The 57,671-nt window shown below is 68.2% G+C and carries 50 protein-coding genes and 1 tRNA gene (2 of these 51 running past the window's edge); 30 read left to right on the top strand and 21 right to left on the bottom strand.

Annotated features, from left to right (window positions below):
* Window positions 1-334: the 3' end of an alpha/beta fold hydrolase gene (locus DAA40_RS14720; protein ID WP_106850480.1), read on the top strand. The gene continues 602 nt to the left of window position 1, outside the view; the window shows 334 of its 936 coding nt (coding positions 603-936); its start codon lies beyond the left edge, outside the window; it ends in the stop codon at window positions 332-334.
* A gap of 6 nt (window positions 335-340) precedes the next feature.
* Here DAA40_RS14720 and DAA40_RS14715 read toward each other — a convergent pair whose 3' ends face one another.
* The 5 genes from DAA40_RS14715 to nth are packed head-to-tail and all read right to left on the bottom strand — an operon-like array spanning window position 341 to window position 4,033.
* Window positions 341-1,528, bottom strand: a complete 1,188-nt coding sequence (locus DAA40_RS14715) for a MarP family serine protease (protein ID WP_106850479.1) — start codon at window positions 1,526-1,528, stop codon at window positions 341-343.
* Window positions 1,525-1,929, bottom strand: a complete 405-nt coding sequence (locus DAA40_RS14710; protein ID WP_106850478.1) for a cupredoxin domain-containing protein — start codon at window positions 1,927-1,929, stop codon at window positions 1,525-1,527. Before DAA40_RS14710 ends, DAA40_RS14715 begins: the two co-directional genes overlap by 4 nt.
* Window positions 1,926-2,606: a CoA pyrophosphatase gene (locus DAA40_RS14705; protein ID WP_106850477.1), complete on the bottom strand. Its 681-nt coding sequence runs from the start codon at window positions 2,604-2,606 to the stop codon at window positions 1,926-1,928. Before DAA40_RS14705 ends, DAA40_RS14710 begins: the two co-directional genes overlap by 4 nt.
* Complete coding sequence (locus DAA40_RS14700) at window positions 2,603-3,202, bottom strand: TlpA disulfide reductase family protein (RefSeq protein ID WP_158716464.1); 600 nt, start codon at window positions 3,200-3,202, stop codon at window positions 2,603-2,605. Before DAA40_RS14700 ends, DAA40_RS14705 begins: the two co-directional genes overlap by 4 nt.
* A 60-nt stretch (window positions 3,203-3,262) precedes the next feature.
* Window positions 3,263-4,033, bottom strand: a complete 771-nt coding sequence (nth, locus tag DAA40_RS14695) for an endonuclease III (protein WP_234356401.1) — start codon at window positions 4,031-4,033, stop codon at window positions 3,263-3,265.
* A gap of 172 nt (window positions 4,034-4,205) precedes the next feature.
* Here nth and DAA40_RS14690 point away from each other — a divergent pair, with 172 nt between their 5' ends.
* The 4 genes from DAA40_RS14690 (at window position 4,206) to DAA40_RS14675 (ending at window position 8,699) form a co-directional block, all read left to right on the top strand.
* A complete protein-coding gene (locus DAA40_RS14690; protein ID WP_106850475.1) occupies window positions 4,206-4,445 on the top strand; it encodes a hypothetical protein in 240 nt (79 codons plus the stop codon).
* 44 nt (window positions 4,446-4,489) lie between these two features.
* Window positions 4,490-5,164, top strand: a complete 675-nt coding sequence (locus DAA40_RS14685; protein WP_106850474.1) for a Crp/Fnr family transcriptional regulator — start codon at window positions 4,490-4,492, stop codon at window positions 5,162-5,164.
* Window positions 5,165-5,289: 125 nt separating this feature from the next.
* Entirely contained in the window at window positions 5,290-6,255 is a 966-nt protein-coding gene (locus tag DAA40_RS14680; protein ID WP_106850473.1) for a type IV toxin-antitoxin system AbiEi family antitoxin domain-containing protein, read from the top strand.
* 104 nt (window positions 6,256-6,359) lie between these two features.
* Window positions 6,360-8,699: an excinuclease ABC subunit UvrA gene (locus DAA40_RS14675; RefSeq protein ID WP_106850472.1), complete on the top strand. Its 2,340-nt coding sequence runs from the start codon at window positions 6,360-6,362 to the stop codon at window positions 8,697-8,699.
* A gap of 46 nt (window positions 8,700-8,745) precedes the next feature.
* On the opposite strand, the gene trpB is transcribed toward DAA40_RS14675, so the two are convergent.
* Complete coding sequence (gene trpB, locus DAA40_RS14670) at window positions 8,746-9,960, bottom strand: tryptophan synthase subunit beta (protein WP_106850471.1); 1,215 nt, start codon at window positions 9,958-9,960, stop codon at window positions 8,746-8,748.
* 65 nt (window positions 9,961-10,025) lie between these two features.
* Here trpB and DAA40_RS14665 point away from each other — a divergent pair, with 65 nt between their 5' ends.
* Window positions 10,026-11,483 carry an MBL fold metallo-hydrolase RNA specificity domain-containing protein gene (locus DAA40_RS14665; RefSeq protein ID WP_106850470.1) on the top strand — a complete coding sequence of 486 codons (1,458 nt, stop codon included), beginning with the start codon at window positions 10,026-10,028 and terminating at the stop codon, window positions 11,481-11,483.
* Here DAA40_RS14665 and DAA40_RS14660 read toward each other — a convergent pair whose 3' ends face one another.
* From DAA40_RS14660 to DAA40_RS14640, 5 genes are all read right to left on the bottom strand, one after another.
* Window positions 11,484-15,116, bottom strand: a complete 3,633-nt coding sequence (locus DAA40_RS14660) for an indolepyruvate ferredoxin oxidoreductase family protein (protein WP_106850469.1) — start codon at window positions 15,114-15,116, stop codon at window positions 11,484-11,486.
* Window positions 15,117-15,364: 248 nt separating this feature from the next.
* A complete protein-coding gene (locus DAA40_RS14655; protein ID WP_106850468.1) occupies window positions 15,365-16,156 on the bottom strand; it encodes an MBL fold metallo-hydrolase in 792 nt (263 codons plus the stop codon).
* Between the two features lie 71 nt (window positions 16,157-16,227).
* The gene (locus tag DAA40_RS14650; protein ID WP_106850467.1) at window positions 16,228-17,040 is read right to left on the bottom strand and encodes an NUDIX domain-containing protein; all 813 of its coding nucleotides are present in this window, start codon (window positions 17,038-17,040) and stop codon (window positions 16,228-16,230) included.
* Complete coding sequence (locus tag DAA40_RS14645) at window positions 17,037-17,498, bottom strand: RidA family protein (protein WP_234356400.1); 462 nt, start codon at window positions 17,496-17,498, stop codon at window positions 17,037-17,039. The genes DAA40_RS14650 and DAA40_RS14645 overlap by 4 nt, the downstream gene beginning before the upstream one ends.
* A 32-nt stretch (window positions 17,499-17,530) precedes the next feature.
* A complete protein-coding gene (locus DAA40_RS14640) occupies window positions 17,531-17,695 on the bottom strand; it encodes a DUF4177 domain-containing protein (RefSeq protein WP_106850466.1) in 165 nt (54 codons plus the stop codon).
* A gap of 298 nt (window positions 17,696-17,993) precedes the next feature.
* On the opposite strand from DAA40_RS14640, the gene DAA40_RS14635 reads away from it, so the two are divergent.
* Together DAA40_RS14635 and DAA40_RS14630 are read left to right on the top strand one after the other, a co-directional pair.
* Entirely contained in the window at window positions 17,994-18,950 is a 957-nt protein-coding gene (locus DAA40_RS14635) for an ArsA-related P-loop ATPase (RefSeq protein WP_234356399.1), read from the top strand.
* Window positions 18,943-20,109: an ArsA family ATPase gene (locus DAA40_RS14630; protein WP_106850465.1), complete on the top strand. Its 1,167-nt coding sequence runs from the start codon at window positions 18,943-18,945 to the stop codon at window positions 20,107-20,109. Before DAA40_RS14635 ends, DAA40_RS14630 begins: the two co-directional genes overlap by 8 nt.
* 84 nt (window positions 20,110-20,193) lie before the next feature.
* On the opposite strand, the gene DAA40_RS14625 is transcribed toward DAA40_RS14630, so the two are convergent.
* A complete protein-coding gene (locus tag DAA40_RS14625; RefSeq protein ID WP_304529206.1) occupies window positions 20,194-20,508 on the bottom strand; it encodes a WhiB family transcriptional regulator in 315 nt (104 codons plus the stop codon).
* A 242-nt stretch (window positions 20,509-20,750) separates the two neighbouring features.
* On the opposite strand from DAA40_RS14625, the gene DAA40_RS14620 reads away from it, so the two are divergent.
* The 4 genes from DAA40_RS14620 to DAA40_RS14605 all read left to right on the top strand — a co-directional run bounded on the left by DAA40_RS14620 (window position 20,751) and on the right by DAA40_RS14605 (window position 25,386).
* Window positions 20,751-23,228, top strand: coding sequence for a penicillin-binding protein (locus DAA40_RS14620; protein ID WP_158716463.1), 2,478 nt, complete (start codon window positions 20,751-20,753; stop codon window positions 23,226-23,228).
* Window positions 23,229-23,240: 12 nt separating this feature from the next.
* The gene (locus tag DAA40_RS14615; protein ID WP_234356398.1) at window positions 23,241-24,167 is read left to right on the top strand and encodes a metallophosphoesterase; all 927 of its coding nucleotides are present in this window, start codon (window positions 23,241-23,243) and stop codon (window positions 24,165-24,167) included.
* 80 nt (window positions 24,168-24,247) lie between these two features.
* Window positions 24,248-24,324, top strand: a tRNA-Pro gene (locus tag DAA40_RS14610).
* A 66-nt stretch (window positions 24,325-24,390) separates the two neighbouring features.
* Window positions 24,391-25,386: an acyl-CoA dehydrogenase family protein gene (locus DAA40_RS14605; RefSeq protein WP_106850463.1), complete on the top strand. Its 996-nt coding sequence runs from the start codon at window positions 24,391-24,393 to the stop codon at window positions 25,384-25,386.
* A gap of 31 nt (window positions 25,387-25,417) precedes the next feature.
* Here the strand turns inward: DAA40_RS14605 and DAA40_RS14600 are convergent, their stop codons facing one another.
* The 3 genes from DAA40_RS14600 to DAA40_RS14590 are packed head-to-tail and all read right to left on the bottom strand — an operon-like array spanning window position 25,418 to window position 29,021.
* Window positions 25,418-25,987, bottom strand: coding sequence for a class I SAM-dependent methyltransferase (locus DAA40_RS14600; RefSeq protein WP_158716462.1), 570 nt, complete (start codon window positions 25,985-25,987; stop codon window positions 25,418-25,420).
* A 20-nt stretch (window positions 25,988-26,007) separates the two neighbouring features.
* Window positions 26,008-26,757, bottom strand: coding sequence for a PIG-L deacetylase family protein (locus DAA40_RS14595; protein ID WP_106850461.1), 750 nt, complete (start codon window positions 26,755-26,757; stop codon window positions 26,008-26,010).
* A gap of 20 nt (window positions 26,758-26,777) precedes the next feature.
* Window positions 26,778-29,021 carry a catalase gene (locus DAA40_RS14590; RefSeq protein ID WP_106850460.1) on the bottom strand — a complete coding sequence of 748 codons (2,244 nt, stop codon included), beginning with the start codon at window positions 29,019-29,021 and terminating at the stop codon, window positions 26,778-26,780.
* A 207-nt stretch (window positions 29,022-29,228) separates the two neighbouring features.
* Here DAA40_RS14590 and DAA40_RS14585 point away from each other — a divergent pair, with 207 nt between their 5' ends.
* Complete coding sequence (locus DAA40_RS14585) at window positions 29,229-29,957, top strand: glycosyltransferase family 2 protein (RefSeq protein WP_158716461.1); 729 nt, start codon at window positions 29,229-29,231, stop codon at window positions 29,955-29,957.
* A gap of 115 nt (window positions 29,958-30,072) precedes the next feature.
* Here DAA40_RS14585 and DAA40_RS14580 read toward each other — a convergent pair whose 3' ends face one another.
* Together DAA40_RS14580 and gltB are read right to left on the bottom strand one after the other, a co-directional pair.
* Window positions 30,073-31,533: a glutamate synthase subunit beta gene (locus DAA40_RS14580; protein WP_106850458.1), complete on the bottom strand. Its 1,461-nt coding sequence runs from the start codon at window positions 31,531-31,533 to the stop codon at window positions 30,073-30,075.
* Complete coding sequence (gene gltB, locus DAA40_RS14575) at window positions 31,526-36,076, bottom strand: glutamate synthase large subunit (RefSeq protein WP_106850457.1); 4,551 nt, start codon at window positions 36,074-36,076, stop codon at window positions 31,526-31,528. The genes DAA40_RS14580 and gltB overlap by 8 nt, the downstream gene beginning before the upstream one ends.
* A 323-nt stretch (window positions 36,077-36,399) precedes the next feature.
* Here gltB and DAA40_RS14570 point away from each other — a divergent pair, with 323 nt between their 5' ends.
* From DAA40_RS14570 to DAA40_RS14560, 3 genes are read left to right on the top strand one after another with little or no spacing between them, the layout of a single operon-like run.
* Complete coding sequence (locus DAA40_RS14570) at window positions 36,400-37,290, top strand: hypothetical protein (RefSeq protein WP_106850456.1); 891 nt, start codon at window positions 36,400-36,402, stop codon at window positions 37,288-37,290.
* On the top strand, window positions 37,287-37,835 hold the full coding sequence (locus tag DAA40_RS14565; protein WP_106850455.1) for a phage holin family protein: 549 nt from the start codon (window positions 37,287-37,289) through the stop codon (window positions 37,833-37,835). Before DAA40_RS14570 ends, DAA40_RS14565 begins: the two co-directional genes overlap by 4 nt.
* A complete protein-coding gene (locus DAA40_RS14560; RefSeq protein WP_106850454.1) occupies window positions 37,828-38,493 on the top strand; it encodes a DUF3618 domain-containing protein in 666 nt (221 codons plus the stop codon). Before DAA40_RS14565 ends, DAA40_RS14560 begins: the two co-directional genes overlap by 8 nt.
* Window positions 38,494-38,589: 96 nt before the next feature.
* On the opposite strand, the gene DAA40_RS14555 is transcribed toward DAA40_RS14560, so the two are convergent.
* Together DAA40_RS14555 and DAA40_RS14550 are read right to left on the bottom strand one after the other, a co-directional pair.
* On the bottom strand, window positions 38,590-39,786 hold the full coding sequence (locus tag DAA40_RS14555; RefSeq protein ID WP_106850453.1) for an acetyl-CoA C-acetyltransferase: 1,197 nt from the start codon (window positions 39,784-39,786) through the stop codon (window positions 38,590-38,592).
* A gap of 43 nt (window positions 39,787-39,829) precedes the next feature.
* Window positions 39,830-41,446 (bottom strand): MFS transporter, encoded by a 1,617-nt coding sequence (locus DAA40_RS14550; protein WP_158716460.1) that lies wholly within the window; start codon window positions 41,444-41,446, stop codon window positions 39,830-39,832.
* 169 nt (window positions 41,447-41,615) lie between these two features.
* Here DAA40_RS14550 and DAA40_RS14545 point away from each other — a divergent pair, with 169 nt between their 5' ends.
* Together DAA40_RS14545 and DAA40_RS14540 are read left to right on the top strand one after the other, a co-directional pair.
* Complete coding sequence (locus DAA40_RS14545; RefSeq protein WP_106850451.1) at window positions 41,616-41,984, top strand: DUF2185 domain-containing protein; 369 nt, start codon at window positions 41,616-41,618, stop codon at window positions 41,982-41,984.
* 68 nt (window positions 41,985-42,052) lie between these two features.
* Window positions 42,053-42,964, top strand: coding sequence for an alpha/beta hydrolase (locus DAA40_RS14540; RefSeq protein WP_106850450.1), 912 nt, complete (start codon window positions 42,053-42,055; stop codon window positions 42,962-42,964).
* 422 nt (window positions 42,965-43,386) lie between these two features.
* Here the strand turns inward: DAA40_RS14540 and DAA40_RS14535 are convergent, their stop codons facing one another.
* On the bottom strand, window positions 43,387-44,226 hold the full coding sequence (locus DAA40_RS14535) for a fumarylacetoacetate hydrolase family protein (protein WP_106850449.1): 840 nt from the start codon (window positions 44,224-44,226) through the stop codon (window positions 43,387-43,389).
* A gap of 124 nt (window positions 44,227-44,350) precedes the next feature.
* On the opposite strand from DAA40_RS14535, the gene DAA40_RS14530 reads away from it, so the two are divergent.
* From DAA40_RS14530 to DAA40_RS14485, 10 genes are all read left to right on the top strand, one after another.
* Complete coding sequence (locus DAA40_RS14530) at window positions 44,351-45,643, top strand: O-acetylhomoserine aminocarboxypropyltransferase/cysteine synthase family protein (protein WP_106850448.1); 1,293 nt, start codon at window positions 44,351-44,353, stop codon at window positions 45,641-45,643.
* Entirely contained in the window at window positions 45,643-46,140 is a 498-nt protein-coding gene (locus DAA40_RS14525) for a CoA-binding protein (RefSeq protein WP_106850447.1), read from the top strand. Before DAA40_RS14530 ends, DAA40_RS14525 begins: the two co-directional genes overlap by 1 nt.
* A 146-nt stretch (window positions 46,141-46,286) precedes the next feature.
* Window positions 46,287-47,882 (top strand): AMP-binding protein, encoded by a 1,596-nt coding sequence (locus DAA40_RS14520; RefSeq protein WP_106850446.1) that lies wholly within the window; start codon window positions 46,287-46,289, stop codon window positions 47,880-47,882.
* 125 nt (window positions 47,883-48,007) lie between these two features.
* The gene (locus DAA40_RS14515) at window positions 48,008-48,220 is read left to right on the top strand and encodes a hypothetical protein (RefSeq protein WP_106850445.1); all 213 of its coding nucleotides are present in this window, start codon (window positions 48,008-48,010) and stop codon (window positions 48,218-48,220) included.
* A gap of 143 nt (window positions 48,221-48,363) precedes the next feature.
* Window positions 48,364-49,392 (top strand): nitronate monooxygenase family protein, encoded by a 1,029-nt coding sequence (locus tag DAA40_RS14510; RefSeq protein WP_106850444.1) that lies wholly within the window; start codon window positions 48,364-48,366, stop codon window positions 49,390-49,392.
* A 177-nt stretch (window positions 49,393-49,569) separates the two neighbouring features.
* Window positions 49,570-51,426, top strand: a complete 1,857-nt coding sequence (locus tag DAA40_RS14505) for an acyl-CoA dehydrogenase (protein WP_106850443.1) — start codon at window positions 49,570-49,572, stop codon at window positions 51,424-51,426.
* A 209-nt stretch (window positions 51,427-51,635) separates the two neighbouring features.
* The gene (locus DAA40_RS16530) at window positions 51,636-51,941 is read left to right on the top strand and encodes a hypothetical protein (RefSeq protein WP_199849811.1); all 306 of its coding nucleotides are present in this window, start codon (window positions 51,636-51,638) and stop codon (window positions 51,939-51,941) included.
* A 202-nt stretch (window positions 51,942-52,143) separates the two neighbouring features.
* Window positions 52,144-53,214: an IS110 family transposase gene (locus tag DAA40_RS14495; protein WP_106850442.1), complete on the top strand. Its 1,071-nt coding sequence runs from the start codon at window positions 52,144-52,146 to the stop codon at window positions 53,212-53,214.
* Window positions 53,215-53,338: 124 nt separating this feature from the next.
* Window positions 53,339-53,902, top strand: coding sequence for a hypothetical protein (locus DAA40_RS14490; RefSeq protein WP_370430652.1), 564 nt, complete (start codon window positions 53,339-53,341; stop codon window positions 53,900-53,902).
* An 88-nt stretch (window positions 53,903-53,990) separates the two neighbouring features.
* Window positions 53,991-55,187 (top strand): YihY/virulence factor BrkB family protein, encoded by a 1,197-nt coding sequence (locus DAA40_RS14485; RefSeq protein ID WP_199849810.1) that lies wholly within the window; start codon window positions 53,991-53,993, stop codon window positions 55,185-55,187.
* A gap of 80 nt (window positions 55,188-55,267) precedes the next feature.
* On the opposite strand, the gene DAA40_RS14480 is transcribed toward DAA40_RS14485, so the two are convergent.
* Window positions 55,268-55,966 carry a TetR/AcrR family transcriptional regulator gene (locus tag DAA40_RS14480; RefSeq protein ID WP_199849809.1) on the bottom strand — a complete coding sequence of 233 codons (699 nt, stop codon included), beginning with the start codon at window positions 55,964-55,966 and terminating at the stop codon, window positions 55,268-55,270.
* A 66-nt stretch (window positions 55,967-56,032) separates the two neighbouring features.
* On the opposite strand from DAA40_RS14480, the gene DAA40_RS14475 reads away from it, so the two are divergent.
* Together DAA40_RS14475 and DAA40_RS14470 are read left to right on the top strand one after the other, a co-directional pair.
* A complete protein-coding gene (locus DAA40_RS14475) occupies window positions 56,033-57,640 on the top strand; it encodes a carboxyl transferase domain-containing protein (RefSeq protein ID WP_106850439.1) in 1,608 nt (535 codons plus the stop codon).
* 24 nt (window positions 57,641-57,664) lie between these two features.
* A protein-coding gene (locus DAA40_RS14470; RefSeq protein ID WP_106850438.1) for an acetyl/propionyl/methylcrotonyl-CoA carboxylase subunit alpha crosses the window boundary here: on the top strand, window positions 57,665-57,671 show its 5' end (the start). The gene runs 2,087 nt beyond the window's last position; only the first 7 of its 2,094 coding nucleotides appear in the window; its start codon is at window positions 57,665-57,667; its stop codon lies beyond the right edge, outside the window.

Raw genomic sequence — 57,671 nt, 5'->3', positions numbered from 1 at the left:
CCGCATCTACCGCGACGCGATCTGCGTGCCCCAGGCGTCGTACGGCGCCGCCGAGTACTTCCGGTGGATGGTGCGCTCGCTGATCCGCCCGGACGGCTACTCGTTCGTGCGGACGTTACGACGCCGCCTCGACAGGTCGGTGCTGCAGATCCACGGCACGGATGATCCGTGCGTCCTCCCAGGCACGGCTGACGGCTCAGGAGCCTACGTGCGCGCCGACTACAACTGGCGGCTGCTTGACGACTGCGGACACTTCCCCGCGGAGGAGCACCCGAAGACCGTCAACGACGAGCTGGTGCGTTGGCTGCAGGAGCTCGACAGCCGCGACCAGTAGTCGCCCTCACGGGTAGCAGTCACCGGTGACCACCTTCTGCCGCGCGGACGTCGCTGCGGCAAGCTCCTCGTCGACCGAGTCGATAGCCAGCGCGTAGCCGACGTCCGGCTTGTCGGCGGCCGCCCCGAAGACCACGCCGACGACCTGACCGTCGGTGTCGACGACCGGGCCGCCGGAGTTGCCGGGCACCACCGAGCCGCGCAGCATCAGGACGTCACGGGTCACCGTGTGCTCGCCGCGGAAGCTGGGGCCGGTTACGTCGGCCTCGCCCCGGACCTTCGCTGGCGTGAGCGTGAGGTTCCCTCCGCCGGGATATCCGACGACCACGACGTCCGCACCGGGCTGCTGCCCTGCGGTGTTCAGCGCGAGCGGCGGGACGTCGAGGCCGTCCACGGCGAGGACGGCGAGGTCCAGGCTCTCGTCGGCATAGACGACGGTGGCGTCGTACTGCTCGCCGGCGACCTGCACGGAGAGGGTCTCGGTTCCGGCGACCACGTGCGCGTTCGTGGCCACTCGATCCGGCGCGTAGGCAAAGCCCGACCCGTCGATGATCCGGTTGCACTGCGGCGCGTGCCCGACCACCTTGACCACCGAACCACTGGCCTCCACGACCGCGGGGGCTTCGGCGCTCGCGCCGTCCGGGCTGCCGACCTCCGCGACGTCGGTCTGCTGCAGCGGCCCGACGACGTCCGGCAGCCCCTGGGCGTCGATCGCGCCGTCGATGGCCTCGTACATCGACCGGGCGGCGTCCGGCATCACAGCATCCACCCGCGGCAGGATCGCGGAGTCCTTGATCGCCTGGGCGACGCCGGGGACCCGGGACGCGCCCAGGGGCACGGCCAGCATCCACACCAGCAGCACCGCCACCGCCGTCGAAAGGACGCCGCCCGCGGCCCGGTCCACACCTTGCGCGAACGGGCGGCGCACATGCGACCTCAGCCAGGCGCCGACGAGCATGCCCCCGATGTACCCAGCGTTCGCGACGAGCACGAGCAGTCCGACGACGGTGGCCAGCCGCCACGCGCTATCGTCGATCTGCCGGCCGACGTACGCGACGAGCGGGATCCCGATGAACAGGCCGAGGATCAGCCCGAGCAGGGCGGACGCCGCCTTCAACAGGCCGCTGCGGTAACCGAACGCCGACATCCCCACCACGATCAGCACGATGACGATGTCGACGGCGATGCCGCTCACGGCTCCTCGACCACCAGCATCCCGCGCTGGCCGAGCGACTCATGGAAGGTGCAGAAGAACTGGTACTCGCCGGGGGTGGCGATCGAGAAGCCGATCGACTCCTTCTCCCCCGGATTGATGAACGGGATCTCCTCGACCGGTCCACCGGGCTTGAATGCCAGGCTGTGCGTGTTGGTCTTCGAGGTGTTAGTGAAGTCAATCCGGATCTTGCCGGTCGTGAGCTTGGGGTTCTCCGGCACGAAGCGGTACTCGTCGGTCTCACGCAGGTCGACCACCTGCGTGCCGTCGTCCTCGACGGTCACGTTCGAAGCGGCGCTGCTGGACGTCGACGGGTCGGAATCGCCGTCCGAGCTGCATCCGGCGAGCACCAGCAGCACGGCAGCCGCGCTGAGCCGCTTCATCGATGGAACCTCTCTGGTAGCGGGGTGGTTCGCCGGGTGCCCCAGTCCTGCGCGACCCCGCCGAGCCGCAGCACGCTGTCCAGCACGTTGGCGGTGAATCCCCAGATGAACAGGTCGTCGACGACGAACGCCGGCCCACGGTAGCCCGTGGGCGTGGTGACGGTGTAGCGGAGGTCGGGATCGGCCAGCAACGACAGCGGGACCCTGGTGGCCCGCTCGACCTCGTGCAGGTTGATCTCGCCGAGGGTGTAGTCCTCGGGCGCCGTCGCGAGCACCGGGGCCACCGAGAACTTCGTGACGGGAATGTAGAGGTCGGGCAGCCGCGCGTGGATCGACACGACGTCCGTGTCGAGGCCGACCTCCTCGCGTGCCTCCCGGAGGGCGGCAGCGAACTCGTCGGCGTCCTCGGGGTCGATCGAGCCGCCTGGGAACGAGACCTGCCCGGAGTGGCTGCGCATCTTCGATGCTCGCTCAGTGAGCAGCACGTCGGGCCCATCGCCCTGGTCGGCCAGCAGGATCAGCACCGCTGATCGGCGCACCCCGGTGGCCGGCGGGCGGAATCGGTGGATGTCGTCCGCGGTCGCGTGCTGCGCCTTCTGCACCAGCTGGTGGAGGTAGGCCGGTGGCTCTACGTAGTCGTACTCGGCCGGCTCGGGGAGCCCCGGATCCGAGCTCACACGGTCACCCCGAGGTGATCGGCGACGTCCTGCTTGAGCTCATCCAGGCTCTTGTAGACGCCCACGTGCTTGTAGACGATGACGCCGTCCTCGTCCATGAACAGGGTGCCCGGTAGCCCCTGCAAGCCCTGGTCGGCCATCACCTTCGCCTTGGGATCCAGCACGCTCGGAAAGCTCATCGAGTACTCGACCGCGAAGGCGGTGGACGACGTGCGGTTGTCGCTGCTCGCGACGCCCAGCAGGTCGACCTTGTCGGCGGCGGCGGTGGCGAACTCCTCGAGGATCGGCATCTCCTCGCGGCAGGGCGAGCACCAGGACGCCCAGAGGTTGATCACCGTCGGTCGCGGCGGGCTGCCGCTCATCGTGACCGGCTCCCCCTCAGAACCCAGGCATTCCAGGGAGAGCGCCGGGAGCTTGTCGTCGTCCGGGTCGGTCTGGGGGTCGGTGAACTCGGGACACGCGACGGTGAACTCTGAGACCGGCGCCTTGGCTGCGGTCGAGATGGTGGGTTCGCCGCCGTCGGTGCCGCCGTCCGAGTCGCATCCTGCGAGCACCATCGCGAGCGCTGCCACCAGCACACCGATCCGCCTTCTCACGTCACCCAGGGTAGTCACCTCCTCATCGGCACCGGCCGCGAGCGGGATTGCCGGGCCCGATCAGCGAAAGTCGGCCGCGGTCTTGACGAGCTGCTCGGCGACGGCGGGGTCGGTCGGGCCATCGCCGTACGACGGGCACAGCCGCGCGATCGGGCAGGCGCCGCAGGCCGGCTTGCGGGCGTGGCACACCCGGCGGCCGTGGAAGATCACGCGGTGGCTGAAGATCGTCCATTCCTTCTTCGGGATCATGGCGCCGATCGCGTGCTCGACCTTGACCGGGTCCTCGAGGTCGGTCAGTCGCCAGCGGCGCACGAGTCTGCCGAAGTGCGTGTCGACGGTGATGCCCGGGATGTCGAAGGCATTGCCCAGCACGACGTTGGCCGTCTTGCGCCCCATGCCCGGGAGCTTCACCAGCGCGTCGAGCCGACCCGGCACCTCGCCGCCGTACTGGTCGACCAGCGTCTGTCCCAGGCCCATCAGCGCGGTCGTCTTGTTGCGGTAGAACCCGGTGCTGCGGATCATCTCCTCGAGCTCGGCACGGTCGGCTCCGGCGTACGCCGCGGCGTCCGGATAACGCTCGAACAGCGCCGGGGTGACCATGTTGACGCGCTTGTCGGTGCACTGTGCCGACAGGATCGTGGCCACCGCCAGCTCGAGGGGGGTACGGAAGTCCAACTCGCAGTGGGCGTCGGGGTAGGCCTCAGCGAGCCCACGGTTGATCGCGCGGGCCCGCCGGGTGCGACCGAGCGGAGTTTCCGATGCCCACGAGCTCGCGCTGCGGCGGCGGGGCGCGCGCGGCGCCGGATCTGCGGGAGTGCTGGCGTCATTCACCCCCTCAGCGTAGGCACCCCACCGCACCATCCGCCCACGCCGCGGGGCACGAATTGGGCGCGGTCCTGCTTGGTTCGCCCCCACCGATGCGGCAAGATGAAGAGTAAGTTGTTGAAGATCACTGTGAGGCCCGCCGCCGGGACTCGCAGGCAGCGGGTGCGAAGGAGATGGTGTGGCTGCCCTGCTAGTCGTCCTCTTCCCCTTCGGCCTACTGTTGTTTCTGCTGTTCATGGAGAAGGTGGAAGCACCGCTGCGGCGCTCGAACGATCCCGAGGAGGTCGAGCGCTTCCTTGACCACGCCAAGCAGGAGGATGTCGACAACATCATCGCCGGCGGGCTGCGCAAGGCGATGGAGCGCTGGCGTGGGAGGATCACGCGGCGCAAGACCAGCACAGTCGAGCAGACGGACTGACGACCGCACACCGTGCGAGCAATCGCACCGACACAGGAGGACACGTGGACGAGGTACTTGCCCGGGCAGGGCTGTTCCAGGGCGTTGATGAAGAGGCCCAGGAAGCTCTCGCCCGCTCCTTCGAGTTCCTCGACCTGGCCCGCGGGTCGGTCATCTTCAAGGAAGGCGAGCAGGGTGACAGCCTCTACATCGTGCTCGCCGGCAAGGTGAAGATCGGTCGCAAGTCCGCCGACGGCCGCGAGAACCTGCTGGCCGTCATGGGCCCCTCTGACCAGTTCGGCGAGCTGTCGCTGTTCGATCCCGGCCCGCGCACCTCCACGGCGTCCGCGCTGACCGACGTCCGCGTCGCGCGACTGCCGAAGGCGGCACTCCGCCCGTGGCTCACCGACCGCCCCGATCTCGCCGAGCGGCTGCTGCGCGTCATCGCGCGGCGGCTGCGCCGGACCAACAACATCGTCGCCGATCTGATCTTCACCGACGTCCCCGGTCGCGTCGCCAAGGCACTGCTGAACCTCTCCAAGCAGTTCGGCCAGCAGGAAGGCGACTACCTGCGCGTCACCCACGACCTCACTCAAGAGGAGCTGGCCCAGCTGGTCGGCGCCTCCCGCGAGACGGTCAACAAGGCGCTCGCCGACTTCGCGCACCGCTCGTGGCTGCGCCTCGAGGGCAAGAGCGTGATCATCCTCGACAAGGAGCGCCTGGCCCGCCGCGCCCGCTAGTCCCCCCGTTTTCCTCGGAGGCATTGGCGCCATCACCACCAACGACGGTGGCGTAGGCGCCAATGCCTCTTCTTGTTTCCTGATATCCACAGGATCGAGGACTGTCCCCAACCGAGTTCCATGACGTGGACGGCGTCCTGCCTGGGCCCGAGACTCTGCGAATGCACCCACGACGCGACGTCCCTCCGGGCCTGCTTGATCTCGCCGCCAAACAGCACCGCGTTGTGACAACAGCTCAGATCCGTGCGCATGGGATGACCGCGCGAACGGTTGAACGACTCGTGCGCACCGATGTCTGGCGACGCTTGGACCGTGGGCTGACACTCGTCACGAACAGCCCTCCCACGGCCCGCAACTACCTCTCGGCAGCCGCGCTTCTCCACCCATCCGGACTCGCCAGTGGGCGCACAGCGCTTGCGCTGCACGGCTTCGGCGATCTCGAGCTCCCCATCGAGATGACCGTTCCTGGTGACACTCATCTGACTCATCGCGAGTGGCTGCGAGTACGACGCTTCGATGCCGCCCCCGACAAGGCGGTCGAGATCGGCGGCGCGACGGTGGTCGGGCTGGTCGACGCGCTGATCTCAGCCACCTATTCCATTCCCAAGCAGCGTGCCGCCGATCTCTTTCTGCAGGCCGTGGCGCTCCACAGGTGCACCGTCGGCGAACTCGCGAACGCCGTCCGTCATCGTCGCAACCTTCCTCATCGCGCTCTGTTGCTCGACGTCCTGACCGATGCCGCCGAAGGACTGCACTCGAAGCTGGAGGCCGAGCACGAGCGTCGGGTACGGCGACCCCACGGGCTCCCGAGACCTGTTCTTCAACACCGGTTGCCGACCGGCAGGATCGCCGACGCAGCGTTCCCGGAGTACCGCGTGATCATCGAACTCGACGGACGCAGCCATATCGGTGCGGACGATCGCCGACGGGACAACCGGCACTCGGTGACGGGGTGGGTAACGCTCCGCTTCGGCTGGGCAGAAGTGATCGACGACCCGTGCGGCGTCGCGGCCGAGATCATCCGCGCGCTTGTCGAGGCCGGTTGGAAGGGCAGCCCGGTTCGATGCGGCCGGTGCGCCTCCACAGGCTGAGTAGCAGCTTGCCGCGAGGCATTGGCGCCATGACCACCAACGACGGTGGCGTAGGCGCCAATGCCTCCTTCTGTATTCGCGGTGGGGGTCAGTACTCTGCATCCATGACGCACGCGGCAGATGGTCATGACCAGATCAGGGTGCGCGGCGCGCGCGCCAACAACCTCCGAGGGGTGGACGTCGACATCCCCAAGCGGCGGATGACCGTCTTCACAGGAGTCTCGGGCTCTGGCAAGTCATCGTTGGTCTTCAGCACGATCGCCGCCGAGTCTCGCCGGATGATCGACGAGACCTACTCCGCGTTCGTCCAGGGCTTCATGCCGAAGCAGGCTCGTCCGGACGTGGACCGCCTGGAGAACCTCAGCCCCGCGATCATCATCGACCAGGAGGCGATGGGCACCAGCAGCCGGTCGACCGTGGGCACCGCTACCGACGCACAGACCCTGCTGCGGATGCTGTTCAGCCGGCTGTCCGAGCCGTACGTCGGCGGCCCGTCCGCATTCTCGTTCAACCGCGCCAGCCTCAGCGGCAGCGGGGTTGTCAAGCTGCAGGACGGCAGCCGCGAGCACCGCACCTTCGAGGTGCTGGGAGGCCAGTGCCCCACCTGTGAGGGAACCGGCAAGGTCTCCACGCTGGACCTCGACCAGATCGTCGACCGCGAGAAGTCCCTCGAAGACGGGGCAATCCTCGCGCCAGGCTTCGGGCCGGGCACCTGGGGCTGGCGGATGTACGCCGAGTCGGAGCAGATCGACCCGGCCAAGAAGCTCAGCAAGTACACCAAGACCGAGTGGCACTGGCTCGTCCATCAAGAGGCCACCAAGGTCAAGATCGCCGGGATCAACATGACCTACGAGGGCCTCATCCCGAGGATCGAGCGCACCTTCCTGAGCAAGGAGCGCCCGCCGAAGCAGGCCCACATCAAGGCGTATGTCGAGAAGATCGCCACCTTCGGTACCTGCCCGGACTGCGACGGCACCCGGCTGACCGAGGCGCCGCGCACCGCGAAGGTCGGTGGCATCACGATCGCGGACGCCGCGACGATGCAGATCAGCGACCTGGTCGAGTGGTTAGGTGCGCTCAAGGCGCCCGGCTGCGAGAGCATCGTCTCCGGCCTGCAGGAGCTGCTCGGCGGCATGGTCGAGATCGGGCTGGGCTACCTCAGCCTCGATCGCGAGTCCGGCACGCTGTCCGGCGGCGAGGCCCAGCGCGTCAAGATGGTGCGCCACCTCGGATCCGCGCTCACCGACATCACCTATGTCTTCGACGAGCCTACGATCGGCCTGCATCCGCACGACATCACGAACATGATCGGGTTGCTCGAACGCCTGCGGGACAAGGGAAACACCATCCTGGTCGTCGAGCACAAGCCCGAGGTGATCGAGCACGCCGACCACGTCGTCGACCTCGGCCCGGGGGCCGGCTCGCACGGCGGCCAGATCACCTACTCCGGAACGCTGGCCGGCCTGCGCAAGAGCAAGACGATCACCGCTGACTACCTGACCCGCGACGTGACACTCAAGCAGCAGACGCGGACGGCGTCCGACCAGCTGCAGATCAAGAACGCCACAACCAACAACCTTAAGAAGGTGTCGGTCGACATCCCGCTCGGCGTCCTGACTGTCATCACCGGGGTGGCCGGATCCGGCAAGTCCTCGCTGATCCACGGCAACCTGCCGCGCACCGAGAAGGTGTCCTTCGTCGATCAGTCCCCGATCAGAGGATCCCGTCGCTCGAATCCCGCTACCTACACCGGTGTACTCGACCACATCCGCACCGCGTTCGCCAAGGCGAACGGGGTGAAGGCGTCGCTGTTCAGCGCGAACTCTGACGGCGCTTGTCCGGAATGCAAAGGCATCGGGATCGTATACACCGAACCCGTGCTGCCGGGCGACACCGGCCGCACCTGCGAGGTCTGCGAAGGACGCCGGTTCAACGACGATGTCCTGGAATACACACTGCACGACAAGACCATCGTCGACGTACTCGACATGAGCATCGCGGACGCCGCAGCGCTGTTCACCGCGAAGGCGGTCGCGACGATGCTCGGGCGTCTGAACGACGTGGGCCTGGGCTACCTGAAGCTCGGCCAACCGCTCAGCACGTTGTCCGGCGGTGAGCGTCAGCGGCTCAAGCTGGCGATCGCGATGGCCGAGCCGGCGTCGATCTTCGTCCTCGACGAGCCGACGAGCGGTCTGCACATGGCCGATGTCGACCGGATCCTCGGTCTGCTCGACAAGCTGGTGGACGACGGCGGGTCGGTGATCGTCATCGAGCACAACCTCGCAGTCATGGCGCATGCCGACTGGATCATCGACATCGGCCCGGGCGCCGGCAGCGACGGCGGCAAGGTGGTCTTCGAGGGGACGCCGTCCGAGCTGGCCGGGCTGAAGGGCAGGAAGCAGACGATCACCGGGAAGGCGCTCGCGGATCACGTGAACACCTGATCATCGGCACCCGGCCGATGAGGTCGCGCCCGCACGCGCCCACGGCTCAGGCAGGCTCGGGCTCCTCGATGCCGAGTCGCTCGGCGATGTAGTCGATGTCCTTGTCGCCGCGGCCGGACAGATTCACGATGATGATCTCGTCGTTGCCCATCGTCGGCGCCACCTTGACCGCGTGCGCGATCGCGTGCGAGCTCTCCAGTGCGGGGATGATGCCCTCGGTGCGGCACAACGTCCTGAACGCCTCGACCGTCTCGTGGTCACTGGCGGTCACGTACTCCACCCGGCCGACGTCCTTGAGATGGGCGTGTTGTGGGCCGACGCCTGGGTAATCGAGGCCCGAGGCGATCGAGTGCACCGGCGCGGGCTCCCCCGCGTCGTCCTGCAGCAACAGGGTCTTCATCCCGTGCAGCATCCCGTCGGAGCCGAGGGTCATCGTCGCAGCATGATCGCCGGTGACGGTGATGTCCTTGCCCGAGGGCTCGACGCCGTACATCTTCACCGACTCGTCCTGGAGGAAGGCGGTGAACAGCCCCATTGCGTTCGATCCGCCACCGACGCAGGCAATGAGCGCGTCCGGTAGTCGGCCCTCCTTCTCCTGGATCTGCGTGCGCGCCTCACTGCCCACGATGGACTGGAAGTCGCGCACCATCGACGGGTACGGGTGGGGGCCGACGACCGACCCGATCGCGAAGAAGGTGTCGGCGTAGTCAGCGGCGAACACGCCGAAGGCCGAGTCGACGGCGTCCTTCAGGCAACGCCCTCCGCTCTCGACCGAGACCACCTTGGCGCCGAGCAGTTCCATCCGGACGACGTTCGGATGCTGTTTCGCGACATCGATCGCGCCCATGTGGATCTCGCACTCGAGTCCGAGGATCGCGGCGGCCGTCGCGAGCGCGACGCCGTGCTGACCTGCGCCGGTCTCGGCGAGCAGCCGCTTCTTGCCCATTCGCTTGGCGAGCAGCCCCTCGCCGAGACAGTGGTTGATCTTGTGCGCGCCGGTGTGGTTGAGGTCCTCGCGCTTCAGGTAGATCTTCGCGCCGCCGAGCTCAGCGGTGAGCCGATGGGCCAGGAAAAGCGGAGAGGGTCGACCGACGTAGTCGGCGAGCAGTGCGTTGTACTCCGCCATGAACTGCGGGTCCTGGCGGGCCTCCGCGTACGCTGCCGCGACCTCGGCGATCGGCTCCTCGAGATGAGGGGGCAGGAAGTGTCCGCCGTATGCGCCGAAGAAGCCGTCCGGGTCAGCGTCGATGAGCGAGGTCATGAGGGGATGGTAGCGCGCTTGCCATCCAGGCCCCGACGCGTTCGGCCGCATGCGAAGGTTGAGCCATGACCATACCGATGACTCTGCAGTTCCTCGGCGCCTCCGGCACCGTGACGGGCTCGAAGTACCTCATCTCCATCGGCGATCGACGGGTGTTGGTCGATGCGGGCCTGTTCCAGGGTGAGAAGGCGTGGCGGGAGAAGAACTGGGAGCAGTTCCCGGTGAATCCCGCGGACCTCAGCGACGTGCTGCTGACGCACGCGCACGCCGACCACTCGACCTACCTGCCGGTGCTCATCAGGCACGGCTACGCGGGGAAGATCTGGATGACCCGTGGCACGGCCGAGCTGGCCGCGATCGTGCTGCGTGACGCGGGCAAGATCCAGGAGTCCGAAGCGCAGCAGGCGGCCGAGGGTGGCTACTCCAAGCACAACCCACCACTGCCCCTCTACACGCAGGCCGACGCCGAGGCCACGATCAAGCAGTTCACGATCGTCGAGTTCGATCAGGACGTCGATCTCGGCGGCGGCCTGAAGGCTCGCTGGACGCGAGCGGGACACATCCTCGGTTCGGCGAGCATCAACCTGTGGCACGGTGACTCGGAGGTCCTGGTCTCCGGCGACCTCGGCCGGCACGACCACCCGATCCTGAAGTCCCGCGGCACCCCGCCCGGAGCGCGTTATGTGCTGTGCGAATCGACGTACGGCGACCGTGAGCATCCCGAACCTGAGGGTGAGGAGCATGAGGTCTTCGCCGACGCCATCCGCCGTACCGTCGAGCGGGGTGGGCAGGTCGTCGTCCCGGCGTTCGCGATCGACCGCACCGAGACGGTGCTGCGCGCCCTGACCCAGATGATCCGCGACGAGCGCATCCCGGACATCCCCGTGTTCGTCGACTCGCCCATGGGGCTCGCAGCGTTGGAGGTTTACTCGAACACCTCGCTCGGCGAGCTGCGCGACGACATCGACGTCTCCGACTTCCGCGGCATCCCGCGGCTGAAGGTGCTGAGGTCGGCCGGCGAGTCCAAGCAGCTCAACCGGTTCCGCAAGCCGTGCGTCATCGTCTCCAGCTCGGGCATGGCCGAGGGTGGGCGCGTGCTGCATCACCTCGCCCGGCTGCTGCCCGACGAGCGCAACACCGTGGTGCTGACCGGCTTCCAGGCCGAGGGCACCCGCGGGCGGCAGCTCGAGGACGGAGAGCCGGAGGTCAAGATCAACGGCCGGTACGTCGACGTCCGTGCCGAGATCGTGCGCGAGCGTGAGTTCTCGGTGCACGGTGATGCTGGCGACCTGCTGGACTGGGTTGCCGCGCTCGACCCCCGGCCCGAGCAGCTGTTCGTCGTACACGGTGAGCCGGACGTCGCGCAGATCTTTGCCGACCGGGTCCGCGCTGATCTCGGGATCCCCGCTGTGGTAGCGAAGTACAACGAGGTTGTGTCACTCTCGCCGAGCGGTTACCGGGTCATCGCGGAAGGCGATGAGCTCGACTTCGACGGCATCACCGAAGCCCGCGACTCCGAGTAGTCACCCCGATTTTGGAACGAAGCGATCACTCAGTGAGCGTTTCGTTCCAGAGTCGGGTGGATCGGTGCGGGCGTAGTTGGTCTTGAGCGTGGCGAGCCGGTCGCGGTAGGCCTCGACGTTGCGGAGCTTGATGTCTTCGTAGCCGCGAATCATGTCCGGGAGATTGGCGATCTCGACCGCGACCGGCAGGTTCGCCCGGGTCAGCGACTCGAGTAGCGCGATGATCTCGCGGCGGTACTTGTCGATCAGCTCACGCTCGACACGGCGTACCTCTGCCTTTCCGAAGGGATCCAGTGCCGTGCCACGCAGCCGGCGCATCCGGTAGAGGGCCTTGAACGAGGCCTCGCCCACGGCCTGCGGCAGCGCGATCTTCGAGGACATCCCGAGCGCGCGCAGCATGGGCGGGTGCAGCTTGAACGAGTAGCTGGCATCCTCGCCGAAGGTCGCCTTGATATCGGCGCGCAGCTTGGGATCCAGCGAGAGCCGGGCAACCTCGTACTCGTCCTTGTAGGCCATCAGCTTGAACAGATGCTTGGCAACTGCTTCGGCCAACGCTGTCGAGTCGGGCGCCACGGTCTGCTCGCGTGCCCGCACCTTCTCGACGAGGTCGACGTACCGCTCAGCGTAGCGGCGGTTCTGGTACGCGGCCAGCTCGCCAGCACGGAGCGTCACGAGTCGCCGTAGCTCGCTGTCCGGGCCCCGCAGTCCGCGAGCGAGAGCCACGCCCATGTTGGACGGCGCGAGCGCTGCATCGCTTTCACGAAGGTGATCCAGGCGGAGAGCATCGACCGCGGCATTCACCGAGGCCCGGTCGGCGACCAGCTGTCGTCCCCGGCGGAAGGCCTGAATGTTGTGATCCACGCGCACGCCGTTGAGCGTGATGGCCTCCTCGATCGCGTCCGCCGGTATCGGGAGGGCACCAGCCTGGTGCGCGACGCCGACGAGGAAGACGTTGGCGTACTGATCGTCACCGAACAGCCCAAGCGTGGCGAGCCGGGCGTCGACGACGGTGTTGTGCTCCGCGCGGGTCGCGTCGTTGATCCGGCCGACGGTCGCGTCGTCCGGCGGGAACAGGACGTCGGTGTGCGTGACCATCGCGCCGGTCGGTGTATGGGCCTTGTTGATCACGGCGACCGTCCGCTGGCTGCTGGTCACGGCCAGGTTCGCGTCGGTGGAGCCGACGAGCAGATCGCACACCAGGAACAGGTCGCAGTCCCCTGCGGAGATCTTGTTCGCGGCCTCGATGGGCCGGGCGCCGATCTTGATGTCGGAGACGACCGCGCCGCCCTTCTGCGCCAGCCCCAGCTGATCGAGCGTGCGCACATACCGGCCCGCGATGATCCCGGCCTGCGCCACGATCGCCGATACCGTGACGATCCCAGTGCCGCCGATCCCAGTGAACCGGATACTGAACTCCTCCTCCGGGACCTTGATCTCGGGGTCCGGAAGGATCGATGAGTCGATCGGCGGAGCGACCTTCCCGGTAGGCTGCTTCGCCTTGACGCCCGGAATCACGGTGAGGAAGGAGGGGCAGTCACCGTCGAGGCAGGAGTAGTCCTTGTTGCAGGACGGCTGGTGGATCTTGGTCTTGCGGCCGAACTCGGTCTCGACCGGCTGCACCGACAGGCAGTTGGACTTCTCACCGCAGTCGCCGCATCCTTCGCAGACCCGCTGGTTGATGAACACCCGCGTCTCGGGCTCCTGGACGAGGCCACGCTTGCGCTTGCGGCGCAGCTCGGTCGCGCATTCCTGGTCGTGGATCAGGACGGTCACGCCCTTGACCGCGGCGAGCTCCTCCTGCGTCTCGAGCAGCCGGTCGCGGTGACGGAGCTCTACGCCCTTTGGCAGCCGCACCCCGTCGTACCGCTCGGGCTCCTCCGTGGTGACGACGACCCTCTTCACACCTTCCGAGAGGAGGTTGGCGGCCAGATCGGGGACGCTCATGCCACCGACGGTCTCCTGCCCGCCGGTCATCGCGACGGCGGAGTTGTAGAGGATCTTGTAGGTCACGTTGACGCCTGCGGCGACGGCGAAGCGCAACGCCAGGGACCCGGAGTGGTGGAATGTCCCGTCGCCGATGTTCTGGAACAGGTGCTTGTCGGCCACGAACGGCTCGATCCCGACCCAGGGCGCACCCTCGCCACCCATCTGGCAGGTGCCGAGAATGTCCCCGACGCGGTCCTCGTCGAGGAACATCGTCATCGCGTGGCAGCCGATTCCCGCGCCCACCGTCGATCCGGCCGGCACGACGGTCGATCGGTTGTGCGGGCAACCGGAGCAGAAGTACGGAGTGCGAGTCACGAGCGGCAGCTGCCGGCGTGCGGCCGGAGCCGCCACCGCAGGCGAGAGACGGGCAGCGAGCCACGCATCGACCGAGGGGATGCTCGTGCGCTTGGAGAACCGGCGTGCTAGCACCTCCGTGATCAGGTCGGCGCCCAGCTCGTGGTGGGCGCGCAGCAGTGGTTGACGGTTCTCATCGGTCTTGCCGACCACGACAGGGGCTGACTCGGTGTTGAACAGCAGATCCTTCAGCTGCCGCTCGATCAGCGGACGTTTCTCCTCGACGACGATGATCTCGTCGAGACCGCGCGCGAAGTCGTCGATCTCCTCGGGAACCAGCGGCGCGACCATCCCGAGCTTGAGGACGCCGATGCCGTGCCGGCCCAGCTCCTCCTCGCCGAGGCCCAGGTTGCCCAGTGCCTCCATCACGTCGAGATACGCGATCCCGGCGGTGACGATCCCGATCTTGGCCCCGGCCGCGCCACTGCGACGGTTCAGTCCATTGGCCGCGCAGTACCGCCGGGCCAGCTCGAGCCGCTCGACCATCATGGTCTGCTCCAGCTGGTTGACGTGCGGCGGCAGCATGCGCATCGTCGGCTCGTGGGTGAATGGGACGCCGTCGATGGAGTCGTCCGGCAGCACCACCTTCACCCGGTCCGGACCGACGACGGCGGAGGCGGAACCGTCGGCGACGTTGGTGGCGATCTTCATGCCGGTCCACAGGCCGCAGAAGCGTGACATCGCAACGCCGTGCAGTCCCAGATCCAGGATGTCCTGCGGGTCGGACGGCGCCAGCACCGTCATTCCCATCTCGGCCATGGCGGTCTCCGACGACGACGGCACCGTGGAGCTCTTCGCGATCGCGTCGTCACCGACGAGGGCGAGGACGCCGCCGCACGGGTGCGTGCCACCGAGGACGCCGTGCCGAATGGCGTCGGTGGCGCGGTCCAGGCCTGGCGCCTTGCCGTACCAGATGCCGACGACGCCTTCTTTGGTCGCCGTCTGCAGGGTGGGCGCCATCTGGCTGCCCCACACGGCGTTCGCCGCGAGCTCCTCGTTCAGACCAGGCTGGTGGACGACGGAGTGCTCGTCGAGCAGCTTCTTGCGGCGGATCAGCTCGAGGTCGTAGCCCGCCAGCGGGGAGCCCTCGTAGCCGCTGATGAACACGGCGGTGTCGAGTCCGGCACGGTCGTCGGACCGGCGGATGTCGATCGGGAGCCGCACGAGCGCCTGCACGCCCGAGAGATAGATTCGCCCGTCCTCGACGTGGTACCGATCCTCCAGGCTTCGCGGGCTGGAGTCGGCGCTCAGGTCTCGGTTTGCTTCGACGCTGTGGTGGGCCTGCTGGGTCATGCTCGTCCTCCGGGTGCGGCTCGCGGTTCACGCGGGCGGTGCGGTGATCACCCGGAGACCGCTGGATCGCAGAGAGGACGCCAGTGTGATCGCCCTCTCACTGAGGGCTTGTCGGCTATTGATTCACATCGCGCGAGCCGGCGCAACCTGACCCCCCGCAGGTCAGGACGCTCGATACGCGGCAGCTCGACGGCCCGGGCGGTCCGCGGGCTGGACCGCTCCGCCTGCCGGGAATGGGCGCCGCTGGCTCAGCTGGGGCTGCGGAGGTACTCCAGCTGGGCCTTGACCGAGAGCTCGGCGGCGTCCCAGTTCTCCTTCGGGACGTCGGTGTAGACGTGCTCCACGACTTGGCGCGCCGTGGCGTCCGGTCCGAGCACCTCCAAAGCGTCGCGGACCTGCTGCAGCCGCTGGGCGCGGTGATCGAGGTAGAACTCCGCGGCCTTCGCCGCCGACTGCAGCTCCGGGCCGTGCCCGGGGAGCACGGTCGCGTCGCCGTAGGCCTTCAGGCGCTCCAGGGAGTTGAGATACTCCCGCAGGTCGCCGTCCGGGTGGGCGATCACGGTCGTGCCGCGACCCAGGATCGTGTCGCCGGTGAGCACCGAGGCCGGGTGCTGTCCGTCGTCCACGACGAACGACAGCGAGTCGCTGGTGTGGCCCGGGGTGGCGATGACCTTCACCTCGACGCCCGCCCCGGAGATCACATCACCCTCGCTGAGCCCCTCCCCGCCGTAGCGATGCTGGGGGTCCAGAGCGCGTACCCGAGCACCGGTCATCTCGTGGAAGGTCCGGGCCGACTCGGAGTGATCCCAGTGGCCGTGGGTGAGCAGGACCTCGACGACCGTCCCCGCCTCCGCGGCGACTACCTTCAGGTGCTCGAGGTCCTCCGGACCGGGGTCGATCACGATCGCCTCGCGGCGTCCGGCCGCCCGCAGCAACCAGGTGTTGGTGCCATCGAGCGTCATGACATTGGGGTTGTTGGCCAGCACGACCGAGGCGTACGGCGTGACGTCGCGCCGGGTCTCGTACAGCGGGTGGGTCATGTGGGTGCCTCCAGGGCTGATCTGCGGTGGGTAGGGCGGGGCTTTTTGCGGAATAACCCGCCGCAGACTGGCTAGTCGGCGACGGACCGACCGGGGCCGATGCGGACCGACGGCTTGATCACGGTCCCGTCCGGCAACCGCACCTGCAGGACGCCGTCGACATCCACGAGTTCCGGCAGGATCGGCTCCAGCCTGCGCGGCGGCGCCGCCGCCATCGCCTCGTCGGCGGTGTCGTGCTGCGCCAGGTCGCGAAGGGTGACGATGGTGGGCGGCAGCATCGCCCGCGCCCCGCTCTCGCCGTCCGCGAGCGCCTGGCGTACCGGCACCCACTCGGCCAGATCGTGCTCGGTCGAGATCGCGCGGGGGTGGACGCCGTCCGGCAGCTTCACCAGGAAGAAGCTCGTGTCGTAGCGCTTCGGCTCGGCTTCCGGGGTGATCCAGTGCGCCCACGGGCGAATCAGGTCCGCGCGCACCGACAGCTCGCGCTTCTGCAGCAACTCGGCCAGCGAGTGCGAGCGGTCGAGCAGGGCCTGCCGCTCGGCCTCCCACTCGTCGTTGTCGGTGTCGACGACCGGGGCGTCGGCCTCAGTGGCCAGCAGGATTCCGGACTCCTCGAAGGTCTCTCGGACGGCGGCCGCGACGAGGGACCGCGCCCTCCGCTCGTCGGTGCTGAAAGCGCCCGCCCAGTAACCCGGATCGGGTCCTACCCAACCGAAGTCGGCATCGAGATCTCGGGGATCGACCCCGCCTCCCGGATAGGCGGTCATGCCGCCGGCGAAGGCCATCTGGCGCACCCGTCGGATCAGGTAGACCTCGAGGCCGCGTTCGCCGTCCCGGATCAGCAGGATCGTCGCCGCGGGTTTCGGCGCGCTGGGCTCGCTCATGCATCGACCTCGACGATCAGCTCGACCTCGACGGGGGCATCGATCGGCAGCGCCGCGACGCCGACCGCCGAGCGAGCATGCTGCCCGGCATCCCCGAACACCTCGCCGAGCAGCTCGGAGGCGCCGTTGATCACCTTCGGCTGGCCCGTGAAGGACGGGTCACTTGCGACGAACCCTACGACCTTCACCACTCGGGTCACCGCGTCCAGACCCACGAGGGCGTCGATGGCCGCGAGCGCGTTGATCGCGCACTGGCGAGCGTCGTCGTACGCCTCCTCTGGTGAGACCTCCGCGCCCACCTTTCCGGTGCGCCGGAGCTTGCCGTCGACGACCGGCACCTGCCCAGAGGTGTAGACCAGCTTTCCGGTCTGGACCGCCGGAAGATATGCCCCGGCCGGACGAGCGACCGGCGGCAGCTCGATCCCGAGCTCGGACAGCCGAGCCTTGATGTCAGCCACGATGACCTCCTGTGTCGCTGCGGTCGCGGGGATTACTGCTTCGGGCGCTTCATGAACGCCACCAGCTGCTCACCGGTCGGCCCGGGCGTGACGGTGACGAGCTCCCAGCCGTCTTCACCCCAGGTGTCGAGAATCTGCTTGGTGTTGTGGGTCAGCAGCGGCACGGTCGCGTACTCCCACGTCGTCTTCTCAGCCATGTGCCCACTCTAGGGGTGCGGTGATCCGGGCCGCATCTGGGCGGCGACCCGGGACACATCGAGCGCCGGCGCCGCGGGCCGCGGGCCTGCACCGCGATTGCGACATCACCGTCGGCGAGACCAGCACGCAGCTCAAGGCCTTGTAGCCGCGCAGGCAGCGGCTTGGGCGCACTAGATCGGGGGGACCTGACGACGGCGCACGGGCGTCCGGACCACGCCGTCTTCTGCATCGCACTAGGCTGGCAGCGTGGACGCCGGACTGACCCCCTCCTGGTGGAGCGATGCTCGACTACATGTCGTGAGCGGAAAGGGCGGCACCGGCAAGACCACCGTCGCGGCCGCGCTCGCGATCGCGCTGGCAGCGGGCGGACGCCGTACCCTGCTGATCGAGGTCGAGGACCGTCAGGGCATCGCGCAGCTGTTCCACCTGCCACCACTGCCGTACGGCGAGCGCCCCGTCGCTTCGGCCCCCGGCGGAGGCGAGGTCCATGCGCTCGCGGTCGAGCCGGAGGCGGCGCTGGTCGAGTACCTCGACATGTTCTACAACCTGGGCCGTGCTGGTGGGATGCTGCGTCGAGTCGGCGCGATCGACTTCGCGACCGCCGTCGCCCCGGGCCTGCGTGACGTGCTGCTGACCGGCAAGGTCAAGGAGTCGACGACGCGGGTCGAGAACGGGCGCCGGGTGTACGACGCCGTCGTCCTCGACGCGCCCCCGACGGGCCGTATCGGGCGGTTCCTGAACGTCACGGCGGAGGTGGCGCAGTTGGCCAAGGTAGGGCCGATCAAGAAGCAGTCCGACGGCGTCATGGACCTGCTGCGCTCTTCGCGCACCGCGATTCACCTGGTCACCCTGCTTGAGGAGATGCCGGTGCAGGAGACGCTGGAAGCGGCGCACGACCTGCGCGAGTCGGGGCTCGAGGCCAGCTCGGTGATCATCAACATGGCCACTGAGCCGGAGATGTCGGCCGGCGAGCTCGACGACATCGCGTACGGCGCCGATCCTCAGCAGCAGGTGGCCGACGGACTGGCTGAGGCCGGCCTCGACACGGAGCTGGCGGGGGCGCTCTCGAACGAGCTGATCGCTTACGCGCAGCGTTTCACGGTCGAGCAACAGGCGCGCGCGGACCTGCCCTCCCTCGGCGTCCCGATCACCGAGCTGCCCCGGCTGCACGGCCAGATGTCCCACGGGGCCCTGTACGACCTCGCTGAGCTGATTCGCGAGCAGGTCGGTGCCGAGGAGGTAACAGGTGGCTAGTGCCCGCCAGCGGCTGCGCCCCGACGCGACCGCCGCGCTTGAGGTTGACCGGCTGCTGGCCTCCACCGACACCCGCGTGATCGTGTGCTGCGGCGCCGGCGGTGTGGGGAAGACCACGACCTCGGCCGCGCTCGCGCTGCGTGCTGCGGAGACCGGACGCCGCGTCGTCGTCCTGACGATCGATCCCGCCCGCCGCCTGGCGCAGTCGCTGGGGATCGAGCAGTTGGACAACACCCCGCGCAAGGTCGCCGGCGTCGAGAACGGCGAGCTGTGGGCGATGATGCTGGACATGAAGAGCACTTTCGATGAGATCGTGCTCGAGCACACCGACGAGGAGCGCGCCCAGCAGATCTTCGACAACCCCTTCTATCAGACGCTGTCGAGCTCGTTCGCCGGAACGCAGGAGTACATGGCGATGGAGAAGCTCGGGCAGGTGGTCGCGAAGGACGAGTGGGATCTCATCGTGGTCGATACGCCGCCCAGCCGGTCGGCCCTCGACTTCCTCGACGCCCCGGAGCGGATGGCGCGCTTCCTCGACGGCAAGGTGCTGCGGGTGCTGCTGGCGCCGGCCCGTTCCGGCGGGCGAGTCTCGCTGAAGATCGTCAGCGCGGGCATGGGCATGTTCACCAAGGTGCTCACCAAGATCATCGGTGGCGAGGTGCTGCGCGACATCTCCGCGTTCGTGGGTGCGCTCGACACGATGTTCGGTGGATTCCGCACCCGCGCCGAGGCCACCTACAACCTGCTGCGCACTCCCGGCACGTCGTTCGTGGTGGTGGCCACGCCCGAGGCCGACGCGCTGCGCGAGGCGTCGTACTTCGTGGACCGGCTGGTGGGCGAGGCGATGCCGCTGGCCGGCGTCGTCCTCAATCGGGTGCATTACACCGAGGCGCCCGGCCTGGCTGCGAAGAAGGCCCGCGAGGCCGCGGAGCGGCTGTGGCCCGAGGACGCCGAGCCGACCGAGGCCGGAGCGGTGACGGCCGCGGCGTTGCGGGTGCACGCGGACCGGATGGATCTGGCGGCTCGCGAGCGGACGCTGACCGAGCGGTTCATCAGCGCACATCCGACGGTGGCGCTGGGCGAGATCGCGGCGCTGTCGACCGACGCGCACGATCTGGACGACCTGCGTGACATCGGGGACCGCCTCGCGGCGGGCTGAGACCGGCAGGAGAACTGAGCACCCGCTCGTCGACGAGCGGGTGGATCGGCTGGCGCGTCGTGCTGAGCCGCTTGGGAATAGAACCTAGGCGATGCGTGCGGTGCTGTCGGCGGACATGATCAGATCGCGCCAGGAGTCGACGTCCGGGTGCCGACGCAGGAGGGCGCGCCGTTCCCGCTCGGTCATGCCGCCCCAGACGCCGAACTCCGTGCGGTTGTCCAGCGCGTCTGCCAGGCACTGCCGACGGACCGGGCAGCCGCTGCAGATCTTCTTCGCCTGGTGCTGGGCCGCGCCCTGCACGAACAGCGCCTCGGGATCGGTTCCCACACAGCGGCCCTCGCTCGCCCAGTCGGACATCGGGGTGCGCGCCGCCTCGGTGAAGACGATGGTGCTGGCCATGTGAGGGTGCTCCTTGTGCTCGGGGGGCTGGGTTCCCAGCTCTGCCGTTCGGTGGTGAGACCCCCCTGCGCGGGAGCTATGACGCGAAGAGCGCAAAAATCCTCTGAGACTTCACGTCGACTTTACGAGAGGGCGTGTCGAACCGGCCAGTAATCCCGTGAGCACGGCCGATCCGGGCCCTTCTCGGGAGTCGTCGTTCACGACTTACCCGCTCGTGACTGGGCACTGCGTACGCTGTTGTGGTGTCAACCAGTGCTTTTGCGAAGATGACGACGGTCGCCAAGCTCGTCGCGGCCATCTCGGCCGGCGGGCTCGTGCTCGCGGCCATGCTGTTCCCCGCCTTCGGCGGCGCGGGCGTGGTCGCCAAGGACACCGCCGACGCGATCCACGAGGTGGACCCGGAGTTCAATGAGTCCAACCCCGCGCTGGTCTCCACCGTGCTCGCAGCCGACGGCACGCCGATCGTGAACTACTACAACTACTACCGCCTCCCGATCCCGCTGGATCAGATGGGCGAGTGGATGCCGAAGGCGATCGTCGCCGTGGAGGACAAGCGCTTCTACGAGCACAACGGCGTGGATCTTCAGGGCATGTTCCGCGCGGCCATCCAGAACGCGGTCAAGGGCGGCGTCTCGCAGGGCGCCTCGACACTGACCCAGCAGCTGGTCAAGAACACGCTGTTCTACCAGGCCACCACCCAGAAGGAGCGCGACGCCGCGACCGAGCAGAGCCTGGGTCGCAAGCTGCGCGAGGCGAAGATCGCGCTGAACGTCGAGTCGATGTACACCAAGGACCAGATCCTGGAGAAGTACCTCAACCTGATGAACATGGGCGCCGGGGCGTACGGCGTCCGCGCCGCCTCGCTGACCTATTTCGGGGTCGAGCCGGCCCAGCTCGACATCGCGCAGGCCGCGCTGCTGGCCGGACTGGTGCAGAACCCGACCAAGTTCAACCCGCTGCAAAACCCCCAGGAGGCGCAGAACCGCCGCGACCTGGTGCTCGGCCTCATGCTCGACCAGGGAGTCATCACCCAGGAGCAGCACGACGCGGAGGTCCAGAAGCCGATCGCGCTCGCGGGCGGCGGCGCGAAGCCGTCGCGCTCCTGCGCGGACGCACCCAACAACTCGGGCTTCTACTGCGACTACGTGTGGACCTACCTCACCCAGAACCTGGGCATCCCGGAGAAGACTCTTAAGGAGGGCGGACTGACCATCCAGACCTCCCTGAACCTGAGCTTCCAGGACGCCGCGACCAACGGGATCACCAGCGCGGCGAAGCCCCTCGGCGGCGGCGACACCTTCGGCTACGCCGACTACCGCCTCGCCTCGATGCCGATCCTCGACGTCAAGACCGGCCAGGTGCTGGCCCTCGGCTTGAACAAGAAGTACGGCAACGACCCCAACGACCCGAGCCAGACGGTGTTCAACTACCCGGTCCTGCCGGGTCTGGGCGCCGGTTCGACGTACAAGATCTTCCCCGCGGTCGTGGCCCTGTCCCAGGGCACCGGTTCGCAGTTCGAGCTCACCGCCCCGGATCCCTACACCTCGAAGGTGTACAAGAACGGCAACAAGCCGTACACGGTCTCGAACGCGAACCCCGGCTACCCGGATCGCATGTCGCTGGAGCGGGCGCTGTACATGTCCTCCAACACCTACTTCATCGCGATGGAGGACCACATTGGCTCGATCGACCCGATCGCCGATGCGGCATACAACATGGGGCTGTGGGCGCCGGGCGACACCAAGACCCGCGACCTCGTCAAGGCCGAGGAGCGCGCCTCGTTCACCCTCGGCCCTGAGGCCACCAGCCCGCTGCGGCTTGCGGTCGCCTACGCCACGGTCGCCAACCGCGGCACGCGTTGTGAGCCGACGCCGATCCTGGCCGTGACCGGCCCGGACGGCCAGCCGGCGGTGAACCCGGAGAACGGCCAGCCGTACTACACGCCGGGCACCAACTGCACCGAGGGGGCGATCTCCAAGGGCGTGGCCGACACGCTCAACCAGATCCTGCTCAAGGACGTCATGCCCGGCAACCTCGGTCAGACCGGCAAACGGGCGTACATCCCCGGGTACCAGATCGCGGGCAAGACCGGCACCGCGCAGGACAACGTCTCGTATGCCTTCGTCGGCTGGACACCCGACATCATCGCGTCGGTGCTCGCCTACAACCTGGAGGGCAAGGGCATGCCGGGTGCCGGCGGCGGCGAGGGCTTCGGTGGTGGCTACCCCGCGGTGATGTGGAAGAACGCGATGGTGAACATCCTGCCGCAGGTCGGCTCGAGCAAGTTCCCGCCCGCCGATCCCGCCGTGGCTGCTGGAAAGACCTCCACGCTGCAGGTTGACTGCGTCGGCCAGTCGCCCTCGAACTGCAAGGCCTTGGCGCAGCAGGCCGGTTTCGACGCGGTCGACAGCGGGACGCCGGTCGACTCGACCCTGCCGGCGGGTGTCGTGGCCTCGCAGGATCCGGCCGTTGGGTCATCGGTCAGCCCCGGCATCACGATCAAGTACAGCGTGTCCTCCGGCAAGGCGCCCGCGGGCCAGCCGTGCCAGGCGGGGCAGGACCCGGCGACCGGCTGCGTACCGCCGGCGGGTGATCCCACGCAGACGCCCGCTCCAGCGCCGACCGCGGCTCCGGACCCGCAGCCGACGACCGAGCAGCAGCCGCCGACCCAGGGCCCGCCGTCCGGCCCCGGGAACAACAACGGCCTGGGGAATGACTAGGCAACCACGCGAGTGGCCGACCGATCCAGCTTTCTGCGGCGGGCCGCGGCGATCAGCGGCGGCCTGGTCGCTTCCGGGATGATCACCGGCGCGTACGCCGTCGGCATCGAACGCAACCTCTTCACGCTCCGCCGGTTCGAGGTCGCTGTCCTGCCGCGCGGCGCCGACCCGGTGCGGGTCCTTCAGCTGGCCGACCTGCACGTCACCCCGCAGCAACGCCGCAAGGTCGAGTGGGTGCGATCGCTGGTCGACCTCGAGCCTGACCTGGTGGTCTCGACCGGGGACCACATCGGCGGCAATGAGGACGCCTTCGCGAACTCGCTGCGCGCCCACGAGCCGTTCCTGGACTTCCCGGGGGCGTTCGTGTGGGGCAACAACGACTACTGGGCGCCGATTCCCAAGAGCCCCACGCACTACTTCACCGAGACGACCTCCCGCAAGCGCGGACGGCGCGTCGATCTCGCGGAGCTGCACGACGGGCTGACGCGGGGCGGATGGCTCGACCTGAACACCCGCCGCGGCCCCCTCGAGGTCGGAGGACGCCGGATCGCGCTGGCGGGGGTCGACGCCCCGCACCCCAAACGCGCCCGGTACGCCGAGATCGCGGGGCCCGCCGATCCGGATGCGCTGGTACGGATCGGTCTCACCCACTCGCCCGAGCCCCGGGTACTGAACCGGTTCGTGGCCGACGGGTATGACCTGGTGCTGGCCGGTCACACGCACGGAGGCCAGGTGCGGGTGCCGCTGTACGGCGCCGTGGTGACCAACTGCGGGATCGACCGGAGGAAGGTGCGGTGGGTGTCGCGGTGGGGCGCGCCGTCCGGCCGCTCGATCCCACTGCATGTGAGCGCGGGCCTGGGGACCTCGCCGTACGCGCCGATCCGCTTCGCCTGCCGTCCGGAAGCCACCCTGCTGACCCTCACAGCACGCGCCGGATAGTGCGTGTCGGCTAGTCGCTCGCCTCACACCTGCTCGCGGGCGAGCCGCGCGATCGAGTACAGTAATCAGTCGGTGTTCACCGGGGTGTGGCGCAGCTTGGTAGCGCGCTTCGTTCGGGACGAAGAGGTCGCAGGTTCAAATCCTGTCACCCCGACCAGTTGCACCAGAGGGCCTAGCCGCGGACGTGGCTGGGCCCTCTGCCTTTCTACGATCGGAGCACCACATGCACACCTGGTGGCTGGATCCCGCGGGGGACGACGGCATACGTGAGCGCGTGGACGCCGTCCGCCGCGACATTACCGGTGCCCTGGCGCTCGCTCACGAGCTCGGCGAAACCCTGCCCGCCCCTGGCTCGGCGGACACCCTCGTGCTGTGGGATGCGCTCGCGCGGTGCGCCTCGGTCGATCTGACGGCGACCCGCGCGATCGAACCGCACCTCGATGCCGTCGGCATCCTCGGGCAAGCCGGGATCGACGCACCGGTCGGCGCTACCCTGGGCGTGTATGCGGCCGAAGGACCCGCCGGTCGGCTAAGCGCCACCCTGTCGGGAGATCGGTGGAGGCTCGACGGCGTCAAGCCGTGGTGCTCGTTGGCCGGCGACGTGACGCACGCGCTGATGACCGCGTGGGTGGACGACGAGCGTCGCGGTCTGTTCCTGGTCAACATGCGCCAGGACGGCGTCCGGCCCGAAGACACTCCGTGGGTCGCTAGCGGCCTCTCGCTGATCCCCTCCGGCCCGGTACGCATGGACAGCGTCGAAGCCATCCCGATCGGTGAGCCGCAGTGGTACCTGTCGCGGCCCGGGTTCGCCTGGGGCGGCGTCGGTGTGGCCGCGATCTGGTATGGCGCTGCGGTCGGTATCGCGCAGCAGATGCTGCGGGCCGCACAACGTCGCACCCCTGACGAGATCGCGTTGATGCACCTCGGTGCGTGTGACAGTGCGCTGGCCGCGGCCCGCGCGGTGCTGCGGGAGGTGGCGGCGGATGTCGCGGCGGGCGCGGTGCCTACGGGCTCTGAGTGGCCGTGCGCCGTTCGAGTGCGTGACGTCTGCGCGCAGACCGTCGAGACGGTGCTGCGACATGCGGATCATTCGATGGGACCGGCCCCGCTGACCTCGGACGAGCACTACGCGCGACTGGTGGACGACATACGCGTGTACGTGCGTCAGCACCACGCCGAGCGCGACCAGATCACCCTCGGCCACGCCCTCCTGATCTGATCACCTACCTGAGGACGTGACGGGGCAGAGACTATTCGATGTGCTGGTCGTGGCCGCGGGTGAAATCGTCGATCACGAACTCCTCGTCGAAGTGCGCCACCTGATGTCGAAATCCCTTTGCCTTGAAGTAGTTGCGCAGTTCGGCGTGCACATCCTCGCCGCTAGCGGTGCCGTCCTCGGGTGAGTCGCGCCAGTGGACGGCGATGACCTCGGCGCGGTCCGCGGCGCGTTCGAGCACGCTGTCGATCGAGCGCGCCCGGGCGTCATTGTCGAGGTAGTAGAGGAACTCCGAGAGCACGATCAGGTCGAACGGCCCTGCGGTTTCTCCAAACGCGTAAGGCAACGCGGCGACATCAATATTGACGTTCTCGACGGACTCGCAGACCCGGCGTGCGATCTCGACCGCCGGCGCGGAGGCATCCTTCGCAACGACCACGCCGCTTCGCTCAGCCACTGCCCGAGCCAGATGGCCCGTGCCACACGCCGGATCCAGCACTCGGTCGTAGCTCGGATCCGCAAGGCATGCGAGAGCAACGGCGATCTTGCGTTGCTCGTACCAGCTCGATCCGACCTTCCACGGATCGCCTTCTTCGAGATACATGCGATCGAAATCCGGCGATGTCACGTCGATGCCCCTCGCACGACGAGCTGTTCGCTCAGCAGCTCGACCATCTGCGGCGGCACCACAGCGGTCAGGTCGTCCGCGACCGGCGAGCGCTGACTGTCGAAACACTCCCATGCCCGCTGCCGTGCCTGCTCAGCGTCGGCAGAGCACTCCACGACCTCGAGACCGCAAGGCCCTGGCGGGTCGGCGAAATAGGTCAGCCAGACCGGCCAGCCTAGGCGGGGCAGCCGCTGTTCCCGTGCGACGGCCTCCACGACACGGCCCACGACCTGATGGTCCGGATGCGGATCCGCCGCGATGGTCCCCGCGATGACGTCGGGCCGGAAGTCAGCCACCACTCCGGCCACCTCGGCGGCGAGGTCCCGCTCGTGCTCGGCCAGGCCGCCGTCCGGCAGGCCAAGCGCGGCCAGTGGCTGCGCCCCCAGGATCTCGAGCGCGGCTCCCCACTCCCGCGCCCTGATGTCAGCGATGCCTCGGTAGTCGTGACCGACCACGTCGAAGCAGGCTTCTCCGTCCGTCGCGATCACGGCACCGACCTCACCACCGGCCGCAACCCAGTCGGCGATGAGCCGGCCTCCGCCAAGGGTCTCGTCGTCCGGGTGGGCGCTGACCACCAGCAGCCGCGGGGACGCCGCTGCGCCGGCGATCTCGCGCATGAGGCACGCGAACGCGGTGCGCGGCAACCCGTCGAGGGTCGGCCGCCACACCGCGTCCGCGTGGCCGTCGGGAGTTATCTTCCTGATCACCACCCGATCGTGCCTCGTACTCAGCCGATCGGGCGGCCCCACACGCGGCCGGCTGCCCACTTGTCGAGGAACTCACTCACCGAGCTGTTCTGCAGCGCGAGGACGCCGTCGTCGGAGGACGTGTCACCGAGGATGTCGATGAGGGGCCGTGCGCCGTCCGTCGCTGCGATCACCTTGTAGTGGTTGAAAGCGTCGTTGACGAAGTCCTTCGCCGCCGGGTTCTTGACCAGGTCGGCCGCGCCGTCCTCGGAGAGCACCAGCGCCACCGCGTCGTACAGCACCGACGGCCCGCCGTCCACGAGCTGGTCGAGGGGTTGCTTGTCGCCGGTCGACAGCTTCACGCCGCCGACCTTGGGGCCGACCAGCTCGACCATCGCGCCGGCCTTCTCGACGGCGTCGGTGAGCGACGTGAGCAGTGCGGCGTCCGTGCCGTCGTTGATCAGCGCGCCGACCTTGCGGCCCTGGATGGTGTCCTTCGCGCTCTTGAGGATGCTCAAGGCGTCGGACTGCGGTAGGTCGGTGCGAGTCGGGACCTTGGCCGCCGCCTTCTCGGGGAGGTCCATGCCCAGCTTCTCGGCGACCTTCTCGCCCACATCGCCGACGTTGCGGAGGTTTGCCAGCATCCGCTCCCGGATCTCCGGAGTCTCGACCTTGCTCAGCTCGAACACGAACGCATCGATGATGTGCTCCTGCTCGACCTCGGTCTGGCTGTTGTAGAACTGCAGCGCCTGGCTGTAGTGGTCGGCGAAGGACTCCGCCCGCAGCGCGCGAATCTCCCCGCTCTCCTGGGCCGCGTACGGCGTGAACCCGATCTCAGGATTCTCCCGCGGGTTCTCGCCACTGCCCAGGGTGTTCGGCTCGTAGAACGCGCGACCGGACGGGCGCGTGGTCGTCATGTGGCCGTCGCGCTGGAAGTTCATCACCGGACAGCGCGGCGCGTTGACCGGGATGTGCGTGAAGTTCGGGCTTCCGAGCCGCTTGAGCTGCGTGTCGAGGTAGGAGAAGTTGCGTCCCTGCAGCAGCGGGTCGTTGGTGAAGTCGATTCCCGGAACGATGTTTTGGGTGCAGAAGGCGACCTGCTCGATCTCGGCGAAGACGTTGTCGACCACCTGGTCAAGCACGAGCTTGCCGACGATCCGCACCGGCACCTGCTCCTCGGGGATGATCTTGGTCGGGTCGAGGATGTCGAACTCGAAGCTGTCGGCGAACTCCTCGTCGAAGACCTGGATGCCCAGCTCCCACTCGGCCGGATCACCGGCGTCGATGGAGTTGTAGAGGTCGCGGCGGTGGAAGTCGCTGTCGGCGCCGTTGATCTTGACCGCCTCGTTCCACACCACCGACTGCATACCCAGCACCGGCTTCCAGTGGAACTTCACGAAGCTCGACTTGCCGGCCTCGTTGATGAACCGGAAGGGGTGGACGCCGAAGCCCTCCATCATCCGGAAGCTGCGCGGGATCGCCCGGTCGCTCATCAGCCAGAAGACCGTGTGGGTCGATTCCGGGGTGAGCGAGATGAAGTCCCAGAAGGTGTCGTGCGCGGACGCCGCCTGCGGCCAGCCGCGGTCCGGCTCCTCCTTCACCGAGTGCACGAGGTCGGGGAACTTCATCGCATCCTGCACGAAGAAGACCGGGGCGTTGTTGCCCACGATGTCCCAGTTGCCCTGTTGCGTGTAGAGCTTGACGGCGAATCCGCGGATGTCGCGCGGCAGGTCGGGTGAGCCCAGATTGCCTGCCACCGTGGAGAACCGTGCGAAAGCCTCGGTGCGTCGTCCGGCCTCCTGGAAGGGATCGGCCATCGTGATGTCCGACAGCGACTCGTAGGCCTCGAAATAGCCGCGCGCGCCGTACCCGCGAGCGTGCACGACGCGCTCGGGGATCCGCTCGTGGTCGAAGTGAAACAGCTTGTCGCGCAGCGCGAAGTCCTGCAACAGAACGGGTCCGCGTTCACCGATCCGCTGCGAGTTCTGGTCGTCGGCCATCGGGATGCCCTGCGCGGTGGTCATCGTGTGCTCGCGCTGGGTGGTCTGCTGGCGCGTCTCGTCGCCGTGCCCGCGAACCTGGTCGATGCTGATCTCGCTGTCCGAAGCCCCCTGCGCGGGGAGGGTCTCGGCGGGCGCAGGGGTGGGGACGCCGGGCTGGCCCTTCTTGCTCTTGTTCTGCTTGCGCGCCTTCTCGCCGGCCGGTTTGGTGGCCTTCGAGTCGGACTTTGCCGGCTTCGCAGACTTCGCGGCGGCGGGCTTGGCGGACTTCTTGGAGTCGGTCATGGAAGTCTCCTGCTCTGCGGGATGCACCACCAGCTGGCGCGGGTGGCGGCGGGCAGGCCGGATCATCGGCAGGCCCGTCGGCTACTGGCGTGCCCGCTCCCGGCTACCGCTAAACCGCGGCGTGATTGAATGTCGGCGCTCACGGGTAGAATCCGAGACGACCTCGACAGCCAACTCCGGTCACCATCCCGTCGACCGGGAGGCTCGATGACACCACCCCGCATGCGTCCACGAGTTCTGGTGGCGATCCCGGCGCATAACGAGCAGCTCCTGCTGGGGCGCGCGCTGGAGGCCGCGGTACAGGCCGTGGACGACTTGCGTTCGCAGTGCCCGTTCGACATCTCGATAGGCGTATCAGCGCATCGCTGCACGGACGACACCTTCGCGGTCGCCGGCGCGAGGCTGGCCTCGGCCGACGGCGTCGATGTGACCGTGCTGCGCGACAAGCGCTCGCGGACGGTCGGCGGCGTACGGCGGCGACTGATCAACGCCATGCTCACCCCGGGAATGCACGCTCCGACGACCTGGCTGCTCTCGACCGACGCAGATTCGATCGTCCCGCCGCAGTGGATCAGCCAGATGCTGCAGGCCGCTGCCCGGGAGGACGCCGTCGCAGTGGCCGGGATGACCGACCTGGTCGACTGGAGCGCCAACGCGCAGCAGCGTGCGGCGTACGACCACATCGTCGAGGCGGGGCTGACCGATGACGGCGGGCACCGGCATGTGTACGCCGCCAACCTCGCCGTCCGGCTCGACGCCTATCTGGCCGCCGGAGGCTTCCCCTCCGTAGCGCACGGCGAGGAGCACCATCTCATCGAGGCGATCCGGGCTGCCGGCGGGACCGTGGCTACCCCGCGGCATCCGCGGGTGCGGACGTCGGGCCGGATGCCCGGCCGCGCCGCCCACGGCCTCGGCGACCTCCTCGCCACCCTTTGAAACCCCAGCCGCACGAGCGAGGACGACCGGTGGTGATCGACTCCCCCTCGTGCGGGGTAAAGGCGGGGCGCGGTTATCCCCGGCTGACGCACCGCAGAACGTCACTACAACGTCGCTAGACCACCAAGGGGCGGTCGGTGGGGTTGACCGGGCGCGGTAGCTGCGAGGGGGCGCGCATCAGGAACTCGTCGACGCCCTTGGCGCACGCCCGGCCTTCGGCGATCGCCCACACGATCAGTGACTGGCCGCGGCCCGCGTCACCGCACGCGAAGACGCCTGGGACGCTGGTCTGGTAGTCGTTGTCGCGGACGACGTTGGTGCGCTCGTCGAGCGGGACGCCGAGCTGGTCGATGAACCCTTCTGACTCAGGACCGAGGAAGCCCATCGCCAGGAACACCGCCTGCGCGGGGATCTCGCGCTCGGAACCGGGGACCTCCTCGAAGGCGCCATCCTTCATCTCGACCTCGGCGACCTTCAGCGCGCGGACGTTGCCGTCCTCGTCACCGAGGATCTCCTTGGTGGAGAGCGCGTACAGCCGCTCGCCGCCTTCCTCGTGCGCCGAGGCGATGCGGAAGATCATCGGGTAGGTCGGCCACGGCTGGTGCTCGGGACGGTCCTCCCCCGGCTTGGGCATGATCTCCAGCGAGGTGACCGACTTCGCTCCCTGACGCAGGGCGGTGCCGATGCAGTCGGCGCCGGTGTCGCCGCCGCCGATCACGATGACGTCCTTGCCGGTCGCCAGGATCTGGTCCGCGACCTCTTCGCCCAGGGCGGCACGGTTGGCCTGCGGCAGGTAATCCATCGCCTGGTAGATGCCGGTCAGCTCGCGGCCCGGTACCGGCAGGTCACGACGTACGGTCGCGCCCGTGGCGATGACGACGGCGTCGTACCGGTCCCGCAGCTCCTTGCCGGTGATGTCCTTGCCGACCTCGACCGACGTGCGGAAGCGGGTGCCCTCGGCCTTCATCTGGTCGATCCGGCGATCGAGGATCGCCTTCTCCATCTTGAACTCCGGGATGCCGTACCGCATCAGGCCACCAGGCTTGTCGTCGCGCTCGTAGACGGCGACGGTGTGCCCGGCGCGGGTCAGCTGCTGCGCGACGGCGAGACCTGCAGGGCCTGAGCCGACCACGGCGACGGTCTTGCCGGTCAGCCGCTCCGGCGGCAGCGGCGGCACCAGGCCGGCCGCGAACGCGTTCTCGGCCGTCTGCTCCTCGATCTGCTTGATGGTGACCGCGGGCTGGTTGATGCCCAGCACGCAGGCGGTCTCGCAGGGAGCCGGGCACAGCCGGCCGGTGAACTCCGGGAAGTTGTTGGTCGCGTGCAGCCGGTCGATGCCGGACTTCTTGTCTCCGCGCCAGGCGAAGGTGTTCCATTCCGGGATCAGGTTGCCCAGCGGGCAGCCGGAGTGGCAGAACGGGATACCGCAGTCCATGCAGCGCGAGGCCTGCCTCTTGAGCTGGTCGGGGTCCTGCGGTTCGTAGACCTCCTTCCAGTCCTGGATGCGTACGTCGACCGGGCGCCGCTTGGGCAGCTCGCGCTCGCGATGCTTCAGGAAACCCTGTGGATCAGCCATTGAAAACCTCCATGATGCGGCCCCACACCTCGGTGCCGTCGGGGTCGAGTCCCTCTGCGATGGCCTCTTCACGGACGTCGAGGACTCGCTGGTAGTCGCGCGGGAGCACGACCTTGATGCGTGAGCGCGCCGCGTCCCAGTCGGCGGCGAGCTTCTTGGCCACGCTCGAGCCGGTCCACCGCACGTGGTCCTCCAGCAGCTGCCGAACGACCTCCATGTCGCCGGGCCGCAGGTCGATGACGTCGACCAGCTCAGTGTTCACCAGCCGCTCGTCAAGGTCGAGCACGTAGGCCACGCCACCGGACATGCCGGCGGCGAAGTTGCGGCCGGTCTGGCCCAGGATCAGCACCGTGCCACCGGTCATGTACTCGCAGCCGTGGTCGCCCACGCCCTCGACGACGGCGGTGACGCCGGAGTTGCGGACGCAGAAGCGCTCGCCGACCTTGCCGCGTAGGAAGATCTCGCCGCTGGTCGCGCCATAGCCGATGACGTTGCCGGCGATCACGTTCTCCTCGGCGATCAGCGGGGCACGCTGGTCCGGTCGGACGACGAGTCGCCCACCGGACAGTCCCTTGCCGACGTAGTCGTTGGCGTCGCCCTGCAGCACGAGGGTGACTCCCGCGGGCACGAACGCGCCGAAGGACTGGCCCGCCGAGCCGGTCAGGGTCAGCTCGATCGCGCCGTCCGGCAGGCCGCTCGGGTGTGCCTTGGTGACCTCGTGGCCGAGCATCGTGCCGACGGTCCGGTTCACGTTGCGGATCGCGACCTGCTCACGCACCTGCTCGCCGTTGTCGATCGCGGGGCGAGCGAGCGCGATCAACTGCTGGTCGAGCGCCTTGTCGAGACCGTGGTCCTGCACGCCCGAGCAGTACGGCGTACCGCCGGTCGGGTCCTCGACCGCGGCGAGGATCGGGCTCAGGTCCATGCCCGAGGCCTTCCAGTGCTCGATCGCCTTGTCGACCTTCAGGCTCTCGACGTGGCCGATGGCCTCCTGGATCGAGCGGAAGCCGAGGGCGGCCAGGTGCTCACGGACCTCCTCGGCGATGTACTCGAAGAAGGTCTCGACGAACTCGGGCTTACCGCTGAACCTGGCCCGCAGGTCGGGGTTCTGGGTGGCGACGCCGACCGGGCAGGTGTCGAGATGGCACACGCGCATCATCACACAGCCCGAAACGATCAGCGGCGCGGTCGAGAAGCCGAACTCCTCGGCCCCAAGCAGCGCGGCGATCACGACGTCCCGGCCGGTCTTCATCTGACCGTCGGTCTGGACGACGATGCGGTCGCGCAGCCCGTTGAGCTTCAGCGTCTGCTGGGTCTCGGCCAGGCCGAGCTCCCACGGCGCGCCCGCGTGCTTCAGCGAGGTTAGCGGCGAGGCACCGGTCCCGCCGTCATGGCCGGAGATCAGCACGACGTCCGCGTGCGCCTTCGACACGCCCGCCGCGACTGTGCCGACGCCGATCTCGGAGACCAGCTTGACGTGGATCCGGGCGCTTGGGTTGGCGTTCTTCAGGTCGTGGATCAGCTGTGCGAGATCCTCGATCGAGTAGATGTCGTGGTGCGGCGGCGGCGAGATCAGGCCGACGCCGGGCGTGGAGTGCCGGGTCTTGGCCACCCACGGGTAGACCTTCTGACCGGGAAGCTGGCCACCCTCGCCGGGCTTGGCGCCCTGCGCCATCTTGATCTGGATGTCGTCGGCCTCGGTCAGGTAGTGGCTGGTGACGCCGAAGCGACCCGAGGCGACCTGCTTGATCGCCGACCGTCGGGTGGGATCGACCAACCGGTCGGCGTCCTCGCCGCCCTCACCGGTGTTCGACTTCGCGCCGAGCCGGTTCATCGCGATCGCGAGGGTCTCGTGCGCCTCCTTCGAGATCGAGCCGTAGGACATCGCGCCGGTCGAGAACCGCCTCACGATCTCGCTCACCGGCTCGACCTCGTCGATCGAGATCGGCTCGCGGCCGGTGACGTCGGCACCGGCGAACTCGAACAATCCGCGCAGCGTCATCAGCTGCTGCGCCTGGTCGTCCACGGCAGTCGTGTACTGCTTGAAGATGTCGTAGCGCTTCTGGCGGGTGGAGTGCTGCAGCCGGAAGACTGTCTCCGGGTTGAACAGGTGCGGCTCGCCGTCCCGACGCCACTGGTACTCGCCGCCGGTCCACAGGGGGCGGTCGGGGATCTCCACGCCCTCCGGTGGGTAGGCCACGGCGTGCCGGTCGGCGGCCTCCTTCGCGATGACGTCGAGGCCGATGCCGCCGAGCTGGCTGGTGGTCCCGGTGAAGTAGGTGTCGATGAGCTCCTGGCTCAGGCCGATCGCCTCGAACACCTGCGCGCCGCAGTACGACGGCACGGTCGAGATGCCCATCTTGCTCATCACCTTCAGCACGCCCTTGCCGAGCGCCTTGATGAGGTTCTTGACCGCCTGCTCGGGCTCGACGCCCTCCAGGAGCCCGCGTCGGCAGAGGTCCTCGACCGACTCCATCGCCAGGTAGGGGTTGACGGCGGCGGCGCCGTAGCCCACCAGCAGCGCGACGTGGTGCACCTCGCGGACGTCGCCGGCCTCCACGATCAGGCCGACGCGGGTGCGGGTCTTCTCCCGGATGAGGTGGTGATGGACGGCGGCGGTGAGCAGCAGCGACGGGATCGGCGCGTAGTCACGGCCGGAGTCGCGGTCGGACAGCACGATGAAGCGGGCACCCTTGCGAATCGCCTCGGAGACCTCCTCGAAGATCTCCTGAAGCCGGTCGGCGATGCCCTGGCCGCCCTGCAGGTGGTCGTAGAGGCCGCGGACGACGTGGGTGGCGTAACCGGGCTGGTCGCCGTCCGCGTTGATGTGCACGATCTTGGCCAGCTCGTCGTTGTCGAGCACCGGGAACTTCAGCGCCAGCTGACGAGCGTGCGCCGCCGACACCGACAGCAGGTTGCACTCCGGGCCGATCGACGTGCCGAGCGAGGTGACCAGCTCCTCGCGGATGGCGTCCAGCGGCGGGTTGGTGACCTGCGCGAACAGCTGGGTGAAGTAGTCGAACAGCAGCCGCGGGCGCTTCGAGAGCACTGCGATCGGGGTGTCGGTACCCATCGACCCGAGCGCCTCGCCGCCGGTGCGGGCCATCGGCTTGAGGATGATCCGCAGCTCCTCGTGGGTGTAGCCGAAGGTCTGCTGGCGGCGGGCGACCGAGGAGGCGGTGTGCACGATGTGCTCACGCTCGGGCAGGTCCTCCAGGCGGACGACGCCCTCGTCGAGCCACTCCTGATAGGGCTGCGCGGCGGCCAGGCCGGCCTTGATCTCGTCGTCCTCGATGATGCGGCCGTGCTCGGTGTCGACCAGGAACATTCGGCCCGGCTGCAGGCGGCCGGTGCGGACGACGCGCCCCGGCTCGAGGTCGAGCACGCCGGACTCGGAGGCCAGCACGACCAGCCCGTCGTCGGTGACGCTGTAGCGCCCCGGGCGCAGGCCGTTGCGGTCGAGGACGGCGCCCACGACGGTGCCGTCGGTGAAGGTGACGCAGGCCGGTCCGTCCCACGGCTCCATGAACATCGAGTGGTACTCGTAGAACGCGCGGCGGGCCGGGTCCATCGTCTCGTGGTTCTGCCACGCCTCGGGGATCATCATCAGCACCGCGTGCGGCAGCGAACGCCCGCCTAGGTGCAGCAGCTCGAGGACCTCGTCGAAGGTGGCCGAGTCGGAGGCGTCGGGCGAGCAGATCGGGAACAGCCGCTTGATGTCACCGGGGATGATGTCGGAGGTGAGCTGCGACTCACGCGCGCGCATCCAGTTGCGGTTGCCCTTCACGGTGTTGATCTCGCCGTTGTGCGCGATCATCCGGAAGGGGTGCGCCAGCGGCCACGACGGGAAGGTGTTGGTCGAGAATCGCGAGTGCACCAGTGCCAGCGAGGTCCGCATGCGGGCGTCGGAGAGGTCCGGGAAGAACGGCTCGAGCTGGCTCGTGGTCAGCATGCCCTTGTAGACGAGGGTGCGGGCAGACAGCGAGGCGAAGTAGACCTCGGCCTCGTGCTCGGCGCGCTTGCGCAGCCCGTAGGCGAGCCGGTCCAGGCCGATCCCGGTCGCCTTGCCGAATCCGCTGGTGACGAACAGCTGCGCGAAGTGCGGCATGCAGTCGCGGGCGACCTGCCCGACGATGTCGGCAGCGACCGGCACGTCACGCCAGCCGAGCACCTTCAGGTGTTCCTCGTGCGCGATCCGCTCGATGTCGGCGACCGCCGTCCGGCGAGCCTCCTCCTCCATCGGCAGGAAGGCCATGCCGACGGCGTACGACTCGACGGCGGGCAGGTCGAAGTCCGCGACCTGACGCAGGAAGGCGTCGGGAATCTGCATGAGGATGCCGGCGCCGTCGCCGACGAGCGGATCTGCGCCGGTGGCGCCGCGATGATCGAGGTTGCGCAGCGCCGTCAGGGCGTGCTGCACGATGTCGTGGCCGCCATGGCCGCGCATCGTGGCCACCATGGCCACACCGCAGGCGTCGTGCTCGTGCTCGCGACGGTAGAGGCCCTGGCTGGCCGGGAGCGCAGAGAAACTGGCGTGCGACATGAAAGGTCACCGTCCTGTTCGTCCGAGAGGTACAAGGTCGAAGCGTCTGGACGGCGTCGGCCAGAGCGTAGGAAAGTTTACAGGGCGCCGGTGAATGCAGCAGAAACCGGGACATACGTCTCAGTCCCGACGCGAGCCACCTACGGCCCCCGAACTCCCCCGGCGCGTACCCGTTGTCCCGGGAGGACGGCGGTGCGATCAGCGCAATGTAGGGCGGGTGTGAGGCGGGAAGAGCGAATGGTTACCGACGGCCAACCGATGGGTAGGACCCTGTCACGACCACGGGCGAGCAATGTCCGTTTGCGCCACCCCGAGGAGAGAAGATGACACAGGGATCCCAGTTCCAGTCGCCGCAGCCACGCGGTACCGACCCCACTACTGACGGCTCCAAGACCGACGAGGCCAAGCAGCAGGGCCGCGAGGTCGCCAGTCACGCGAAGGACGAGGCGGCCTCGGTCGCTCAGGACGCCAAGCGCGAGGGCCAGCAGGTAGCAGAGACCGCCAAGGAGGAGGTCAGGCAGGTTGCCAGCAGCGCACAGGCACAAGCCCGTCAGCTGATGGACCAGGCCAGGACCGAACTCGGCGATCAGGCCGGCTCTCAGCAGCAGCGCCTGGCCGGCAACATTCGCAATCTCGCCAGCGAGCTGCAGACAATGGTCCGCTCCAACGACGAGAACGGGCCGATGAACGACCTGGCCCAGCAGGCCGCCGACAAGGCCGGCGACGTCGCCAGCTGGCTGGAGAACCGCCAGCCGGGCGAGGTCCTGGACGACGTTCGTCGGTTTGCCGCCCGCCGTCCGGCCATGTTCTTGGCGCTCGCCGCCGGCGCCGGAGTGCTCGCCGGCCGGCTCACCCGCGGCCTGACCGCGGACGACGACAGCGCGCAGTCCGCGCGCGCCTACTCCGGCGGTGCGCAGCTTCGCGGCGGAGAGCGGCTTGGCGGGCAGGATGATTACCGCTCCCGGCAGGCCGGCTGGGAGACTGCCGTCGACCCGGTCGACCCGCAATACCGGGTCCCGACGGGCGGTCCCGTTCCGAACGGAGGAACCGCGCCGACCGGCGTCCCGCCGCAGGCCGGGCATCCCTTGGCCCAGCAGCCGGGCCTGGATCCGCTCACCGGCCAGCCCGACCAGGCACCGCGGGATCCTCGGTGGAGCGCCGCCACGGGCGGGGCACCGGCCGACCCGCGTTTCGATGATCGGGGTGGCCGATGACCGACCCGCAACAGCAACGGGGCCCCGCGCAGGGTTACCCGCCACCGAGACATGGAGCGAGCGCACCGGCGCAGCAGCCGCCGTCCTTCCAGCAGGACGGTCCAGGCCAGCACCCGTCGGCCACTGGCTCGACCCAGGTCCACCAGGATCTCGGACAGCCGATCAGCAACGTGGGCGAGATCTTCTCGAACATCACCGCGGACATCTCGACGCTGGTCCGGCAGGAGACCGAGCTCGCGAAGGCCGAGATCAAGCAGTCGGCGACCCGCGCAGGTAAGGGCGCGGGCTTGTTCGCCGGAGCCGGCGTCGCCGGGCACCTGGCGCTGATCTTTCTGTCGATCGCCCTCTGGTGGGGCATCGCGAACCTGATCGAGAGTTTCGGCTGGGCCGCCCTGATCGTGGGCGTGCTGTGGGTGATCGCCGCGGTCGTCATGGCCATGATGGGCCGCAGCGAGATGAACAAGATCAAGGGGTTGCCTCGGACCGCGGAGACGGCAAGCAGGATCCCCGACGCACTCAAGGGAAATGAGCACACCAATGTCTGAACGTGACCCCGACCAGATCCGTCGCGAGATCGAGGCGACCCGTCGAGATCTGAGCTACAACGTCAACGAACTGGGCCAGTCGGTTGCCCCCGGCAACATCGTGGAGCGTCAGAAGCGCGCCGTGGGCGAGAAGGTCCGCTCGATCAAGGAGAGCATCATGGGCAGCCCCGACTACGGCTATGGCTCCTCGAACTCGACGCTCGACTCCGCCAAGCAATCGGCAGAGTCGGCGATGGACTCGGCCAAGCAGTCGGCCCAGAACATGGCCGACAGCGCGCGGGAGATGCCGCAGCAGATCAAGCGCCAGACCCGTGGCAACCCGATGGCGGCTGGCCTGGTCGCTCTCGGTGCGGGCTGGCTGCTCGGTTCGCTGCTGCCGGCCTCCCGCGAGGAGCGCCGCGCGGCCGAGTCCCTCAAGGAGCAGGTACAGCCGCTCATGGAGGACGCCAAGCAGCAGGCTCGCGAGATGGGCGAGAACCTCAAGCCGGCCGCTCAGGAGGCCGTCGACCAGGTCAAGGGCGACGCCCAACAGGCCGTCGACCACGTCAAGCAGGACGGGCAGTCCGCGGCGGACAACGTCAAGCAGTCCGCTGAGCAGTCCAAGGACGCCGTCCAGAGCCACGCCGAGCAGGCCAAGGACCAGGTCCAGAACGGCTAACCACCTGCGGTACGTTCTGCCTCGCTAAACCCACCTGCGGTACGTTTCGCCTCGCTATAGCGTGGCGAAACGTACCGCAGGTGGGTTTCTGGGTGGTTAGGCGCGCTCGAAGACGGCGGCCATGCCCTGGCCCGAGCCCACACACATGGTCTCCAGGCCGTACTTCGCATCGCGGCGCTGCATCTCGTGCAGCAGCGAGGTCATGATCCGGACGCCGGTCGCCGCGATCGGGTGACCGAGCGAGATGCCGCCGCCATTCACGTTCAGCTTCTCCGGGTCGTTCCACTCCCAGCCCTTGAGGACGGCGAGCACCTGCGCCGCGAAGGCCTCGTTGAGCTCGACCAGGTCGATGTCATCCCACGACAGCCCGTTCTTTCCGAACAGCTTCTGGACGGCGGGCACCGGGCCCCACCCCATCGTGCCGGGCTCGCAGCCGACCGCGCTCCAGCTGTGCAGGAAGCCCATCGGGGTCAGGCCGAGCTCGTCGAGCTTGTCCTCGGCAACGATCAGGCAGGCCGCCGCGGCGTCGTTCTGCTGGGAGGCATTGCCAGCGGTGACGACGCCGTCCTTGCGCAGCACCCGCAGCTTGGCCAGCGACTCCATCGTCGTGCCCGGTCGGATTCCCTCGTCCTTGGCGAACTGGATCGGATCGCCCTTGCGCTGCGGCACCTCGACGGGGACCACCTCGTCGTCGAATCGGCCGGCCTCCCACGCCTCGACCGCGCGCTGGTGCGAGCGCACGGAGTACTCGTCGGCCTCCTCACGCGTCACGCCCTGCTGCGCGGCCAGGATGTCCGCGGTCTCGATCATCCCGCTGATCTCCCCGTACCGCCATACCGGCTGCGAGCGCTCGCGGCCGCGATCTAGGCGGTCGTGCAGCATCATGCCGCCGGCTCTGGTGCCCCATCGGGCGCCGGTGGTGTAGTGCTCGATGCGGCTCATCGACTCGGCGCCGCCGGCGATGACGACGTCCGCGGCACCGGACTGCACCATCATGGCGCCGGTGACGATCGACATCAGACCGCCTGCGCAGCGGCGATCCAGCTGCATGCCGGGGGTCTCGGTGGGCAGATTGGCGTGCATGGCCACCCACCGACCGAGGCACGGCGTCTCGCCGTTGGGGTAGGACTGCGCGAACACGACGTCCTCGATGAGCGCCGGGTCGACGTCCGAGCGCTGCATGACCTCCTTGACGACGGTCGCGGCGAGGTCCTCGACGGGGACGTCCTTCAGCGAGCCGCCGTAGGCGCCGACGGCGGTGCGGACGGGGTTCACGATGGCGGCTCTGCGCATGGGATCTCCTCTGGTCGCTGTTCTCTCGGACTCTATCCAGGTATCAGGCGGTGGGTCGACGGTCTGCGGGGCGAGCGGACGGACGGCGACGGGCCGCCGGACGACGGGGCGTCCTGGGCGCTCGGCGCATCACCGGCACCGCTGCGGCCCGTGGCGGGTCGGTCAGTGGCGGGTCGGTCAGTGGCGACTCGGCCAGTGGCGACTCGGTCAGCGGCGAGTCTGTCTCGGTGGAGATGAGCGCAGCAGGCGGCTGAACTGTTGGGGCGAGGGCGGGCACGTCAGGAATCCGCCACGCGAACACGAACGCCAGCAGGCACCCCGCCACCGCGAGCGCGAAGCACAGCTGAAAGGGGTTCAACGGTCCATACTGCGTTCCGCCAGGTACGAACGCGGTCGCGAGAATGCCACCGTGAACCGCGGAGGCCAGCGAGGTTCCGATCGCGTGCGAGAGCTGGTTGACGCTGCTAGCGGCACCGGTCTGCGAGACCGGCACCGACCGCAGGATGATCGCCGGCGCCGCGGCGTACGCCAGGGCGACTCCCGACCCGACGAGCATCGTCAGCAGAACGGCCTGCCAGATGCCGTCCAGGAAGAACACGCCCACCATGAAGCCGACGGCGACGATCGAGATTCCTACCATGAAAGCCATCCGCGGCCCGCGTTGCTGAATCACGCGGGCGGCGTACGGCGACATGAGCATCATCAGGAAGCCCATCGGTGCGGCACAGACGCCGGCTACCACCATGCTCTGCCCGAGCCCGTACCCGGTCGCGGTCGGCGCCTGCAGCAGCTGGGTGACGACGAGGTTGCAGCTGTAGAAGGCGAACCCGACGGCGATCGAGGCGAGGTTGATATTGCGCACGGCGGGCCGCGAGGTCACCGCGAGGTCGACCAGGGGATGCGGCGTACGCCGCTCGACGCGCACAAATGCCAGCAGGAGAAGAGCGGCGCCGGCGAAGCCCCCGAGCACGCCCGGGTCGAGCCACCCCCAGGTCTGGGTCTTCGTGAAGGCGAACAGCACGAGCAGCAGCACCGCCGAGAGCACGAGCGCGCCGGCGAAGTCGAAGCCGCCCCCAGACCGCTCCTCCGTCTCAGGGACCAGGATCGCGATGGCGGCGACGGCGATGATGCCGAGAGCCGCCGACCCCACGAACAGGCAGTGCCACGAGAGATGCTGCGCGACGATCGCCGAGGCGGGCAGACCGACTGCACCGCCGATGCCCAGTGTGGCGCTCATCAGGGCGACCGCGGATCCCAACCGGTGTGCTGGTAGGACGTCACGCATGAGGCTGATACCGAGCGCGAGCGCACTGACGCCGACTCCCTGCAGGGCCCGGCCGACCAGCATCGGCGCCAGGCTCGAGGAGAGCGCGCACAGCACCGATCCGGCAATCATGAAGCCAAGCGTCAGCAGCAGCATGCGGCGTTTGCCCACCATGTCGGCGAGCCGCCCGGCGATCGGCGTGCTCACCGCGCCGACCATCAGGGTCACGGTGAGCACCCAAGTGGCGTCGTCCGCGGCTGCATCGAGGATCCGCGGCAGGTGGGGCATCAGCGGGATGACGAGCGTCTGCATCACGCTCACCGTGACGCCGGTGAGCGACAGGATCGCGACCAGCGGACCTGTTCGCGATGTGTAGTGACGTGAGCGCAGGGACATCCGCATCCAGATCCATGCGTCGGCAGTGGCGCACTGCGCGGTTGTTAGTAGTGCGAACGATTTTACCTCAGTTCGGCGTCCACCGAAATGGCGCGGCCGTCGTAGCGGGCGCAGGCGTCATACGCTGGTACCCGCCCTGCCATCCCCCACGTGCGAAGGAAGCCGCCTCATGGCCGAGCAGATCGTCTTCATCCCGAACGCCGGCGCGTGCATGACGACGAAGAACGTGACGTCCGGAGTCGCTCCGGTTCGCTGGATGGACCGCGAGCCCTCCCGCGATGGCAAGGTCGACAACGGCTGGCGGATCTTCAGCGCCGCGGACACCAGCGAGTACCTGGAGGACACCGCCAACTGGCAGGTGGTGGACTTCAACACCGTCTGCAACATCGAGCCCGCCCTGATCGGCATCTGGGATCTACCGATCGGTTCCCAGCTCGAGCTGCGGGTCGCGGACGGCCGCCGGTCGATCGTCGACTCGAGGACCGGCCGCGTCATCCCGGAGGAGGCGTTGTTCGTCCCGTCACGGCCACCCCGGTGACCCGAGCGGTTTGCATAGCGGACGGCGCGAAGTAGTTTCGGAAAGAAGCCGACCCCCAGGAGACCGCCATGCCAGTTGACCCCGACACCCAGAAGCTGCTCGACCAGATCGCGGCGGCGGGCGCTCCGCCGATCTTCGACGGTACGGACGTCGCAGCCTCCCGTGCTGCCTACCGCACCGCCGCGCTCGCGGCTGCCGCGGGCCTTGAGGGGCTGCAGGTGGAGGACCGCCTGCTCGAGGCCAGCGGCCGGTCGGTACCCATTCGGGTATATTCCACGGGCTCGGGGAAGCCGGGAACTGTGGTGTTCTTCCACGGTGGTGGCTGGGTAGTCGGCGATCTCGACACACACGATCGGTTCTGCAGCCGTATCGCCCGTGACACGGGTCGTGTCGTGGTCTCGGTGGACTACCGACTCGCGCCCGAGCACCCGTTCCCCGCGGCGTACGACGACTGCTGGGCGGCGCTCTCGACGATCGCCGCCGACCTGGACTCGTACGGCGGAGGGAAGCTGGCGACGGCCGGGGACTCGGCCGGCGCGAATCTCGCCGCGGCCGTTGCGCAACAGGCCCGTGACGAGGGTGTCGAGCTGGCGGCGGCCCTGCTGCTATACCCGGTGACCGACCTCCAGGGCGACTACCTGTCGAGGACCCAGAACGCGACCGGCTACCGGCTCACCCGCTCCGACATCGACGCCTTCGAGGAGGCGTACGCCGCCGACGAGGACCGCGCCGATCCGCGGATGTCACCGCTGTATGGCGATCCAGTCGGACTGTGCCCGACGATCGTCGCAGTGGCCGGTTACGACCCGCTGCGCGACGAAGGGACGGCGTACGCCGAGGTGCTGCAGAAAGCCGGGGTCGACGTCACGCTGCGCGCCTACCCGACGCTGATCCACGGCTTCTTCGGCATGGCCGGCATCTCGAAGGCCTGTGATTCAGCGGCCGCCGAGCTCACCACCGACCTCGCCACGTACCTCTAGCCCCGCAGTCGTCCCTACGCCGCCCCGCGGTCGTCCCCGCACCACGGACGCGGCCTCAACACGGTCTTCGTCCCCACGCCGCCGACGGCGCCCTCGACACGGTCGTCGACGTGCGCACGCAGTGCGCACGGAGACGCCGCAGGACAACAATGTCCGCAACCACCGCCAACGGCGTACCGGCGCGCCGCTGGCCAACCTGCACCAGACCCGCCCGGCGCAAGAGAACCAGCACCCCACGACGTCTCTGCCCGGCTACGCCGGACATCGACGACCGTGTGAACCAACCCCGCACCACGGACGGAAGCAAATCGACCGCGCACCGCGGACGGAGCCCTCACCACGGTCGTCGACGAGCGCGAAGCGCACGGAGACGCGGCAGGACGACAGTGCCCGCAACCACGAGCGAGCGGTGGTGGGTGGGATCAGGAGCGGAAGGCCTGGCGCATGGTGCCGATGCCTTCGATCCAGGACTCGAGGACGTCGCCGTCGTTGAGGAACTGGCGCGGCTTGCGGCCCTGGCCGACCCCGGCCGGCGTCCCGGTCCAGATCAGGTCGCCCGGGTAGAGCTCGACGATCGACGACAGATCGGCGATCGCCTTAGGGATCGGGAAGATCATCTCGCCGGTGCGCCCGTCCTGGCGCGACTCGCCGTTGACCGAGCACCCGAGCCGGATGTCGTCCCGGTTGTTCATCTCGTCCGGGGTCACCACGACCGGACCCATCGGCGAGTAGTTGCGGAAGGACTTCGCGATCGAGAACTGACGCGTTCCGCGGCCCTGCCGGCGGCGAGCCGAGATGTCCTGGCCCATCGTGAGACCAGCGACGTGGTCCCACGCGTCCGCCTCAGAGATGTCGCGGCCGCCGGCGCCGATGACGACGACCAGCTCGACCTCCCAGTCGATCAGGTCGCCCTCGACCAAGGGCACCTCCGCGATCGGACCGCAGAAGGATGACGACCATTTGGTGAAGACCTGCAGCTCCTCCGGCAGGTCCATCCCGGTCTCGGCGGCGTGGTCCTTGAAGTTCAGCCCGAGCGCGAAGGTCTGCTTCGGGAACGGCACCGGCGCCTCGAGGTCCTCCTTGGCCAGCTCGCTACCCCGGGGCAGGTCCGCGCTCGAGGCCCAGGCGACGAACTCATCCCACCGTTCGTAGATCGCGGTCGGGTCCGACCCGAACCGACCGCCGCTCACCTGCTCCACATCGACACCCTCGTGACCCGCAGTCATCAGGTGTAGTCGCCCGCCGACGTTCGCTACTCGCATCACTTGCTCCTCGTGGATCGGCTCGGCCCGGACACGGGCTGTCGCTCGACCCTATAAGCCGGACGCCGGCGCCGGTCGCCACGGTCTACCATCGACGCAGACCACCCGGAAAGACAGGCAACAGATGGGCGAGCACCAGTTCGGCTTCCGCACCCGCGCCCTTCACGCGGGCGGAACGCCTGACGCCGTCACCGGCGCTCGGGCGGTCCCGATCTACCAGAGCACGTCGTTCGTGTTCGAGGACGCCGACGACGCGGCCAACCTGTTCGCACTTCAGAAGTACGGCAACATCTACTCGCGCATCGCCAACCCGACCGTCGCGTCGTTCGAGGAGCGCATGGCCTCCCTCGAAGGTGGCATCGGCGCGGTCGCCGCCTCGTCCGGCATGAGCGCCGAGTTCCTGGTCTTCGCCGCCCTCGCAGGTGCAGGCGATCACATCGTGGCCGCATCCCAGCTGTACGGCGGGACCGTCACCCAGCTCGACATCACGTTGCGCCGCTTCGGCGTGTCCACCACCTTCGTGCCCGGCACCGACCCCGCCGACTACGCGGCCGCGATCACAGACCGCACGCGCGCCGTCTACGCCGAGACGATCGCCAACCCGTCAGGCGAGATCGCCGATATAGCGGGACTCGCTGAGGTCGCGCACGCTGCCGGCCTGCCTCTCGTCATCGACTCGACGCTCGCCACGCCCTACCTGATCCGCCCACTCGAGCACGGGGCCGACATCGTGATCCACTCGGCGACGAAGTTCCTCGGCGGACACGGAACGACCCTCGGCGGCGTCGTCGTCGAGTCGGGCCGCTTCCCTTGGGACAACGGGAACTTCCCCGATATGACCACCCCTGTTCCGTCGTACGGCGGCGTGACCTGGCACGGCAACTTCGGGGAGTACGGGTTCCTTACGAAGCTGCGCATGGAGCAGCTGCGCGACATCGGTCCCGCTCTTACGCCGTTCGCTGCTTTCCAGCTGCTACAGGGCATCGAGACGCTCGCTCAGCGCATGGATGAGCATGTCGCCAACGCCCATCGGGTAGCCCAATGGCTTGAGGCGGACGAGCGCGTCGCCTACGTGAACTACGCCGGTCTCCCCTCACACATTCACTACGAACGCGCCAAGCGGTACCTGCCGCAGGGCCCCGGATCGGTATTCTCGTTCGGCGTCCGCGGTGGTCGCGAGACCGGCGAACGGTTCATCGAGGCCTGTCAGCTCGCCTCGCATCTGGCCAATGTCGGCGATACACGCACCCTCATTCTTCATCCGGCGTCCACCACGCATCGCCAGCTCACGCACGATCAGCTCGCGACCGCCGGAGTGCCCGACGACCTGATCCGCATCTCGGTCGGGCTGGAGGACGTCGACGACATCCTCTGGGATCTCGACCAGGCGCTGACAACCGCGATGAAGGGGAAGTGATGGCTGAGCGCACCTGGGTAGGTCCCACCGCCGCCGAGCGACTGCGCTACCTCGGCGAGGCCCGCAGCATCGCGATCGTCGGCGCGTCGTCGAAGCCATCCCGCGCGTCGTACTTCGTCGCCACCTACCTGCTGTCGTCGGCGCCGTATGACCTCTACTTCGTGAACCCGGTGGAGAAGCAGATCCTGGGGCACCCGGTCTACCCCTCCCTGGCCGAGCTACCGGAGACCGTCGACATCGTCGACGTCTTCCGGAAGGACGCCGACCTCCCCGGCGTCGCGGAGGAGACGATCGAGCACGGCGCGAGGACCCTCTGGATCCAGCTCGGCCTCTGGAACGAACAGGCCGCCCGCACCGCCGAGGGTGCCGGGCTGAACGTCGTCATGGACCGCTGCCTAAAGATCGAGCATGCACGCTTCCACGGCGGGCTACACCTCGCCGGCTTCGACACCGGCGTGATCAGCGCCAAGCGGCAGGTCGTCGCGCCTCGCCACTGATTCGGCCGAGGGCCGATGCCCATCAGCGCCGAGCCCGCGCCGGACAAGCTTGCGGCGCCATCCGTGGCCTACTTCGAAGCAGGCGGCTGGGTCTGACACGCGGGTCATGATAGACAGTCAGTGACCCGCGACACATTGGAGCCGCCATGACCTCTGCCCGTCAGTCCTACGAGCTTCCCGCGCCAGTCGCCGAAGGCGCCCAGGGCGAGCCGATCCGCAATCTCGCTGACATCCTTCGTCAGCGCCGCGGGATCTCCGACGATGTCGTCGCTCTGAAGGGCAGCGACTTCTCCGAGACCTACCGCGAGCTCGACACCCGCTCCAGCCAGCTCGCGCACGCCCTCAGGGCCGACGGCATCGAGCCCGGCGACCGGATCGCGATCTTCAGCGCGAACAACCAGTACTTCATGGAGATCGTCTTCGCGGCCGCGAAGATCGGCGCGATCGCCGCTCCGATCAACACCCGGCTGTCGGAGAAGGAGGTGCTCGCCCTGATGGGCACCTGCGAGCCGAAGGTGCTGTTCGTGGGCGAGGCAGAGAAGGCTGCGGCGCCCGCTCAGGACGCCGTCCCCGGGCTCGCCCGGCTCCTGGATGCCCAGTCATACGAGGAGTACATCGCCGGGCAGCCGACGGACGACCCCGGGTACGAGGCGACCCCCGACGAGGTGGCCGTCCTGCTGTTCTCGAGCGGGACGACGGGCCTGCCGAAGGGCATCCAGCTCACCGGCCGCAACTTCAGCACGAATCTCGCCGACAAGATCCCCGGGGACGACTACGACGGCCCGCGGGTCGCGATGGCGCCGGTCCCGTTCTTCCACGTCACCGGCCTCACGAGCGCACTGGGTTCGATGAACAAGGGCTCCACCCTCATCCTCCGGCTGCCTACGGGGATCGCCGACCTGATGAGCCTGCTCATCGATGAGAAGGTCACCCACGCGGTCGGCGTCCCGACGATCATCCAGATGCTCACCCAGCTCCCCGAGGCCAAGGACGCCGACTGGTCCCATCTCAAGCAGTTCGGGTACGGAGGCGCACCGATGCCACTGCCGGTGATCTATGCCGCCCACGAGGTCCTCGGGTGCGAGCTGGTACAGGGTTACGGGCTCACCGAGACGTGCGCGGCCGTCACCGCGCTCTGGCCCGACGACCACCGGCCCAAGCCGGGCCGTGAGCGCCAGGTCGGGTCGGTCGGGAAGGCGCTACCGGGGGTGGAGATCAAGATCGTCGATCCCGCGACGAAGCAGGAGGTGCCGGTCGGCGAGCGCGGCGAGGTGTACGTCCGCGGGTCGCGGGTCACCCCCGGCTACTGGAACCGGCCGGAGGAGGATGCGAAGGCCTTCAGCGAGGACGGTTGGTTCGCGACCGGGGACGGCGGCTCGCTGGACGAGGAGGGCTATCTCTATCTGCACGACCGGATCAAGGACATGATCGTCACGGGAGCGGAGAACGTGTACCCGGCCGAGGTCGAGAGCACACTCTCCGGGCACCCCGGCATCGCCGAGGTCGCGGTGATCGGCGTCCCGTCCGAGAAGTGGGGCGAGTCGCCGTACGCCGTGGCCGTGCGCCGACCGGGTGCGCAGGTGACAGCGGAGGAGATCATCGACTGGAGCCGTGAGCAGATCGCGCACTACAAGTGCCCGGTCGGCGTCACCTTCGTGGACGTCCTGCCCCGCAACCCGAACGGCAAGCTGCTCAAGCGCGTTCTGCGCGAGCAGTTCAGCGACCTGGCTGCGCCCGTCTGAGCCACAGCACCAGCCGGCGCAGCGTCCATTCGATCCCGAGGGCACGTAACCCACGTGCCTCGTGAGCGAATGGCTGATAACATGAATGCACTTATTCGCATATGTTCATCTAACAAGGAGCCACGATGACTGCGACCGCCGATTCGAAGACCTGCCAGTGCCCCAACTGCGAGGACACCTGCGATCAGTGCACCTGCAAAGCCTGCGAGTGCGAGAACTGCATGCATGCCGAGTGCACCTGCGCCAAGTGCGACGCCGCGGGCACCTGCGACTGCAACACCTGCAACTGCCAGGACTGCGAGTGCAACACCTGCCAGAAGATGCACAAGCACGACTGACGCCATTGCGCACCGGCTGCCCGCCGCTCTGCTACGCGCAGGGGGCGGGCGTCCGCTTTTCGGCGCCTGAGTGAACGGTCACGTCACCGGCCCCCGCTACCATCGACGCGCACCGGAAGACCCCCGAGCATCGGAGTCTCACGATGACCTTTGACCTCAGCGCGTTGACGCAGCCGATCGTCGGCGCCCCCATGGCCGGCGCATCCACCCCAGAGCTGGTGGCCGCGACCAATGCGGCCGGCGGCCTCGGCTTCCTCGCGGCCGGATACCGGACGGCCGAGCAGATGCACGAGCAGATCGTGCGTACGCGTGAGCTGACCGACCGACCCTTCGGCATCAACCTCTTCTCGCCGCAACATCAGCGCAGTGCCGACCAGGCTGACGAGATCGCGGCGTACGCCGAGGTTCTCGCTCCGTTCGCCGAGCAGGTCGGCGCCGCCGTCGGCAAGCCGGAGTTCAACGACGACGACTTCGAGGCCAAGATCGACATCCTGGTCGACGACCCGATCGAGCTGGTGACCTTCACCTTCGGGGCGATCCCGGCCGATGTCATCCAACGACTGCAGCGCTCGGGCTCGACCGTCGGCTTCACCGTCACCAGCGCCGACGAGGCGCGTCGCGCGGAGGACCTCGGCGCCCAGCTGCTGATCGCTCAGGGCGCCAACGCGGGCGGTCACCGCGGCACCTGGAGCATGACGGTCGAGCCCAACACGTTACCCGCCGCGACCGTGATCGAACGGGTCCGCCGGGTGACCCCGCTGCCGCTCATCGGCGCAGGCGGCGTGGGCAGCGGCGCCGACGTCCAGGAGCTACTCGATGCCGGCGCGGACGCCGTCGCGGTCGGGACCTTGCTGGTCGCCTCCCACGAGAGCGCCTCCCCGGAGGCCTACAAGGACGCGCTCACCTCCGGCCGCTATACCGAGACGATGCTCACGCGCGCCTTCTCCGGACGGTTCGCTCAAGGCCTGGCCAACGAGCTGATGCGAGCGGGGGATCCGGAGGCTCCGAACGCCTACCCCGACGTCCACTACATGACCGCCCCGATCCGCGCGGCCGGTGGCAAGTCCGGGGACGCCTCGGTGCTCGCGCTGTGGGCAGGTGCGGGCTATCAATCCGCGACCCGTCGTCCCGCACAGCAGATCATCGACGAGCTGGTCGCCGGCCTCACCTAGGTTCTGCTCCGAAAGCGGCCCGCCGCGGGTCGCTCGCCGACCCGCGGAGTTGTGGAACACGGCCAGGGGCGCCTTGCGTGCTCCACCGCCCGCCGCCCGGCGTTCCGGTTGCACGTGGTTACTCGCGAGTAATATAGTGCCTACCGTTCAGTAACCTTCCGCTCGCAGGGGGCAGCCGTGGCTCATTTCAAGCCGAACATGCGCGACATCGAGTTCAACCTCTTCGAGGTCCTCGGTACCGACCAGAACCTCGGCACCGGCGCCTTCGAAGAGCTCGATCTCGACACCGCGAAGGACTTCCTCGCCCAAACGCTGAAGATGACGACGTCGGATGCCTTCTGCGAGTCCTTCGCGGACGCCGACCGCACCCCGCCGGTCTACGACCCCAGCGACTTCACGGTCGAGATCCCCGAGAGTTTCAAGAAGTCTTTCCAGATGCTGATGGACTCCGGCGGCCACTTCCTCGACATGAACGCCGAAATGGGCGGCACCCCCGCGCCGCGCACCCTCTGGTGGGCGATCTCGGAGCTGATCCTCGGCGCCAACCCGGCGGCATACATGTACGCCGCGGGCCCCGCCTTCGCCAACATCCTCTACGGCATCGGCACCGATGAGCAGCAGCGGTGGGCCAAGCTGTTCATCGACAACCTGTGGGGCGCCACGATGGTGCTGACCGAGCCGGACGCCGGTTCGGACGTCGGCGCCGGCACCGCCAAGGCCTTCCAGAACGAGGACGGCACGTGGCGGATCGAGGGCGTGAAGCGCTTCATCACCTCGGCCGAGCACGACATGACCGAGAACATCATCCACTACGTGCTGGCCCGCCCCGAGGGCGTCGACGGTGCGGGCGGACCGGGCACCAAGGGCCTGTCGCTGTTCATCGTGCCCAAGTTCCACTTCGACCCCGAGACCGGCGAGCTCGGCGAGCGCAACGGCGCGTTCGTCACGAACGTAGAGAAGAAGATGGGCATCAAGGTCTCCACGACCTGCGAGCTGACCTTCGGCCAGCACGGCACCCCAGCGATCGGCTACCTGGTCGGCAATGTCCACGCGGGCATCAAGCAGATGTTCCACATCATCGAGTACGCCCGGATGTTCGTCGGCACCAAGGCGATGGCCACCCTGTCGACGGCGTACGGCAACGCCCTCGAGTACGCGAAGACCCGCAAGCAGGGCGCAGACCTCGCGCAGCAGCTCGACAAGTCCGCACCGCGCGTCGAGATCATCAACCACCCCGACGTCAAGCGCTCGCTGATGACCCAGAAGGCGTACGCCGAGGGGTTGCGCGCGCTGGTCCTCTACACCGCGAGCATCCAGGAGCAGGTCCAGATCGCCGCCCACGCCGGCGACGCCGAGCAGGTCGACAAGCTTGAGCGCGTCAATGACCTGCTTCTCCCACTGGTGAAGGGCTGCGGCTCGGAGCGCGCCTACACCCTCATCGGCACCGAGTCGCTGCAGACCTTCGGTGGCTCGGGCTACCTGCAGGACTACCCGATCGAGCAGTACGTGCGCGACTCCAAGATCGACACCCTCTACGAAGGCACGACCGCGATCCAGGGGATGGACTTCTTCTTCCGCAAGGTCGTACGTGACCAGGGACAGTCGCTGGCGTACGTCGCCGAGCAGATCAAGCAGCTGGCCGAGACCGACGAGATCGCGGACGCGCTCAAGGACGTGCAGAAGAACGTGCACCAGGCGCTCACGGACGTCGAGGGCATGCTCGGCACGATCACGAACTTCCTAATGAGCGCGCAGGAAGACATCACCAACATCTACAAGGTCGGGCAGAACACCTCACGGCTGCTGCTCGCCGTCGGCGATCTGGCGATCGGGTGGCTGCTGCTGCGGCACGCCGTCGTCGCCCAGGCCGCGATCGACGCCGGGGCGAGCGGTGCCGACCTCAGCTTCTATCAGGGAAAGGTCGCCTCGGCCCGGTTCTTCGCCGCGCAGGTACTCCCCCGGCTTGCTGCGGAGAAGGCAGTGCTCGAGGCAACCGACAACTCCCTGATGGAGGTTCCGGTGGAGGCCTTCTAGCCCCCGGAACAGCGGCCCCGGGCCACACATCGAAGCCAGTCAATCCTCCGCCCCCGTCGGATCGGCTGGCTTCGTCGCATCCGTCGCGACAGTGAGGCCGGGTCTCGACCGCAGCGATAGCGCCGCAGCCGCCATGACCTACTTCACAAACGTGGTTACTCTTCGGTAGGTTCTGTCCCCAGCTCGCCCCCGAAGCCATGGAGACGCCGATGCGCACGAAGTTGATGACCACGATCCTGGGCGCTGTCGCGGCCACCGCCGTCGCCCTCGCAACTCCAGCTACCGCAGCGCCCGCGCCCGCCAAGGTGGTCCAGCTCGGCGACTCGTACTCCTCGGGCAACGGCGCGCGAGCCGCGGACGGCAAGGCGCACTACGAACCGGTGGCGCCCGACTGCTACCGCAGCCCCGGAAACTATGGGCAGCAGTTCGCCACCTCGATCGGCGGCTCGTACGTCTGTCAGTCTGTTTCTACCGGGTTCCGCAAGAATCGGGTAGTCCCGGCCGGAGTGCTCTGACCCATGCTTACGATTGGCCCGCAGGGTGCCTCAGCGTTGATCTGTCGAGCCTCCGGCCGGGCGCGCAGCAAGCGCTGCCGCCGGATCGGGCGTGACCTAATAGGAGCCTGGAGCAGCCTGGTCAAAGCGTCCCCATGACAGTCCTGTCCGCCCGCCGGCGACAGCGTGATACCCACGCTAATCGGCAGGAGGACCAGAAGCTATGGCCACCATAGAGGCCGCCCGATCCGGGCACGTCGTCATCGGGGTCGACACCCACAAGCACATCCACGTCGCTGCTGTGATGGATTCTATCGGCGGGATCCTGGCCACGCTCACGATCGCTACTGATGCTGCGGGCTATAAGCAGCTGCTGGACTGGGCCAGTGGGTTCGGGAAGATCATGGCCTTCGGCATCGAGGGAACTGGCTCCTATGGGGCTGCACTCACCTCATTCCTGAGGCGGCATGACCACAAAGTCATCGAGGTCGCCCGGCCGGATCGCCGGCTACGGCGCCTGAACGGCAAGTCAGACCCCCTGGATGCTGAGAACGCCGCCCGGGCCGTACTGGCGGGATTCGCCACCGCAGTCCCCAAGAGCGCCGACGGTGCGGTAGAGATGATCCGGCAGCTGAAGGTCGCTCACGATACAGCGGTCAAGGACAGGACCGGGGCGATGGTCACGCTCAAAGCCATGCTCGTCCACGCCTCAGAAGAGCTGCGCCGTGAAACAGCCGGGAAGACCCAGAAGATGATCGCTCGCCACTTTGCTCTCCTGCGTCCACGCGGGCTGAATACCCCGGAGGATGCCAACCGCCACGTACTGCGTTCGATCGCGAAACGCTGGATCGCACTCAATGACGAGATCACGGAGCTAGAGGCCATGATCAAGGACCTCGTGGCCCAGCGGGCACCGCATCTGCTGGATCGCTTCGGCATCGGCGTTGATACCGCCGCGGAGATCCTCATCGTCGTCGGCGACAACCCCGAGCGCATCAAAAGTGAAGCAGCGTTTGCGAAACTTGCCGGCATCAGTCCCATTCCGGCAGGGTCAGGGATGACCTGCGGGAAACATCGCATCAACCGTGGCGGGCACCGACAGCTCAATGCCGCGATCTACCGCACCGTAATCGTTAGGATGAGATTCCACGAACCAACGATCGCCTACGTTGCCCGCCGCACCGCCGAGGGCAAGTCCAAACGCGACATTATCCGATGCTTGAAACGCTACGTAATCCGAGAGGTCTACCACCTGGTCAAAACGGACCCCCACACCGGCGAGATCCGCAGTTGACAACTATAGGAGCATCAACGCCGCCTGTAGCGGCGCCACCACCGCCGACCTGCTGAATCCGAACCCGGGGACCGGGCAGCCGGCGCAGGCCGACGCGGTCGACCAGAGTGCCGACATCGTCCTGATGACCATGGGCGGCAACGACGTCGGTTTCACCGACATCGTCGTCCAGTGCTTCGTGCTGCGGCTCGGGGACCCCTGCCGCAACGCACTCCAGGGAGCGATCGCCGACATCCCCGCGATGAAGGAGCAGCTCGTCGCCGGCATGACCGTCATCCGCTCGAAGATGCGACCGGACGCCCAGTTCATGCTCATCGGCTACCCGAACCTCACCCGCGCGACGACGTACGGCCTGCTGTCCACGCAGGGCTGGTACGACGTGAAGGCGGATCTCGCGAAGCTGATGAGCCTGGGGGCCCAAGTCCAGCAGGAGGCGGTGGACGCCGTGAACGCGAGCTCCGGCAAGAAGTCGACGTACTACATCAGCACCGTGGACGAGGCGTACGCCGGCCACGAGATCAACCAGAACAACCTGCTGCCCAACCCGAACGACTGGTTGTGGAACGTCGGCGAGACCTGGGTGATCCCCGAGACCTACCACCCCAAGCCGGCAGGGTGGGCCGCGGCGGCTCAGCAGGTGAGTGCCGAGTACGCCAAGCACCCGCTGAAGAAGACCGGCAAGTACTGATTCGTGCACGCCGGACTGCAGGGGTGAGCGCTGACCGGCTCGACGTGCCTCGACCCGACCAGCCCTGCATGGTGGTAGTTGTGGACGGGTGACCAGCGATCCGGCCCTTCCCGCAGGTGACGACGCCACCGTGGCGGACTCCGAGGGCCGGCCCGAGGGGAGCGAGCCCGGCACCCGCCGGTTCCGGCGCAACCCGGTGCGCCCGACGACGTCCGACCCGGGTCGCACTCGCTGGCACGATCCCGAGCGCGGTCCGGACCCGACCGAGGACGGCCCGGTACGCAAGAGGTGGCGCAAGGTTCTCGGTCGGACGGCCTCCAAGGCATGGGACGACTCGCTGTTCGGCATGAGCTCGCAGGCGGCCTTCTGGTGCGCGCTGTCGACCGCGCCAATGCTGCTCGCCCTGCTGGGACTCATCGGCCCGCTGATGCGTACCTTCAACCCCAGCGCGATCCCGCAGATCAGAGAGCAGATCGATCGCTTCCTGCTGAGCGTGTTCAACGAGGAGATCGCCGAGAACCTGATCGGCAGCATGATCGACCAGATCCTCAACAACCAGGGCAGCGTGGTCTCGATCGGTCTGCTGATCAGCCTCTGGGCCGGCTCATCGGCGATGGCGGCGTTCGTCGAGGCGATCACGAGCGCCTACAACCAGCACGAGGTACGCCACCCGGTCAAGGAACGCTTCTTCGCACTCGGGCTTTATCTCGGCGCCCTGCTCGCGGGCATCGTGATGCTGCCGCTGCTGGCGATCGGCCCCCGGTACCTCGTCGGTCTGTTTCCCGACGACCTGCAGGACGACGTGTCGCTGGTGATCCAGATCAGCTACTTCCCGGCGCTGCTGATCGCCCTCATCCTGCTCGTCGCGACGCTCTACAAGGTCGCGCCTCAGCACCGTCACCCATGGAAGCGGGGCCTTCCTGGAGCGCTGCTCGCCGGCGTCCTGTTCCTGATCCTGTCGATCGGCCTGCGCCTCTACCTGGAGTACGTCTACTCACACGGACTGACCTACGGTGCGCTGGCGACCCCCATCACCTTCCTGCTGTTCTACTACTTCGCCTCAATGGCGATCGTCATCGGCGCGCAGTTCAACAACGCGCTGCTCGAGTACCACCCGCCGCGGAAGGTCTCCGGCCGGCTCGTGCCGCTGCCGCTGGACGGCGCGGGCCCGACACGAGCGGTGGGCGGCCCGGAGCCTGACGACGGGCTACCCGAGGACCATGACGCAGCCGGAGCCCACCGGCCCATGCGGCCCCTGCGAGGACGCCGGCACCAACCGGAGTGACGACCGCCGCAGGCCATGGACCAAGGTAGGCGTCTCGGGGCCAGTGGCGCTGACGCCCCCCCGTACTCGCAAGACGCCGCTCAGGCCATGAGGGCGGCGAGGGTCATCCGCACCAGCACGGGTTTCACCTCGGCCGGGTCACCATGTCGCACGCTGTGCGGGGTGGAGTTCAGCAACCCGATCGCCGCCTGCACCTTGAGCCGAGCCTGCTCTCGGGTGGACTCCGGCTCCAGAGCGAGCAGTTGGTCGACCCACAGCTCGACGTACTCGCGCTGCGCACGGCGTACGGCGCCCGATGAGTCCTCATCGAGGGTCCCCAGATCGCGGTTGTGCACCCGGATCCGGTCGGTCTCGCCGAGCGCGAAGTCCGCGTGGAAGTCGACGAGCGCCTCCAGCGCCTCCTTGGGGGTGGGCGCCGCCGCCACCCGCAACCGAGCGCCACCGACCAAGCGCTGGGAGACGTCCTCGAGGACGGCGGCCAGGATCGCCTGCTTGTTGGAGAAGTGCCGGTAGAGCGCCGGGCCGCTGATGCCGACCGCGGAGGCGATCTCCTCGAGGGAGACGCCGCGGAAGCCGTGCCGGGCGAAGAGCCGGGCGGCCTCGAGGAGGAGCCGATCGGTGCGCTCGGCCTTCTGCCTGGTGCGCGCGCTGACGCTGTCGGCGCGGACATCGGCGGCTCCTGGCGTTTCCGCCCCGCCCGCTCGCGCTGGCCCCGACCGACCACCATCGGAGGGTGTTGCCTGGGGCACACCACCGGCGGTGGTCTGGGCTCTGGACACGTCTCATACCGTACGCTAGATTCTTCAGTTAGTGAACATTAACTAACCCAATCGACGGGGGTTCGCATGCGCTCCAGGCTCAAGAGCCAGCTCGACCCGGGCAGCGAGCAGTTCCAGGCCAACGCCGAGCACCAGCGTGGGCTCGCCGCGCGGCTGCGCGAGCACATCAGCGCCGCGGACGGTGGCTCGCAGGCCAGCAAGGACCGGCACGTCGGCCGCGGCAAGCTGCTGCCGCGCGACCGCGTCAACCACCTCCTCGATCCCGGCGCGCCCTTCCTCGAGCTCTCCCCGCTGGCCGCCCACGAGATGTACGACGGCGACGCCCCGGGCGCGGGCATCATCACCGGAGTAGGCCGCGTGTCGGGCCGCGAGTGCGTGATCGTCGCCAACGACGCCACCGTCAAGGGCGGCACCTACTACCCGATGACGGTCAAGAAGCACCTGCGGGCGCAGGAGATCGCGCTGCAGAACCAGCTCCCGTGCATCTACCTCGTCGACTCCGGCGGCGCCTTCCTGCCCAAGCAGGACGAGGTCTTCCCCGACCGTGAGCACTTCGGCCGGATCTTCTTCAACCAGGCCACGATGTCAGCACAGGGCATTCCCCAGCTGGCCGCGGTCATGGGTTCGTGCACCGCCGGCGGCGCCTACGTCCCCGCGATGGCCGACGAGGCCGTCATCGTCCGCAATCAGGGCACGATCTTCCTTGGCGGGCCACCACTGGTGAAGGCCGCTACCGGCGAGGTGGTGACGGCCGAGGACCTCGGCGGCGGCGACCTGCACTCCAAGCGCTCCGGCGTCACCGACCACCTCGCCACGAACGACGAGCACGCGCTGCGCATCCTGCGCGACATCGTTGCGGGGCTTGGACCGAAGGGCGCTCGCCAGTGGGAGGTCGAGCAGCCCGAGGCTCCCGCGCTCGACCCCGAGAGCATCTACGGCGTCATCCCGGCCGACTCACGGACGCCGTACGACGTCCGCGAGGTCATCGCGCGCATCGTCGACGGCTCGTACTTTGACGAGTTCAAGAAGGAGTACGGCAGCACCCTGGTCACCGGCACCGCCCGCATCTTCGGACACCCAGTCGGGATCATCGGCAACAACGGCATCCTGTTCAGCGAGTCCGCGCTGAAGGCCGCGCACTTCATCCAGCTGTGCGACCGCCGCCGGATCCCGCTGCTGTTCCTGCAGAACATCACCGGCTTCATGGTCGGCCGCGAGTACGAGGCCGGCGGCATCGCCAAGAACGGCGCCAAGATGGTCAACGCCGTCGCCACCGCCCGCGTCCCCAAGCTCACCGTCGTCCTCGGCGGATCGTTCGGCGCCGGCAACTACGGCATGTGCGGACGCGCCTACTCCCCCCGCTTCATGTGGATGTGGCCGGCCGCACAGATCTCCGTCATGGGTGGCGAGCAGGCGGCGTCAGTGCTCTCGACCGTCCGCCGCGACGCGATCGAGGCCAAGGGCGGAGAGTGGTCGGCGGACGAAGAGGAGCAGTTCAAGGCCCCGATCCGCCAGCAGTACGTCGACCAGGGCAACGCCTACTACTCGACCGCTCGGCTGTGGGACGACGGAATCATCGACCCCATCGACACCCGGATGACCCTCGGTCTCGCACTCGGCGCCGTCAGCCGAGCGCCGCTGGCCGAGCCGTCGTACGGAATATTCCGGATGTAACCGTGACATTCGCAGACGAGGTGAGTGCCTG

The organism is Blastococcus sp. Marseille-P5729, assembly GCF_900292035.1.
GTDB lineage: Bacteria > Actinomycetota > Actinomycetes > Mycobacteriales > Antricoccaceae > Cumulibacter.
This window is presented reverse-complemented; position numbering and strand designations above follow the sequence as displayed.

Bases quoted from the DNA above. Each gene is read 5' to 3' on its own strand.
- DAA40_RS14525 (WP_106850447.1), top strand. From the start codon at position 45,643: ATGGCTGAGCGCACCTGGGTAGGTCCCACCGCCGCCGAGCGACTGCGC.
- DAA40_RS14555 (WP_106850453.1), bottom strand. From the start codon at position 39,786: ATGCGCAGAGCCGCCATCGTGAACCCCGTCCGCACCGCCGTCGGCGCC.
- DAA40_RS14665 (WP_106850470.1), top strand. From the start codon at position 10,026: ATGACCATACCGATGACTCTGCAGTTCCTCGGCGCCTCCGGCACCGTG.
- DAA40_RS14600 (WP_158716462.1), bottom strand. From the start codon at position 25,987: ATGTATCTCGAAGAAGGCGATCCGTGGAAGGTCGGATCGAGCTGGTAC.
- DAA40_RS14650 (WP_106850467.1), bottom strand. From the start codon at position 17,040: ATGAGCGAGCCCAGCGCGCCGAAACCCGCGGCGACGATCCTGCTGATC.
- DAA40_RS14495 (WP_106850442.1), top strand. From the start codon at position 52,144: ATGGCCACCATAGAGGCCGCCCGATCCGGGCACGTCGTCATCGGGGTC.
- DAA40_RS14520 (WP_106850446.1), top strand. From the start codon at position 46,287: ATGACCTCTGCCCGTCAGTCCTACGAGCTTCCCGCGCCAGTCGCCGAA.
- DAA40_RS14605 (WP_106850463.1), top strand. From the start codon at position 24,391: ATGCACACCTGGTGGCTGGATCCCGCGGGGGACGACGGCATACGTGAG.
- DAA40_RS14475 (WP_106850439.1), top strand. From the start codon at position 56,033: ATGCGCTCCAGGCTCAAGAGCCAGCTCGACCCGGGCAGCGAGCAGTTC.
- gltB (WP_106850457.1), bottom strand. From the start codon at position 36,076: ATGTCGCACGCCAGTTTCTCTGCGCTCCCGGCCAGCCAGGGCCTCTAC.
- DAA40_RS14540 (WP_106850450.1), top strand. From the start codon at position 42,053: ATGCCAGTTGACCCCGACACCCAGAAGCTGCTCGACCAGATCGCGGCG.
- trpB (WP_106850471.1), bottom strand. From the start codon at position 9,960: ATGACCTCGCTCATCGACGCTGACCCGGACGGCTTCTTCGGCGCATAC.
- DAA40_RS14550 (WP_158716460.1), bottom strand. From the start codon at position 41,446: ATGTCCCTGCGCTCACGTCACTACACATCGCGAACAGGTCCGCTGGTC.
- DAA40_RS14580 (WP_106850458.1), bottom strand. From the start codon at position 31,533: ATGGCTGATCCACAGGGTTTCCTGAAGCATCGCGAGCGCGAGCTGCCC.
- DAA40_RS14545 (WP_106850451.1), top strand. From the start codon at position 41,616: ATGGCCGAGCAGATCGTCTTCATCCCGAACGCCGGCGCGTGCATGACG.
- DAA40_RS14660 (WP_106850469.1), bottom strand. From the start codon at position 15,116: ATGACCCAGCAGGCCCACCACAGCGTCGAAGCAAACCGAGACCTGAGC.
- DAA40_RS14490 (WP_370430652.1), top strand. From the start codon at position 53,339: ATGACCATGGGCGGCAACGACGTCGGTTTCACCGACATCGTCGTCCAG.
- DAA40_RS14655 (WP_106850468.1), bottom strand. From the start codon at position 16,156: ATGACCCACCCGCTGTACGAGACCCGGCGCGACGTCACGCCGTACGCC.
- DAA40_RS14530 (WP_106850448.1), top strand. From the start codon at position 44,351: ATGGGCGAGCACCAGTTCGGCTTCCGCACCCGCGCCCTTCACGCGGGC.
- DAA40_RS14640 (WP_106850466.1), bottom strand. From the start codon at position 17,695: ATGGCTGAGAAGACGACGTGGGAGTACGCGACCGTGCCGCTGCTGACC.
- DAA40_RS14560 (WP_106850454.1), top strand. From the start codon at position 37,828: ATGTCTGAACGTGACCCCGACCAGATCCGTCGCGAGATCGAGGCGACC.
- DAA40_RS14515 (WP_106850445.1), top strand. From the start codon at position 48,008: ATGACTGCGACCGCCGATTCGAAGACCTGCCAGTGCCCCAACTGCGAG.
- DAA40_RS14565 (WP_106850455.1), top strand. From the start codon at position 37,287: ATGACCGACCCGCAACAGCAACGGGGCCCCGCGCAGGGTTACCCGCCA.
- DAA40_RS14510 (WP_106850444.1), top strand. From the start codon at position 48,364: ATGACCTTTGACCTCAGCGCGTTGACGCAGCCGATCGTCGGCGCCCCC.
- DAA40_RS14590 (WP_106850460.1), bottom strand. From the start codon at position 29,021: ATGACCGACTCCAAGAAGTCCGCCAAGCCCGCCGCCGCGAAGTCTGCG.
- DAA40_RS14675 (WP_106850472.1), top strand. From the start codon at position 6,360: ATGACGCACGCGGCAGATGGTCATGACCAGATCAGGGTGCGCGGCGCG.
- DAA40_RS14710 (WP_106850478.1), bottom strand. From the start codon at position 1,929: ATGAAGCGGCTCAGCGCGGCTGCCGTGCTGCTGGTGCTCGCCGGATGC.
- DAA40_RS14585 (WP_158716461.1), top strand. From the start codon at position 29,229: ATGACACCACCCCGCATGCGTCCACGAGTTCTGGTGGCGATCCCGGCG.
- DAA40_RS14535 (WP_106850449.1), bottom strand. From the start codon at position 44,226: ATGCGAGTAGCGAACGTCGGCGGGCGACTACACCTGATGACTGCGGGT.
- DAA40_RS14570 (WP_106850456.1), top strand. From the start codon at position 36,400: ATGACACAGGGATCCCAGTTCCAGTCGCCGCAGCCACGCGGTACCGAC.
- DAA40_RS14625 (WP_304529206.1), bottom strand. From the start codon at position 20,508: ATGGCCAGCACCATCGTCTTCACCGAGGCGGCGCGCACCCCGATGTCC.
- DAA40_RS16530 (WP_199849811.1), top strand. From the start codon at position 51,636: ATGCGCACGAAGTTGATGACCACGATCCTGGGCGCTGTCGCGGCCACC.